The following is a 57,671-nucleotide window of genomic DNA, read 5'->3' as shown; positions in this document are numbered from 1 at the left end:
TTTCACATGCCGCTGCAGCTTTTCGCTTTGCGCAAAGGAAGAGATCAGCTGTGTGACGACCTCCGCTTCCTCGCCCGTCAGCTCGTAAGGATGCTTTGGGTCGATGGTGGGAAAATCGTTGTCGTTCAATGCGTAGCGCTGTCCGTCCACAAGCACGGTCATGTCGTCAAAATCGATCTTGTCCAAAAGCAGGCGGTCTTCCATGCCGAATTCCGGATGGCGAAGTATGACCTGCCCCTCCAGCTTGAACTGGATGATGGCGATGGCCTTGTGCATGTGGTCGAGCAGGTCGGTGTCGTCCGTATACGTCTGCTGCGCAAACAGCGCCAGCGGACGCAAATTGATGCCGTACGCGTTTTCCACAAAGTCAATGTTGGAATATTTGGTACTGATATTGAGGACGCAGGCAATGCACGCCGCGCTACCTGCCGCCGCGCCCATCCAGAGGATGTCGTGGTTTCCCCACTGGATATCCACGGCATGATGATTCATCAGCTTATCTAAGATCACGTCCGCATGCGGGCCGCGGTCGAATACGTCGCCCACAACGTGCAGCCGGTCGACGACCAGCCGTTTGATCACCCCGGTCAGGGCGATGATGAACGCATCCGCGCGCTCAACGTCGAGGATGGTTTTAATGATGTTTTCATAATAATTTTGCTTGTTCTTATCCGAGCTGTCGGTATGCAAAAGCTCGTCGATGATGTAGGAGAAATCCTGCGGGCACGCTTTCCTGACCTTGGAACGGGTATATTTGGAGGCGCACAGGCGGCACACGTCGATCAGCCGGTAAAGCGTGATGCGGTACCATTCGTACATATCCTCTTCATTTTGCTTGATCTCCTCCAGTTTGCGCTCCGGATAATAAATAAGCGTACAAAGCTCCGTACGCACAGCGGAGGACAAGCTTTTTTCAAACAGGATATCCACTTTTTCGCGGATGACCCCCGAAGCATTGTTGAGGATATGCGTAAAGGCTTCCGCCTCGCCGTGGATATCGCTTACAAAATGCTCTGTTCCTTTGGGCAGGTTGAGGATCGCCTGCAGGTTGATGATCTCGGTGCATGCCGACTGGATGGTTGGATATTGCTCTGACAAAAGTTCTAAATATTTGAGATTCGTTCGCGTCATTTTTTCACCTTTCGTAAATATAACAGACCGGTAGAGCCTCAAAAGTTAAGTTGTTTAGCCAAGAATAGTTTACCGTATTTTTGCAAAAAAAGAAACTGTTTATGATATAATAGAAAAAAATTGCATGGGAGAAAACATGAAAGAACCAAAAAACGGCCCTATCCTGCTCTTCGACGGCGCCATGGGGACATACCTTGCAGCAAAATACGAAGACAGCGTGGTGCGGTGCGAATTATCGAATATACAATATCCGCAGCGCGTGATAAAGGCGCACCGGGAATATATTGAAGCGGGCGCGGGTGCGATCAAAACAAATACGTTCGCGGCCAATACCTTTTCCATGGGGACGAACCTTGACGATGTGCTGGCAGTGGTGGACGCTGGCTGCAAATGCGCGCAGGAGGCAGCGGAAGAAGATACGCTGGTTTTCGCGAGCATGGGGCCGATCCTGCATGATGACCAGCAAAAATGTGACGAAGAACGGCATGCCCTGATCGACAGGTTCCTCAGGAACGGCGTCACCCATTTCCTGTTCGAGACGTTCGGTGAAGCGCCGGCGCTGAAAGAAGCGGCCCGCTATGTAAAGAGCGTATGCCCGGATGCATATGTGATCACGGAGTGTTCGGTCGCGCCGGATCTGTATACGCAAAGCGGCGTGTCCGCGCAAAGCATTATCGACGCGCTGCGCGATGTGCCGGAGATCGACGCATATGGCTTCAATTGTACGTGCGGCCCGTTGCATATGGTTCGCGTCGTAAAGAGTACGGAATTTTACGGGAAACCGGTGTGCATCATGCCGAATGCCGGGTATCCGACGGTCGTGGGCGGCAGGACGGTGTTCAAAAGTACGCCCGATTATTTTGCGGAGCAGCTTATCAAGATCGCGCAGGCAGGCGTTAAGATCCTCGGCGGCTGCTGCGGTACAACGCCCGAACATATCCGCGCAGCGGCGCAAGCCTTGAAAGCGCTGCCCGCATTAAAAGATACCTCCGTCAAAACGGGAAGCCGGATACGCGTCCCGCAAAGAGACGGCGGACAGGAATGGGGGACAGGGAAACCCATCGCGGTGGAGCTGGATTCCCCGCTCGACGCGGACGGCGCGTTTTTTACGGAAGCCGCCCAAAACCTTGCCCGTGCGGGCGCGGATTATATTACGATCGCGGACTGCCCGATCGGGCGGGCACGTGCGGACAGCAGTATGCTCGCGGCCATGCTCAAGACAAAGTACGGCATCAGGGCCTTGCCGCACCTGACGTGCAGGGACAGGAACCTGAATGCGTCCAAGGCGCTTTTGCTGGGGCTGCATATGCAGGGGGTACGCAATGTGCTGGTGGTGACGGGCGACCCCATTCCCAACAACCGCAGGGGCGAGATCAAAAGCGTGTTCCAGTTTAATTCCGTGTTGTATGCGGAATTTATCCGGGATTTAAACCGCACGATCTTTGCGGAAGCGCCCTTTACCGTGATGGGCGCGCTCAATGTGAACGCACAGAACTTTGACGCGGAGCTTGCAAAAGCAAAGAGAAAAGAAGAGGCTGGCATGAGCTGCTTCCTGACGCAGCCGGTCTACGATCAGCGCGCCGCCGGAAACATAACGCGCGCAAAGCGGGAGCTCCATGCGCCGGTCTGGGCGGGCGTCATGCCGGTCGTGAGCTACAAAAACGCCTGCTTTATCAATAACGAACTTGCGGGCATCGATATCCCCGCCGAAATTTGTGAACGCTTCAAAGAGGCGGACAGGCAGCAGGCGGCAAAGATCGCTGTTGAGACAGCGCTGGATACGATAGAATTGGTAAAAGACATCGCGGACGGTTATTACATCATCACGCCCTTAAAGCGTGCGGATATCGTCCGGGAGATTATAAAGGAGTTGAAAGCATGATCATTATCGGAGAGAAATTAAACAGCTCGATCCCCTCGACGCTCGAAGCGATGAATGCGAAGGATGAAAATTTCGTGGCCGGCCTCGCGGCGCGCCAGGCAGCGGCAGGCGCCCACTATCTCGATATCAACACAGGCATGTGCGAGGACGAGGAAGAAATGCTCGTGTGGGCGGCAACGCTTGCCGGGAAAGCCGCGCCAGACTGCGGGATCATGGCGGATTCCACCAATCCCAAAGCGCTCGCGTTTTTGTTTGAACATGTGGAACTGAAAAATGCCATCATCAATTCCGTGACGCTGGAGGACGAGCGTATGGAAGGCGTGCTGCCGCTCGTAAAACAGTACCGGACAGGTATCGTGGCTATGCCGCTCGATGGGGACGGGATTCCCAAAACGGCGGAGCGCAGGGTGCAAAATGCGCAGAAACTGATCGAAATACTGCGCGGCGAAGGCGTAGCGGACCGGGATATCTATGTGGATATCGTGGTGGAAGCGGCGGCGACGGGCTGGGATGCGCCCAAAGAAGCGCTCGCCGCAACGCGTATCCTGCACGAAGCCTACCCTGAAATCCATCTTCTGGCGGGACTTTCCAACATTTCGTTCGGGCTTCCCAAGCGGGGGATCATCAACCAGGCCTTCCTTGCATGCGCGATGTCGCAGGGCATGGACGCGCCCATCATGGATATTATAAATCCGGCGATGAAGCTGCACCTGCGCGCTGCGGAAATGCTCCTGGGGCAAGACGAATACTGTATGAACTACCTGACGGCATACCGGGAAACGGAAGCGTAACACCGGGGGAAGCCTATGGAACTCAAAGCGGAAGCGCGATTTTACAACTGGTTTGAAAAGAGCAAATATTCGATATGGAATATTTGCCTTTTTTCATTGCTCATCGTCCTGCTTTCCCGTTTGCTGTTGTTCGTGCTCTTTTGCGCATATGCGGCGGGCTGCGGCGATACGCGGACATTTTTACAGGCGCTCAATATCTGGGACGCGGAATGGTACCAGGGAATCACGACAAATGGATATACCTGGGGCGCGGACTATAGCGGCGGGCTTGTCAACTGGGCGTTTTTTCCGCTGTTCAGCTTGGCCGTCCGCGGGGCGAATTTTCTCACGGGTATCGATATCAACCTCCTCGGATTTGTTCTGAACATCATTTTCCAGACTGCGGGGCTCGTCCTGCTGATGAAATATGTACTGGAGACGCGGGGGGCAAATATCCGCCAGGCGGTGCTTTTGTGCGTGCTGTTTGCGCTGGGCAGCTACACCTTTTACTTTGCGAGCTATTATACGGAATCGTTGTATTTGTTCCTCTTTGCGGGCGGATTGCTGTTTTTGCACAGGAGGCAGTACCTTGTGGCGGGCGGATTCGGCTTTTTTTTGGCGCTTACCAAAAACACGGGCGTCGTATTGCTGCTGGGTATGCTCATCCAGCTGATATACGACCACCGCAGCGGGGAACGGCGGGGCAAGGTCAAAGAGGCTGTATTGGGAGCGGCGCTCACAGTTGCCGGGCTCCTCCTGTTCATGGCTTTTCTGTGGATGCGTACGGGCGACCCGCTTGCGTTCCTGCATGCGCAGAGCGCGTGGGAGGGCTCGGTCGGCAATCCATTCGCCACGATCATAAACGGGTTTGCTTCGGGAGAAGCGCGCCAGGTCTTTTTTGCCGTTTGCGCGGTCGCGGGCCTTATGCTGTGCGTTTTTCTGGTGCTTGAAAAAAGGTATGCGGAGGCAGGCATGGCTTTTGCACTTTTGTTGATCCCGGTTTCTGTAAGGCTCCAATCCATCCCGCGTTACATCGCGGGTAATGCAGTATTCATGCTGGCCTTTACCGACCTGCTGCTCCGGTGGAACAAAAAGTGGGTCGCCGTTGCCGCCGCCGCGGTATCCGTTGCGGCGGAATGCGGCCTGGTTTTCCTGTGGTTTGCTTCTTCCACGTTCCTGTGGTAAGGAAAACGATATTTTTTACAAAATATTCATGCACTGTACATGCCGATCGATTGAATCCGGGCCTGTTTTATACTATAATAAAATCAATTTCCATGGGAAAGAAGTTAAAGATAACACAGATAAGGAAAAGGAATGTTCAATAATAATACGGTACAGATCACATCCTACGGGATTTTAAGCGATAAGGTGGCAAGCGGCGTAGTGGTGGCGCACCTTTCCGACTTGCACGAAAAGGAATTTGGCGCGCGCAACGGGCAGCTGTTCCGCAAGGTGGAAAAGCTGATGCCGGATATCATTGCGGTCACCGGCGATATGGTGGCCCACGAACACCAGAAAGGGATCGACGCACGCTATACCAAACAGTTTGCGCGTACCCTTGCGGGGATTGCGCCTGCCTATTTTGTCACAGGAAACCACGAACGCAATTTTGACGGGCAGATCGAAGATATTATGCAGGAATACGGCGTTACGGTGCTGCGGAGCGGCGACCTCCAAAAGGTGCGTGCCGGCGGGAATGAGATCAACATCGCGGGTATGGACGATATTTCGTTTAACGGGGTCGATGTCATGGATTCTGTCAATGTATTCTCCGAAACGAGCGGCTTCAATATTTTTCTTGCGCACAGGCCGGAATATTATCCGCTTTACCTGCACAAGAATATCGACCTCGTGCTTTCCGGGCATACCCATGCGGGGCAGATACGCTTTCCCAAGATCGGCGCCTTTGCCATGAGCGGGCAGGGCTTTATGCCCAAGTATGTGGAGGGCGAATTTACGGACGGCGCCACGACCATGATCATCAGCCGCGGCCTCGGCTCAAGCGGCTACCCGAAAATCAGGATCAACAATCCGCCGGAGCTGGTTGCGATCTATATCGAACCCGATCCGAAGGATCTGGCATAAAATTTTTCAGTACGTCAAGGAGTACAAGATGGAAAAAAGACCGTTTGTGACCAAAGGACAGCTTGAAAAGATTACGGCAGAATACCCGACGCCCTTTCACCTGTACGATGAAAAGGGCATCCGCGAAAATGCGCGGCGTATGAACGAAGCCTTTTCATGGAACAAAGGGTTCAAGGAATATTTCGCGGTTAAGGCGACGCCAAACCCGGTCATCATGCAAATACTCAAAGAGGAAGGCTGCGGGGTGGATTGCTCTTCGGATACAGAGCTGATGCTTTCCGGTGCATGCGGCTTTTCCGGGCACGAGATCATGTTTTCCTCTAACGATACCCCGGCGGCAGATTTCAGGCTTGCCAAAAAAATGGGGGCGATCATCAATTTGGATGACCTGACACACGTGGCCTTTTTGAATGAAGCGGCGGGCATCCCGGAAACGATTTGCTGTCGTTATAATCCGGGCGGGAAGTTTGAGACCGCCAACGGGATCATGGACAACCCGGGGGATTCCAAATACGGCATGACCTACGGCCAGATGGTCACGGCCTATCGGCAGCTTTTGGAATTGGGCGCAAAAAAATTCGGCATCCATGCGTTTTTGGCCAGCAACACACAGACGGAAGACTATTACCCGGAGCTGGCGCGTATCCTGTTTGAACTGGCAGTCAGGCTTAGGGACGAAACGGGTGCAGATATCCGCTTTATCAATTTGTCGGGCGGCGTCGGCATCCCTTACGAGCCGGAGGGAAAGCCCGTCGATATCCTAAGGGTCGGCGCAGGCGTCAAAAAAGCGTTCGATGCTGTGCTTGTGCCCGCGGGCATGGGCGATGTGGCCATTTTTACGGAGCTGGGGCGCTTTATGCTCGGGCCGTACGGTTGCCTGGTGACAAAAGTGCTGCACGAAAAACATACTTACAAAGACTACATTGGGGTGGATGCATGTGCGGCCAACCTGATGCGTCCCGCGATGTATGGTTCCTATCACCATATCACGGTCATGGGCAAGGAAAACGAGCCCCGCGACCATAAATATGACGTAACGGGCGGCCTTTGCGAGAACAACGATAAATTTGCCATAGACCGCATGCTTCCAAAGATCGATATCGGCGACCTGCTCGTGATCCACGATACGGGTGCGCATGGTTTTGCCATGGGGTATAATTACAATGGAAAGCTTCGGAGTGCGGAGGTTCTCTTAAAAGAGGATGGCAGCACGCAGCTGATCCGCCGCGCCGAAACGCCGGAAGATTATTTTGCGACCTTTGATTTTATGAACTTGTTTGGTTGACGGAAAAGGCGGAAAAAATGGAAAAGTGGAAAAAACGGGTATGTGCTTTTGGTATGGTGGCGGCTATGCTCGTTTTTTGCTGCTCCTGCGGCATGCTGCGGGATTTTGGGAAAGACCTGCTCGCGCGGCAGGCGGAACGTGTACCGCAATCCGCGCAGCATGCGGGGCCGAGCCTGCCGCCGGCACAAGCGGAAGAAACGGACGACCGGGATTCCATGCCGGAACCGGAAGGGGATACCGCGGAGTTTGAAAGGCTGGTCGATACGGAAAGCCTGCTTTCCGGCGGGCGTGTGGTGACGCTGGAGGAGGTGCAGGCGGACGTTTCCTATTTTGCGCAGGAAGACGGGACGTACCTCAAGGAAACGCCGTTCATGGGCAAGGATGGCGGAGTCATGCTGCATTTTGGCGCTTCCGGGAAAAACGACTATGTCGATTATTTCTACGAGGGCCAATTAAAAGGCCTGACGCCGCTGCTGGTCGCAAAAGAATTCACGGTGCTCATGGATGCTGCGCAGCAGAAATACGGGAAGGCGAACCTTCACGTGTGGTCGGTAAGCCCGACCGGGTTTTATGAGGACATGTCGCTCGTAGGCGAATTTACGGACGAAGACGTCACGGATGCCGTCACGCATGGCCGGATGGCAGCGTTCCAATACGCATGGAACACGATCGGCGGCAATTTGGTGTATGCAACGCTTTTCCTGGACGGAGATGGCAGTTACGCCGTTGACTTTATTTACGACAATACGCAGTCGGGAAGTGCTTATGCCTATGAAGTTTAATGTATGCATCCTTTTGAAAAACAGGCTTTTGGGTTATTAATATAGTGTAAGCAGACAGAAAAAAGGAGTTTTATGGCAAAGAAGATCGGCGAAGAACCGGAAAAACTGAAGCAGGAAGATACAGGGACGCAGCCGCCTTCCGCGCCCCCAAAACGCAGCAAGGTGATTTCATGGATCGTCATTGCGGCGGCTGTTGTGGTTCTCGTTTTTGCACTTGTGCAGGTATTTGGCATCAAAGGGGAGGACTGGGCAAGCGAAGATGCGTATGACAAGCTGAAAGAAGTGGCAGCGGCATCGCAGCAGCCCGGACAGGAAAGCGGCGGCCCGCGCGACAGGAAGATCGACTTTGAGGCTTTGCAGGCTGTAAACGACGATATCGTCGGCTGGATTTACCTGCCGAATACCAAGATCGATTATCCGGTGGTGATCGGCGACGACAACGATTATTATATTTCGCACAATGCGGATAAGTCGGAAAACCGCGCAGGCGCGATTTTCCTCGACTACCAGAACGCCCCGGATTTTTCCGACCAGAATACGATCATCTACGGGCACCGCATGAACGACGGCTCCATGTTTGCGACACTGCACGATTACGAGGAGGATGCGTTCTTCCGCGAAAACGATACGGTATACCTTTACCTGCCGGACGGCAGCGTAAGAGAGTACCGGATATTCTCGGCATATGTTGTAAGCGAAGTGGACGAAACATATACCATGACCTTTGCAAGCGACGAAGACTACGGGCAGTACCTCAAAAAAATGCGCGGCCGCTCGCCCTACAAAACAGATGCGGAGCTTAGCGCACAGGACAGGATCATAACCCTTTCCACCTGCGTCAAAGGGCAGGATGAAAAACGCTATGTGGTACAGGCCGTATTGGAAAAATAAGTATGAAAAACGAGAAAGAACGTTTCCGACCCCCAATCAACGCGGAAACGTTCTTTCTTAAAAGTGAAGAAATAATGTTGAATGATTCGCAGCTTTCCTAACAGGAAGCATGCGGCGTGCGATTGCAACTTTCGCACAATCCGTAAAACACAATGGTGTGAGAATGTATTGCGCATCCGGTTTTTTCAGCAATCTGGGAATCAAATTCAGGAACATATTCTTTGGGCACATCCACCATCTGAGAGCACTGCTCACATATCATATGATAATGCGCTTCCAGCGTTCCGTCAAAATGATCAGCGCCGTTTGGTACAGGAATCTTTAATAAGAGCCCTTGTTTTGCCAGCTGGTTTAAGTTTCTGTAGACCGTGGCCAGGCTCAGCTCCGGATGATCCGGCTTCAAGAGGGAGAAAACAGTATCTGCGGTCGGATGGATCCTGTTATTGAGCACTGTCTTTAAAATCAATTCCCGTTGTTTTGAATAAGCCATTTATCACACCTTTTAAGAATAATAACTATTCTTAATTATTATTATAAACACGATTGTAAAAATGTCAAGGGGTTTTATAAAAAAATAAAAAGACTGGATAAAACCCTATAGAAGTTGGTATAATAAAACAAAGGATCATTGAGCGAAAGGAGAAAAACCATGCATAAAACAATCAGAATCGAAGGAATGACGTGCAGCCATTGCTCCGGGCGGGTCGAGATGCTCTTAAACCGGTTGGACGGCGTATCTGCCAAGGTCGACCTGGATGCCAAAACAGCCAGTGTGGATATCACGGGCGACGTAAGCGATGCGGTTCTCAAAGAAACGGTGGAAAACGCCGGATACCAGGTCGTTTCGATCGATGGGTAAAGGCAAGAAACGTTACATAGGCACAGGCGATGCCGAGCAGCTCGCCAAACAGGACGTCGGACGGGAAGTGCACAAACACATACACCCGTGAAAAAGAGATCAGGAGCGCGTAGGCCAGTGCGGGGATGCGCGCTTTTTGTTTGGTCAGGAAAAGCATGGCTGTCGCGGCAAAGGAGGAGGACGTATGCCCGGAGGGAAAGGAAGGATCGTCCGGCGGCACAACCAAAAGCCGTTGGAGGCCAAACTGCTCAAACGGCCGGGGCCGCATCACAAGCTCTTTTAAAATAAGGTTGCCGAGAATATATGCAAGGGCAATGGAAAGCAGCATCATCCAACCAATCCTGCGCGTCTTTTTGTCCGGTAAAAAAAGCAGGCAGGCAAGCAGCCAGATAAATCCGCTGTTGCCGATGGCGGAAAAGGCGGGCATGACCGTGTCCAAAAGGCTGCATGACAAAAAAGCCGACGTGCCGTATAGCATTATGTTATCCAGGCTTTGCAGCATTAAAAGACCTCTCTTCCCAAGCCTTTGGACATTATACCGCATCTTTTCAAGAAAAACAGTAAACATTTTCTTAAGAAATCGATACCTGCATTTTTTATTGCAATGATTGACTTTTTGAGTGTTCTATTATACAATAATAAAGCTTTAAATTTTATAGTTGTGCCAGTAGCTCAGCTGGATAGAGTGTTTGACTACGAATCAAAAGGTCGGGGGTTCGAATCCCTTCTGGCACACCAGCAAAAACCGCTTAACCAATAGGGTTTGAGCGGTTTTTGGTTTTTATAGGACTGTTTGTTTGTGACACATTATAGATAGGAAGCAAAAGAAAGAAAAAAGCTATTGCATAAAATAATGCATAAGGGGTATAATAAAAGCAGGGATTCGGCCGCTAAGCGGTTAGCCCTACATAGTTGTTATAAAATAACCGCTACTTTGGACAGGGGCGGTTATTTTTTTGCTTCTGAAAGTATCTTACATACTACAATCAAAATGACTGTAAGTATAACCAAATATTCCATTGGCATCGCCTACTTTCTAGCCGTAAGAAACGGAAAAGTAGCTAACCGCCCGCTTATGAATCCCTGCAAACATATTTTGCTTTTTATGATTACGCCTTTTTTCAGGATTTCGACCACATAGCCGCCAACAGCGACCACCGCGCACAGCAGACCCGCACGCCCACGCGCGGGCGGGACAGACGGAGCGCGCCACCGCGCGAGAGTTGTATGCTCTCGCGTTTTGTGAGGCATTCCCGATTTAGTGGACAGGAAATGATACCAATAACAAAGTGAAACGCGGGCTAACCCGAGGATGCAAACCCATCAGGCAAGAGCCATCCAATGGAAGAATGAGGACGCACATTGTTGTAGAAAGCCTCAATATAGGCAAAAATCTCATTCTGCCCATGCGCTACACGTACTACAGAGGACTTGAGAGGGTGAAAAACTGGGTCACACTCAAGCTTGCGTGCATGAATCTCAAAAATGGCGGTATGGGCATAGTAAAGACAACCAGAACACTAACCGTTTCTTGCTACAAAGCGAAAATTTCTTCATATGAATACAAAAATGGATGCTACGCCGACCTCGAGCATCCTTTTTTACAGGCAGTATAGGCCGCTAGATCGCGCTTTCTTCCCGGGGCAGGCACAAAGCGGCTTCGGCGCGGAACACGCCGTTTTCCTGTGAAAGCCGAAGCTCTCCGTGATACTTTTCTGTGGTGGCTGCAACAGAGGAAAGCCCAAGCCCTCTGCCTCCGCGTTTGGAGGACAGCAGACGGCAGCCCTGATGCCGGATCGTGCTTTCGTCGAAGCTGTTTTCCACGACGACCACAAGAAAGTTGCCCGCCTGCTCCGCATCTACCGAAATGAAGCGCGGACCGTCCGGCATACGCTGGCACGCTTCCAGCGCGTTTTCCAGCAAATTTGCGAACACCATGCAAAATTCCCCTTCGGGCAGCCCAAGCCTTTCGGGCAACCGCAGCGAAAAATCTATTTTTACATCGGCCTTTTCGGCTCGCTCCAGATAGTGCTTTGCGACCGCATCCACCGCATAATTGGATGCGAGCGGGGGACGGTCGGCGGAAAGTCCTTCCACATATTGATCAAGATAGCGGCGCAGTTCTTCCGTGCTTTCCCGATCCGCCAGCGAGCGGATGACGAGAAGCTGGTGACGAAAGTCGTGCCGGGCCTGCGCAGTTTCGGCCATATGCCGCCGAAGGGATGCGTATTGTTCGGCCTGCAGGTCGGCAAGCTGCATATTTTGGCGCAGGCATGCGTTCTCGGAAATTTCCTGCACGGTGCGGAAGATGCTGTTATAGATGACAATCAGAAGGACGATCAGCAATGCGACGGATACCCCGTAAGTGGTAAGCAGGAAAGGGTCGCCGATATTGCCGACCGTTATGTAAAAAGCGATGGACAGGGCGAGAAACACAAACGGGATGACCCACAGCGTGCGCCATACCCGCGCATCGTCGTTTTGTTCCGCCATCCAGCGTATCCTGCCGGAAAAGAGCGGAAGCAGCACCAAAAATACCAGGATGTCAGAAGCGATTCCCCATAAATAATCCGGCCAATCGCCAAGATCGCGGAAGAACGCCTGGGAAATCACGTCGCTGAGAAGAACGGAAAATGCCGCAAATACCGCGCCGGTGAGAAGGATGAACGCCTTTTGGGCCATTTTTCCGCGCACGATCCGGCAATAGACGAAAAAAAAGAAAAGAAGAATGGGGAGCATGATGATATTTCCGTCAAGCTCAATAAACTGATCCCACAGCGCAGAAAGAATGCATGCCAGAGTGACCGCGCCCAGTGCGATCCCATAGGTGCGCGGACGGGAAAACCGCATACGGTTTTTGACGGGAGCGAGCACCAAAAGCAGGGACAGTATCCACAATGGCAGATTGATCAGCAGCGAATAGACAAAAAATGTCATTTTATTTTTCCTTTTTTATGGTGCGAAACAAATGGTCGAGGTAACGGCTGCGCGCCTGGGCATGCGAACTCTGCCGGATAGGGAGCTTTGTACCGTCATCCATCAAAAAGCAATCATTGTCCTCCAACAGTTTTTCCACATGCCCAAGGTTCAAAAGCGTTCCCCGGTTGCATACGAAAAATTGGGCATACGGCGCGAGGATCTCACAAAATTTTGAAAACGGCTGACGCCAGCGGATCACGCCAGACGGCGTATGGATCAGTATGTAATGTCTTTCGCACAGCGCATAGTGGATCTGCGACAGCGGAAGATGTACGGGGACGCCGCCGTCGCGCACGAGGATTTCGATATCGTTCCCAAGCCGGGCGGCAGCTTCCTTTAGAATACATACAATATCTCCGGCGGTAAAGGGCTTGACGAGGTAATGGAGCGCGCGTACGCGAAACCCCTCTACCGCGTGATCGCTGCTCACTGTGACAAATACGATGAGGCAGCGCGGACAGAGCTTCCGCAGCCGTTCCGCGGTCTCGATCCCGTCGATCCCGTCCATATAGATATCCAAAAAAACCAGGTCGAACGCCTTTGCATGAACGGCGGAAAGCAGGGCCTCCCCGCTTTCAAATTCCGTTATGCCGACGAAAAAAGACCCGGCAGCGGCAGCCTCTTTGATCTTATTTTTGAGCGCCGCCCGGTCGGCGACGCAATTATCCGTAATTGCAATATCCATCAAATTCCGTTTCCTTTTTTTCCTATTATGCCATGATTTCGTGACCCGTGCAAAGAATTCGTGCCAAAAAGTGCCGTTTCATGCCATTTTAATCATTCCAGAACGAATTCGTTATATAATTACTACGAAATAATACCAGACAAAAAACGCATGAGATACACAAAAACAAAGCTGTGCTGACGCGCTCTATGGCAAGCGGCAGCAGGGGGACACCTATATGAAACAAGCAAAACGGTTTACGGCTTTTTTGATTGCCGTATTGATGGTCACAGGTATGACGCCGGCAGCCCTGGCTGAAGACGGCGGGGGAGCGACCCCGGCGGCTTCTGTGCGGGAGGAGACGCAGAACGCGACTTCACCCCCGCGGGAAACGGAGCCCGGCGGAGAAGAAACGACAGGGCCTTCGTCGTCTGCGGGTACGCAGTCTTCCGCGCCGGAAAAAAGCGACACCGCGGGCGAAAGCTTTTCTGTTGGAAATGAAACGCCGCCGCCCGCAACCGCGGCGGAAAACGGGATCAATGTGCAGGCCGCAAGCGCCCCTGTCACGCAGATGCACGACTTTGGCGAGGGGCGCGGCGAACACATGGCTATTGTCCTTTATTCGGGCGATGAGCTTGCGAAAATCGGCAGCGATCCCGCTTACCCGGCGGACGGGAAGTATTTCCTGAACGGCCCGATCAACGTAAGTTCTTCTACATTCGAGACGGTGACGACCGAGTTTAACGGGTGGATCGACGGGTGTGGCAAAAATTTTATGCTGGACCTGGACGCCGACGATATGGTGGTCAACTACAGCGAAAAGTATAGTATGTACTACCTGACGCTGTTTAAAACACTGGGCAAAGACGCCTTCATCGAGAACCTAGTGCTTGCCAGCACGGTAAATTTTCCTGTGGATCCGGTTAACGGACACTCCGGGATCGCCTCGGCTTTGGCGCTGGAAAACTACGGTACGCTCGACCACGTCATCGCAAGCTGCGAGGTAAACTCCGCTATGGTGGCGAGCGGCCTTGTTTCGTACAACTATGGCACGATGAACGCGTGCGAGGCCGGCGAATCGGCCAAGGTCAAGGGGACGAACGCATGCGGTTTGGTTTACCACTCCGAGGGCGTGATGTATGGCTGCGAGAACCACGCGGAGATCACGGGAGCAACCGCAGCGGCCGGCGTCGCCGGTATCGTGGGCGGCGAGGCGGCCTGTACAGGCTGTAAGAATTATGGAAAAATCAGCTCCGGAGGATCGGCGGCCGGTGTTTTTAACGTAGTGCAGGACAAAGCGACCGTAGTCGGGGCCGAAAACCGCGGCGTGGTCGAAACGTCGAGCACCGGGTACCCGAACGAAGAAGCGGGCGGCATTGCGGGAGAGCTGGATGGCAAAGCCTCGATCATAGACAGCGCCAACTTCGCCCCGGTCTCCGGTACGGACAAAGTCGGCGGTATCGTGGGCTATATCGGGCCGACAGATTCGTACGAATGCTATGTGAAAAATTGTACCAACTGGGAAACGGCCCCCGTCACAGGTACTGGCGGCGAGGTGGGCGGCATTGTGGGGCTCAGCCGCTGCGGCGTGATGGATTGCAGCAATTACGCCGCCGTCACGGGCAAGGACCATGTGGGCGGCGTGATCGGCAACAACGGGAACCTTGGGAACGCGCAGGGGCTTTACAACTACGGCGACGTTACGGGCGTCGACTATGTGGGCGGCGTTGTGGGAGAAACATCCGCGAACGGCTTCGTCTTCAAAGCGCCCATCGGACTTACCCATGCCATCGCTCTGAGCGGCAACTACGGCGCCGTTGTGGGAACGGGAGACTGCTGCGGCGGCGTGGCGGGCGCGACGCGCGGGCACTATGTAGAGCTTTTCTTCAACATGGGCAACGTTTCGGGCAACATCCGGGTGGGCGGAATCACGGGCGATTCGGATTGCGACGTGACCGATTGCCTCAATACGGGAAACATCTCCGGCAGCGAGGTCGTGGGCGGCCTCGCGGGCGATATGAGCGGCACGCCGGAAGTAAACGGCCTGAAAAATTCTTATACGGCTGGGCGCGTCTCGGGCAGGGAAGACGTGGGCGCGCTGATCGGCACATACAACGGCAACAGGTCAAGCAGCTATTCGCACGACGTTTACTACAACACCGATCTTACGGGCAGCCTCCCGCCGTTCGGCAACCGGGACGTCGGTGGACACGACAGCCGGATCGAGGGTCGCACGACAGACCAAATGACCGGCGAAGGCCTGCGGGACGAGTTGGGGGACGATGTGTGGCATTACAACACGACACCGGACTATGAAGACGACTACACGACCCGGGTCTTCTGGTATCCGTTCCAGACCGACTTCGCGGTCACGCCGGGCATCGAAGTCGTACAGAGGCAGCATCCCTCCGTGCGCAAGCACGATTTTGAGAGCCAGACGCTGGACGGCGTTCAGGAGCCGGTGTACGAGAGGTTTTCCTATATCGAAACCGCGGACGACCTATACGCGGCCGCGCAAAACCCGAACCAGAACTATGTGCTGGCAAACGACATCATTTTAAGCGGGGAGGACAACCTGCCCGTGCTGGGCGGGGACGCGGGCTTCGGCCGCAAGCTGGACGGCCTGGGGCATACGGTCAGCGGGATCAGCTCCGGCTACGAACATGTGGATCAGGAAAACAAGACGGAGGAAGCAAGCGGCAACGCGCTGGTGCGCTTTTTAAACGGCGGCAGGGTCATGAACCTGACGCTTTCCGGAAATATCTGGTGCGCGCAGGACGGGATCGCCGCGTTTGTGGACAGGGCGGCCGACGGCTCGGTGCTATACAACTGTATCAACAATGTCGAAATAGGAGGCGTAGGATACACCAAAAACGACAGCGAGTACGTGGATAAGGGCGATTTTGTGGGCGGCATCGTGTCGACGGCCTACGGGACGAACATCCGCATGTTGGAGTGCGAAAACAGGGCGAAGATCGTAGGCAGCAGTCAAGTCGGCGGTATCGTGGGCCAGTGCGTGGATATAAACAGGGTGGGGGCGGCAAACGCGGTCGTGATCAGCGGCTGCTCGAATACCGGGGAACTGGAAGGCTCCTCTTATGTGGGCGGTATCGTCGGCCAGCTGGACGAGTATTGCGTCACCTCGAACTGTGTGAATAATGCAATGGTGTCGGCGAGCCACGATATCGGAGGAATCGCGGGAGGCATCTACGGGGACGTAATAGACTGCATCAACAACGAGAGCGCCTCCGTCGTCGGCAAAAATCATTATGTGGGCGGCATCGTAGGAAGAAGCGACGGGAACATAACCGGCTGCAGCAACAGCGCCGCCGTCAGCGGCGATGAATCGGTGGGCGGTATTGCGGGGTACCAAGGCTATCGCGCGCTTTCCGGGTGCGTCAACAAGGGCGCGGTCTCGGGCAGGGATACGGAAATCGGCGGCATTGTGGGGCATGGGGGATATGGTAGTGATAACGTGCAGATTTCCGCGAGCTTTAACGCGGGTGAGGTATCGGGCGGGGATCGCCTGAATGCTTCCTCGTGCATCGGCGGGATCGCGGGCTGCCTGGACTACGCGGAGGTGCAATCGTGCTTTAACGCGGGGGATATCATGACCAGCGCCCGCTATACGGGCGGCCTGGTGGGGAGAGGGCCGGATTTAGGCGGCCTTGCTATTGCCTACTCCGCCAGCACGGGAACCATTTCCGTAAGTAAAGAGGTCAAGGTGGAGGAAGGCCAGGATGGTATGCAGATCGGCGGGCTTACGGGGCGCCTTAACACATGGAATGGCGACACGCTGAAATATTGCTTTTTTGCAGGGAAGATCGAGGCGCCGGACACGCTGAAATGCGTGGCCGCCATTGCGGTGCTCACGGAGAAACAGTACGGCGGCAGGTTCTACGGTTGCTATCACAACACGGACCTTTGCAAAAGGCCCAGTGCGTTGGATGAGGACGGATACCTTTACAGAGATGGGGACTATATAATCGGCCTTGAAACAGCCGAAATGACGGGGGCCGACGCGCTTGGCGCGGGAAAAATGGAAAAGCTTCGTATCACGGACACCTCGGGTGAATGGACGGCCAAAGGATCGGAAGCGCCCGTGGTGACGGATACGTCCTACACGCAGACCGTGTATTACCCGCTCCCAACGGCGCTGAAAGACATGGGCGTCCCGTGGCCGCAGGAAACCGTGGCGCAGTCTACGGAGCATCAGGCGTCCCCCCTACGGGCGGCGTACAACGGCCTGCCCGTTCCCTATACCCAGCCGCTCGAGACCGTGGGCAGCCCGGCCTATTCGGCGCTGTACGCAGGGAAAGACGGCACGGAATATGACCTTACCATGCAGCCGCCCACGGATGCGGGCAGCTATTACGCGTTCCTTACAGTCAGCGACCCGATCGTTACGCCCAGGCTTTGGTATGCCGCGCTCACCATCGAAAAAGCGCAGGCCGTCGTGACGGTGAAAGACGCGGAGCGCTTGGTGGGCGAGCAAAACCCGGCGTTCACCTTTACGGCGACCGGGCTTGCTTCGGGCGAAACTGTCGCGGATCTCGACAAGGTGGTCTGGGAGACAACGGCAAACGAACAATCGGCTGCGGGGACTTATCCGATCACGCTCAAGGAGGCCGCCGACAACAATTACGAGATCACGGAGGGAACGCCCGGCAAACTGACCGTGAAGCAGAACAGCACGCAGGGGCGGTACGAGATCGACGGACAAAAAGGCGTAAACGGCCACGACGGCTGGTATCTTAGCCCGGTCACGATCCGCCCGAACGGCACGGACGGGTACGACTTGATCTCCGCCGACGGCCAAAGCTGGAAAGAGGAATTGACTGTTTCCACGGACACTGTGGAGGAAAATAAAAGCGTTACGCTCGCCCTGAAAAAATCCGCAACCGGCGCCTATACGTCGCTGGATACGATCTCGCTGCCGGTCAGCAGGCCGCTTGGGGCGGAGTCGTATTCTCCCGTGAAGGGGAGCGCAGGGCAGTCGCCGGAAAATACGGTTTTCAGCATCGGGTATGGCGACGGGATCGAAAAGCGCAGCGACGGGAAATGGATACGGATATACGCGGGAGATACGCTGTTTGAGGAAATCCCCCTTGCTTCCGCGCAGATTACAATCGAAAATACGGGCGGGAAGGGCACGCTTACGATCAAGCCTTCAAAACCCCTGCCGACGAACGCGCGGATCAGCGTGGAAACGGACGAGACCGGAGCGGTGTGCAACAGCAAAACGGGCGCGTCGGCCGTGCCCATCGCCAAGGGGGAGTGGATGTTTACCACGGGGAAATACGGGGTCACGCTCTCTCTTACCGACCTGACCGCCACATACAATGGAGCCGCGCACGCGGTCACGCCGACGGTGACGACGGCTGCGGGCGTCGTAAAGCCGGGCTATACCGTTACCTACGAGGGCACAGGGGAAACGGTCTATCCCAAAACAAAAACGCCGCCCAAAAACGCAGGAACTTATCAAGCGGCGGCAACGGTGGACGACCCGGATTACGAGGCGGCGTCCGATACGTGCACGCTTACCATAGGAAAGAAAACGATCACACTGGCAGCGGACGATCAGCAGCGTCTGGTGGGCGAGCAAAACCCGGCGTTCACCTTTACGGCGGCCGGGCTTGCTGCGGGCGAAGCTGTCGCGGATCTCGACAAGGTGATATGGGAGACGACAGCAAACGAACAATCGGCTGTCGGGGCATACCCGATCACGCTCAAGGAGGCCGCAGACAATAATTACGATATCCTGTCGGGAACGGAAGGCACGCTGAGCGTGAAGCAGGACGGCGCGGGCGGCAGGTACGTGATCAGCGGCCCGAAGGGCGGAAACGGCCACGACGACTGGTATGTCGGCGAAGCCACCATCCGTCCAAACGGGCGCGAGGGCTATGACCTCATCTCGGACGACGGCGGCGTGACATGGAAATCCATGCTTACCATAACAAGCGATACGCCGCAGCAGGTAAGCAAAACGATACTGCTCAAAAAATCGGCGACGGGCGCAATCACCTCTGCCGCCACGGAAACGCTGAACGTGTACAGCACGCCGCTTGCGCTGGAAAGCCTTTCCCCCGCAAACGGCACGGCGGCCTACGATCCTTCGGACGCCACGCTGACGCTCAGATTCAGCCAGCCCGTGGAAAAGGGCCGGGGATATTTCACGATATACGACACGGACGGCGCTGAATTTGCGCAGCTCAACGTGCACGCGCTGCGCGTGCGGATATCCCTTGACGGGAAAACCGTGACGCTGCGCCTGCCCGATTCCTTTGCCCCCAATACCGCATATTATGTGACAGCGGGCGCGGGAACGCTTTACAGCCAGTGGGGGTACCGGTTTGCAGGCCTCAAAAAAGGGGACTGGCAGTTTGAAACGGCTCCTTCCAGCGATACGGTGCGCATCACGGACCTGATCCTCGCCGTGGAGGGCGAAAGCGCCGAACGCAAGGCGGTCTATACCGGGAAACCGGACGCGGATTACACGGCGGCCGTCGTTCCACGCGCGGACGGGACGGAAGAGCTTACGGTCTCGCCCAAGGTGAGCGGCGTGGTATCGGAAGAGACGGTTTCGCTTACCCTGAAAGCCGTCGTCATGGAAGACCCGGCGGCGTCTTCCGTGGGCAAAGTATCCATAAACGGCACGCACGTTTTCATCGGCACGGGCGTCCGTTCCGTGACGCTGCAGGTGGACGCGCACGGGCAGGTCGAAAGCGATTCCGCGACGATCCGGCTGGTATGCACCGGCTGGGGCGCGGCGGTCATTGATAATGAGACGGGGTTTGACGTGCAGACCTCAAACCTGCTGGAAGCGATCGTCCCGGACGATTATACGATCGCAGACAATGAAATCGCAATCGTAAGGCTCCACATCACCGAGCTTGGCGAAGCGAAGGTAGACCCGAGCGAGCGGGCGTTGCTTTTGGGCGCGGACGACGGGGTGATCGGCCATTACCTTTCCATCGAGCTGTCGGTGGATATTTTCGAGAAAAACGACCCGTCGGTAAAGCTCCGGGGCGAATTTATTTCCGTGACGCAGAACCCGGTCGTGATCTCCGTTTTGTTTGGCGACGACGCGCCTGAATTTGTGAACGAACGGATGCTCCGCCTGCACGACGGTGAGGTGGACATCCTGCGCGCGATCGAAAAGGACGGGGCGTACGTGTTTGCGAGCGACCTATTCAGCACGTACGCCTCCGCATATGACATTTTGCGCAATATAACGGTGGAGCAGCCGGAGCACGGTACGCTGGGCACGGATAAAACGCAGGCGATCAAGGGTGAAACCGTGACCGTGACGGCTGTGGCGGAGGGAGGATACGCACTTTCTGAAATCCGCGTGAACGGGACGGCGATTACGGGCGGCACCTTCACCATGCCGGACGAAGACGTAAGGGTTTCAGCTGTGTTCACAAAACAACAGGAAAACGGAAACGGTGAACAGGGGATAGGCGGCCCGGGACAAACCGGAAAGGCTGCAAAAACGGGAGATACGGCCATGCCGCTCTGGATATGGATCGTGATCGCCGTTATTGCCGCTGCGGCCGTCGTGGCGCTGCTCCGAAGAAACCGCCGCAGTTAATGATTGAATCTTGCGTTAAAAGAGGATAAAAAGCGCGGCCGATGTGCAAATTGGCTGCGCTTTTTGCAGGACGCGTTATTTCATCGTATAGTCCCCGGTCATCGTTTCGACCTTTGCTTTTTTGTCGATGCAGAGCATGCCGCTGCAATCGACGGTTTTGATCTTGCAGTGGGGATCGATGGCGATGTTTTCCCCGCTGACCGTTTGCGCGGTCACCCCGCGCAGGACGACGGTCGCCGCCTCGATCAGGCCTATGGCCGACGTTTTCCATGTGAGCAGCCCGCCCCCCTTCCCATAAGGGATTGAACGAGGTCTTAGTAGCAAAACGAAAATGAATAAAAAAAGGTGATTCTGCCACTAACCAGCTATCCAGACACCTCAAAAAGAGGATATGAGAACAACTGAACCGAGCAGAAAGAAAACATCATAAACCGCATAATACAGCGGTTTCATGACATAATATGATACTATGATACACCGTGAAATAGTTCGGGAGTCGTTACGAATCAAGGCCGGGGGGTTCATGCAAGCACGAGCTGCAAGCGAAGGGCGAGCTATCCCTTCTGGCACACCAGACCCTTGTAAATATGTATTTGCAAGGGTTTTTTGCATATTTTAAAATTTTTAGTGTAAAAGTATGCTACAATAAAAGTATTATAATAAGGTGGAAAGAAATGAAGCGCTCTGCAAAGATATTTATTCCAATTCTTTTGGTATTATTGGTAGTCATCAGTTTATCTGCGGTCAAGTTGGTTTCTAACATCAGTAATTATGGCCGCTTGATTAACTATGTAGGGATCGTACGCGGCGCATCGCAGCGTGTCATCAAGCTGGAGACAAACCATATGCCCAACGATGAACTGATCCAATATGTGGATGAGATCCTTAAGGAGCTGGAAACGGGAAACGGGGAATATGGCCTTGTGATACCCCAAGACGCCACCTATCAAAACGACCTGTCCGTTTTATCAAAGCAGTGGGATCTTGCAAAAGAAGGGATACGGGATGTCAGAAACGGGGCATCCCCGGCGCAGCTGCTTTCGGAGAGCGAAAAATTATTTGAAGTTGCCAACAACACGGTTTTTGCAATAGAAGATTATGCCAGCCGGCAAACAGCGGACTTGTCAAAGTTGATTTTTGTGATGACCGCGGCCTGCATTGTGGCCTGCGTTATTGTAGTGACGATTTATATCAAAAGGATGCTGGAGTTAAGGCGAAAAAATGAAACCCTGCAGGACATCGCCGCAAGGGACGAATTGACGGGCGCTTACACCATGGAACGTTTCAAGGAGAAAGCAAAGAACATTCTGAAGCAGAATCCGACGGAAAAATTCGCAGTCGCCTATATTGACTTTGAAAATTTCAGGTATGTTAACGATGTTTTCGGCTATGAATGTGGCGATGATATTTTAAAAACATATGCCGGACTGATGAAAGCCGACCTCGGGGAAAACGAAGTCTTTGGACGCAATGTTGCCGACCAGTTTGTGGCCTTGTACCGCTATTCGGACAAAGAAGACCTGACCCTTAGGCGCAAACGGATCGTGCTGGATTTGATCGACGGGGCGGAGGCTGTAAAAAATAAATACATGATCACTCTGGTATACGGATTTTGCTGTGTGGAGGACGTGGAAAGGACGCGGGAAATCGACATGTTGCTCAATTGCGCCAACTTTGCACAGAAAACAATCAAAAACCAGGCGGGTAAGAAATACTACGCTTTTTATGACGAGAGTATACGGGACAAAATGATCGAGGAAGCCACGATCATGGGCAGGATGCAGGAAGCGCTCAAGCAGGGCGAATTTGTGGTACATCTGCAGCCGAAGGTCAGTTTGCACAGCGGACGTGTGGAATGTGCGGAAGCATTGGTACGCTGGAATATGCCGGATAAAGGGCTTGTGTTTCCGGATGCATTTATCCCTGTGTTTGAACGGTATCATTTTATCAGCGCGGTCGATCAATATGTGTTTGAAAAGATTTGTATCTGGATGCGTGAACGGCTGGAGCAGGGGCTTAAAATCCTGCCTATTTCCGTGAACGTATCCCGCATCCAGCTTTACGATCCTGATTTTGTGCAGATTTATGCGAATATCAAGAAGCGCTATGGGATCCCGGATAAGCTGGTAGAGATTGAAATTACCGAATCGGTCGCATTTGAGAACCAGGACTATATGATCCAGACGGTAAAGGATTTGCGCGCACAAGGGTTCCTTTGTTCGCTGGATGACTTCGGGAAAGGATACTCTTCGCTGGGTATGTTAAAGGATCTGCCCATCGATGCTTTAAAGCTGGATGCGGCTTTTTTTGCCAAGGATCCGGAGATCGAGAAAGATTATACAGTACTTCGCGGCGTGATCTCTATCGCAAGGGAGTTACATATCCAAACGGTTGCGGAAGGTGTGGAATATGAGGAACAGGTAGCGTTTCTTAAAACGGAAGGCTGTGATTTTGTTCAGGGATATTATTATTACAAGCCTATGCCGATCGCTGATTTTGAAACATTGATGAGCACACAGGGCAAAAAATAAAATGTAAAAAATACTGTTGTATGGAAGAAAAGCCGCTTTATGCATTTATTAACTGCATAAAGCGGCTTTTGTCATATCAAGGGGAACTGTGAACGAAAAAATAGTTTCAGCATAGGAATTTACAATTTTATGATTAGATGTTGCAAAAAAACAGTATAATGGTCTATAGCATTAATGAAAGAAGCCATAAAGTCATTTTGTTTGGATTTCAACAAAATAATTTCATGATGTACTATGAAAGGAAATGTCGTTTAGGCAGTATATGTGGGTTTTGAATTTTGATGTGGCATTTCTGTATCAAAGATGGTAAAAATATTACCGTCATTTTTAAAAAAAGCATAAAAATACGATCCAAAACTACTTTTTTTTGTCATTTGTATACGAATACTTTAAAAAGCAGTTGGTTTATAATGGAAAAAGAACGTAAAAATTAAATTTTTATAAGACAGATCCCCTTCAACAACTCCACTGGATTTCAAAACAATACTTTGCTTTCATATGAATTCGTGCTTTCTGGGTGGAAACAAATTGCGCATCACAGTTTGTTTTGTTGTACAAAACGTTTGGAGGTAGGACAATTGAACAGTAATTTATTAAATATTCGCAGCATCCTGGATTTGGAGCAATGGCAAAGAATACAGGATGAACTGGCGTCCGTCACCGGAATGGCAATCCTGATTGTGGATTACAAAGGTGTACCGGTGACAAAGCATAGCAGCTGCACAGAATTTTGTGCGACTGTCAGAAGAAATCCGGAGACGGCAAAGTATTGCCAAAAATGTGATTCCAGGGGTGGGATCGAGGCAGCAAGGCTCAATAAACCCTTTATGTATTTATGCCACTGCAATATCGTGGACGTAGCGATCCCGATTGTGATAGACGAAAAGTATATCGGCGCCGTGATGGCGGGACAGGTGATGGCGGAGCGTGCGCAGATAGCGGATAATCTGGAAAAAATCCTGATGTCATCCTACGAAAACAGCTTCATAAGCGAGAGCGATTTGCTGAAAGAAAAATTTGAAAAGATCCCCCGCTTTTCCATCCGGCGTATCATCGCGATAACCAACCTGTTATTTCATTTATGCAATTATATTGTAGGAGAAGCGGTCAGTAAAAATGCAATGAATGAAACTTATGGGAAAATACTGGGAAATGTAGCCGAAAGTACGCATGTGGAAACGGATTTTACGGATACCTCGCTGGACGCGATGATCAATATCAAGGATCAGGTCTTAAAGGCGATCATGAGTAAACAGATCAAATCCACGGAACCGAAGGATTTGAGTTCATCCAAACATCCGATCTTAAAACCGGTCATCGAATATATCTACAATAATAAGCATGAGAATATCATGCTCTCGCAGATGGCTAAGCTTTCGCACACAAGCCCCAGCTATTTAAGCAGGCTGTTTAAAAAAGAAATGGGAAAAAATTTCTCGGATTATGTTACTGATTTCAAAATCACCCTTGCAAAAGAGATGCTGGAAACGACCAACCTGTCGGTTACCGATATTTCAAATGATCTTGGGTTCAGCGATTCGGGATATTTCATCAAACAGTTCAAAAAGCATGAAGGCGTTACGCCGGCCATGTTCAGAAAGTATATGAAGCGATAAATGGTACGGTCAAAAAAATACCATGGCATGCGCGAAGGACAATATTTTACGATCAATAAATACAAAATGAGGTCATGTGTGTATAATGCCATTTAAAATTTTAAAGGTTATAATGGCGTTACATCAATAAAAGAGAATCTGAATGCCGCATTTACAATTTTGCAAAGCCGGTTATTCAGGAATCCCCAAAATATTTACAGATAAAAAAATAGCATACGCAACAGATAACATCTTCTATTTCATTCGTATATGTAATATCAGGTTTTTAATGAAAAATCGCGATATAAAAATCACGAACAAAATAAGTAAAAAGGAGAGACAGGAAATGGCAAGGACGTATATATCCCCATCGAAGTTTGTACTGGGAGAAGGCGAGCTGAAGAAACTGGGCGAACACGTAGCAGGATTGGGAAAGAAGGCAGTCCTGATCGCGCATCCGGAAGATTTTGAACGCGTGAAAGATATATTGGACGAGGGGCTGAAAGGAACGGATTATGTGCACGCGGCATTTTGCGGAGAGTCGTGCGACAAGGAAATAAACAGGATCGTAAAGCTCACGGAACAGGAAAAAGCAGATGTAGTGATCGGCCTGGGTGGCGGAAAAGCCCTGGACACGGCAAAAGCGACAGGGACGCTGACGAAAAAGCCGGTAATCATCGTGCCGACGATCGCGTCGACGGACGCCCCTACAAGTGCGCTGGCGATCATCTATACGGAAACAGGAGAGTTTGAGCGGTATATGCACCTGCCGAAGAACCCGGATCTGGTATTGGTGGATTCCGGGGTCATCGCCAAGGCGCCGACGCGGTTTTTGATCTCAGGCATGGGAGATGCGCTGGCAACGGTATTCGAGGCGCGGGCCTGTATCAAGGCAAACAAGCCGAACATGTCGGGCGGTATGAGCACAAAGGCAGCGCTGGCGATTGCGGAAACATGCTATGCGACGTTGCTGGAGGATGCGCACAAGGCAAAAGCGGCATGCGACGCGAACGTAGTAACGATCGCACTGGAGAACATCATAGAAACAAATATCCTGCTTTCCGGCCTTGGATTCGAGAGCAGCGGGCTGGCGGCGGCGCATGCGGTACACGACGGGCTGACGGTACTTGAAGAAACACATCATTATTTCCACGGGGAGAAGGTAGCGTTCGGGACATTGGTGCAGCTGGTACTGGAGAACGCAGAGGAAGAAACGATCATTGAGGTACTTGCGTTCTGCCGCTCACTGGGATTGCCGGTATGCCTTGCAGACCTGGGGGTAAAGGAACTGGATGAAGAAAGATTGATGCGGGTGGCGACACATGCGTGCTCGGATCTGGAGACGATGGACAACATGCCGTTTGAGGTGCGGCCGGCTGATGTAGCGGCGGCAATCCGCGCGGCCGACATCATTGGGGGTACCTGGTAAATGAAAAAGATCATGAACGAGGTCGTATCGGTAGTGGATGAGATGTGCGAGGGTATCATCCTTGCAGACGGCGATCTGGAGCTTAACGAGCGCTACCGCGTGGTAAAGCGCAGGGAGCTTGACAAGGGCAAGGTGTGCCTGATCTCGGGCGGGGGCAGCGGCCATGAGCCGGCACACGCAGGCTTTGTGGGCAAGGGGATGCTCAGCGCGGCGGTATGCGGCGACGTATTTGCATCGCCGTCGACGATTCAGGTATACAACGCGATCCTGCAGACGGAAAGCGATGCGGGAACGCTGCTGATCATCAAAAATTATTCGGGAGACTGCATGAATTTTGATGCTGCAGCGGAAATGGCAGCAGAAGACGGGATCGAAGTAGAGTGCGTATATGTGAACGACGATATCGCGGTGCAGGACAGCCTTTATACGATCGGCCGCCGCGGCGTCGCGGGCACGATGTTCGTACATAAGATCGCGGGCGCCGCAGCGGAAGCGGGCAAGGACTTAAGGGAAGTAAAGCGCATCGCGGAAAAGGTAATCGCGAACGTAAAGACGATCGGGTTTGCATTGACGTCGTGTACGGTACCGGCTAAAGGTACGCCGACTTTTGAGATCGCGGAGGGCGAGATGGAATTTGGCGTGGGCATCCACGGGGAACCGGGAATCGAGAGGACGGAAACGGAGCAGTCGCAGAAGCTTGCGAAACGGATGGCGGATATGCTCTGCGAAGAACTGAAGTTACAGTCCGGCGAGGAATGTGCGGTGCTTATAAACGGCCTTGGGGGTACGCCGCTGATGGAGCTGTATATCTTAAATAAGGACGTGCACAGGGAATTGAAGCAAAAAGGCGTTGGCATCCATAAGGCGCTGGTGGGCAACTATATGACGTCCCTTGATATGGCGGGGGCATCCGTTTCAATATTGAGGCTGGACGAAGAACTGAAAGCGCTTTTAGACAGCCCGGCGGATACGCTGGCGCTTAAGGTATGAGGGGAGTAAGAGGATGGAGATTACTGCTTTAGAAGTAAAGAAGGTCATTGCAAAACTTTGCGACGTTGTGATCGAAAATGAGGTATATTTTTGTGAACTGGACAGTGCGGCAGGCGATGGGGATTTCGGTATGTCGCTGTCCAAGGGTTTCAAAGAAGTAAAGAAAGAAATAGACGAGATTGATACGGCGGATGTAAGCCAGTTTGTGAGGGGCTGCGCGATGATCATCACGGAATACTGCGGCGGCGCTTCGGGACCGATATGGGGATCCGCGTTCCGGGCGGCTGCACTTTCCGTAAAGGGGCAGGAGACGATCACGGAAAAAGATGTACCGGTGATGCTGAAAGCGGCAATCGAGGGGATACAGAAACGTGGGGGAGCGAAGCAAGGGGACAAGACGCTTCTTGACGCGCTGATTCCGGCGCAGGAGGCGATGGAAGCGGCGATCGCGGACGGCAAGAGTTTTAAGGAAGCGGTGGAAGCGGCTGCACAGAGCGCGGAAGAAGGAGCGGAAAAAACGAAGGAGATCGTGGCGAGCAAGGGCCGCGCGTCATACCTTGGGGACAGGAGTATTGACTGGCCTGACGCAGGGGCTGTGGCCATCGGCGTTATTTTCAGGAGCTTTGTATAAAGCAGTTTTTCAAGAGCACACATTATAGTAATTTGCATAAGGAAAAGCCCGTGGGATTGTAGCAAAAGGCAAGACATCACTACAGTGTTCTTTCTGTTACACATTATACGGAGAAACCAAGCGAAAAATGTCGCAGGAAAGGAAGAAAAAAATGAAAACAGTTACGGAAGCAAGCAGGGAAGTACCGGTTTTATGCGAAGCGGACGTTGTCGTGATCGGCGGCGGGGCAGCGGGGATCGGCGCAGCGCTGGGAGCAGGACGCGCGGGGGCAAAGACGATTCTGATCGAACGTTTTGGCTGCTTGGGCGGATGCCAGACCCTTACTTTCAACGACTCATTCTCGTTTGTGGACGATCGTATCCAGGGCGGGCTGATACAGGAGATCATCGATAAATTACATGAGGGCGGCGCGGTATACAAATCGAGCGTCGGTTCCCACAAGGCGCATTGGAGTGAAAAAGAAGGCTGCTTTTATTTTGACCCGGAATATTACAAATTCATGCTCGAAAACATGATGAAGGATGCGGGCGTACAGCTTTTGTACCATGCGTTTGCAGTAGACGGCATCCACGAGGGAGACGAGCTTAAGGGCGTGATCATTGAGAGCTGGCAGGGCCGCCATGCGATCCTCGCCAAAACGGTAATCGATTGTACGGGTATTGCGGATCTCGCATGGAAGGCCGGCGCGGAGTGTACGGGTGAAGAAGGCTATAAGGACAATAAATACGGCCCGTATAAAGGCAGGCACATGGCCTTTGGCTATGGCTACTTCGTACGGGGAATGGACTATAAGAGATTCCGTGAATTCGCACAGGCCAATCCCGAAGAATGGGACGACTGGGTCAAGGGCAGGAAACTGTTTACGGAAGCCAAGGCGTCAGGAAAGCTTTATTCCTTCCGCAACAGTTGTATTTTCCAGGAATACGAAGATGGACGCGTGTGGATGCTGAGCCCGGGCTATCCAATCCCGGCAGGCAACCACCCGTGGGAAGCGGAACAAATTTCGCTGGCAACGGTGGATATCCGCAAGCAGGCATTTTCCATCCTGGAGCTCCTCAAAAAGCATGTTCCCGGCTTTGAAAACGCGACCATCGAACAGACGGCAAGCAAGCTTTTGCATAGGGACGGGCACAGGATCGTCGGGGAGTATACGATCACAGAAGATGATATGCGCGGCGGTACGACCTTTGAAGATGCGATTACATGCTGCAACATGCCGCCGGATCCGTTTTTCCCGGACGGTGGACACCACTTCAAATTTGACGTAACGCCATACGATATCCCATACCGCTCGCTTGTTTCCAAGGACTTCGGAAACCTGATGGCAGCGGGCGGCGCAAGCTCTATGGACCTGATCACCTGGGCGGCGCTTCGGTATTGTACGCCGAGCGTATGCACGGGGCAGGCGGCAGGAACTGCGGCGGCGATGGCCGCCAAGCAGGGAATCATGCCAAGCGAATTAAATGTCCCGGAGCTCCAGAAAGAGCTGCATAGCCAAGGATTGGTTACGACAAACAAGGATTTGCCGTCATCCGTCGTCGAGGAATATGCGCGCCGGGCAGAGGAATGGGGCAACGGCTTCGGGATGTAACGAGGAAGGAGAATCAGATATGAAAACAATATTGGAAGCTTCTAAGGAAGTACCGGTTTTATATGATGTTGACGTAGTTGTGATCGGCGGCGGCCCTGCGGGGATCGGCGCGGCGCTTGCGGCGGCGCGCAACGGCGCTAAAACGGTATTGGTCGAAAAGTACGGCTGCCTGGGCGGAAACCAGACGCTGACGCATAACGATAATTATACATTCGTAGACGACCGCATCCAGGGTGGCATTGTTGCGGAGATCATTGAGCGCCTGAAAAAAGCGGGCGCGACGTTTAACCCGAGCGTGGCGTTGATGCGCGACAACTGGAATCCGGGAACGGGCTGCATTTACTTTGACGAAGAATATTACAAACTGATGCTTGAAGCGATGATGGAAGAAGCGGGGGTAACACTGCTTTACCATGCGTCGGCGGCAACGGGGATCGCGGACGGAAATTCCCTCAAGGGCATCATGGTGGAAACGCATGAAGGCCGTCAGGCGATCCTTGCAAAATCGGTGATCGATTGTACGGGTATTGCGCACATCGCGTGGCTCTCGGGGGCTTCCGTGACGGGAGAAGAAGGATATCCGGACAACAGTTTCGGGCCTTTCAAGGGCATGCACATGGGATTCGGCTATGGCTTTTGGATGTGCGGCGTGGATTACAAAAAATTCCGCGAATTCGCGGAACAGAACGTGGATGAATGGGATTATTGGGTCAAGGGAAGGAAGCTGTTCGTACAGGAAAAGGAAGCGGGCAGGCTTTATACACCGCGTAACAGTACGCTCATGATCGAATATGCAAACGGACGCTGCTGGTTTATCGGCGCATATAAGCCCATCGAAAAGGGCCGCCACCCGTGGATGGAAGAGGATTTGAGCGAAGCGGAGATCGACCAGCGTAAGCAGGCATGGTCTATTTTGGAAACGTTCAAGAAAAATGTCCCGGGCTTTGAAAATGCGAAAATCGAGCAGACACCGGTCAGGCTTTTGCTGCGCGACGGTCACAGGATCGTAGGGGAATATACGATTACGGACGACGACATGAAAAGCGCGCGCAGCTTCGACGATTCCATCGCGTGCTGCAACATGCCGCAGGATCCGTTTTTTCCCAATGCAAGCCACCAGTTCGTTTATAATGTAACGCCGTACGATATCCCGTACCGCTCTATGCTGTCCAAGGATTTTGACAACCTGCTGGCAGCCGGCGGATCGGCATCGATGGACCTGGTCACCTGGGCGGCCCTTCGGTATTGCACGCCGAGCATCTGCACAGGACAGGCGGCCGGAACAGCGGCGGCGCTTGCCGCAAGGCAGGGGATCGCTCCTAAGGAGATCGATGTAAAGCAGGTGCAGGATACGCTGCATGAGCAGGGGATGGTCACGACGAACAAACAACTGTCGCCGGAGGTGATAGAGGAATATAAATGGCGGACAAAGACGTGGAACAGGGGCCTTAAGCTGTGATGCAGGCGAAAGGAGCTGGCTACGACAAATCTGCTGCCCATAAGACTAAATGATTTGGAGGAATGGTTAAATGATTCTCCGTTTTGAGAATGTAACAAAATACTTTGGCGGTCTGGCCGCAGTAAAGGATGTGTCCTTCAATGTCGAGGAAAACCAGATATTGGGACTCATCGGCCCGAACGGATCGGGCAAGACAACCTGCTTTAATCTGATCACGGGCGTACACAAACCCACGAGCGGAAAAATCATATTTGAAGATAAGGATATCAGCGGCATGCCTTCCCACAAGATCGCGCGTATGGGTGTCGCGCGGACATTCCAGATCAGCAGTGTGTTTCCGGATCTTTCCGCAGTGGAAAACGTTGTGACGGCGCACCATTGCAGGATGAAATCAAATTTCGTCACAGGGGTTTTCGGGATCGCGGGTACGCTCAAGGAAGAAAAGCGCGTTGTACAGCACAGCGAAGAGCTGTTGGAATTTGTCGGGCTGAAGGAAAAAATGGCAGTGCGCGCTGGATCGCTTACCAGCGCTGATCAAAGAAGGCTGATGATTGCCATTGCCATGGCTACCGATCCCAAGCTTTTGATGCTGGACGAACCGTGCGCAGGCATGATCGAGGACGAACGCGCCGACCTGGTACAACTGATCCGTAAGGTGTGCGACGGGGGGATTCCCGTATTGCTGGTAGAGCACCATATGAAAATGATCATGGAAGTATGCCACCATGTCGTCGTTTTGAACCTGGGCGAGAAGATAGCCGAGGGAAGGCCGGAAGAAATACAAAAGGATGAAGCTGTTATCGAAGCTTACCTGGGAAGGAGTACAAAACATGCTTAAAGTCAAAGACCTTGTAACCTGCTATGGAAGCATTGAAGTATTGCATGGATTGTCCTTCACTGCGCAGACAGGGAAAATCACGGTACTCATCGGGACAAACGGGGCCGGAAAAACGACGACCATGAAAACGATCATGGGGATGATGCGTGCGAAAAGCGGCAGCATTGAGTGGAATGGTACGGAGCTCAATAAAATGAAGTCGCACGAGGTCACCAAAAGCGGGTTATCCCTATGCCCGGAAGGAAGGCAGCTTTTCCCTGAGATGACGGTATATGAAAACCTGATCATGGGCGCATATACGCGCACGGATAAGAATGAGATCTCCGATTCCATCGAAGAGGTATTCGGCTGGTTCCCGAGGCTCAAGGACAGGACAAACCAACAGGCGGGCACCCTTTCCGGCGGCGAGCAGGAAATGCTTGCCATCGCGCGGGCGCTGATGGCAAGGCCGGACATGCTGATGCTGGACGAACCGTCCTGGGGACTTGCGCCGATCCTGGTGGAAGAAGTAGGAGAAATTATCAGGAATATAAACAGCCGCGGCAAATCGGTGCTGCTTGTGGAACAGAATACGCAGATGGCGCTGGATCTGGCTGATTACGTTTATGTGTTGGAGACCGGAAATATTGTAATCGAAGGCACAGCGGAAGAATTATCCAAGGACCAGAAGATTCAGGAAACATATCTCGGTATCTGACACGTCCCTCCGGGGACAGGAAACAGATCAATATTAAAGGAGGGAAATTATGGATAATGCTATACTTCTTCAGCAAATCGTGAACGGCATCGTTACAGGAAGTATTTACACCTTGATCGGTATGGGATTATCGCAGATTTACGGAATCCTCGGGATTTCGCACTTTGCCCATGGTTCTGTCGTTATGGTAGGGGGATATATCGGATATACCTTCGCCAGGATGCTCGGCGTACCGTGGATCCTCGCCGCAGTTCTTGCAATCGCCGGATGCGCGCTCTTAGGAATGTTTTTGGAAAAATACTGTTATCGGGTCATCATCAAAGGGCCGCCGATCAATATCTTTATCCTGGCACTGGGGCTGCTCTTCATCTTTGAAAATCTCTGCCAGCTGATTTGGGGGCCTGACCCGGTGTCCATCCAGGCGGTAGGGAATACGTCGATCCAAATTGGGCCGATTTCGATCACCACGTTTCGCCTGTACGTCATTATTATCAACCTGGCGTTGATGGGCGTGCTGGCCTTTATGATGAAAAAGACCAAACTGGGGCGTTCCATCCGCGCAATGGCGCAGAACAGGGAAGCGGCTACGATGGTCGGCGTAAACGTAAACAAAACGAGCGGCGCCGTATTCGCAATCGGCAGCGCGCTTGCGGGGCTGTGCGGTATCTTTGTAACAAGCTTGCTGCAAATGTTCCCGTCCTATGGCGGCGATATCGTTATGAAGGGTTTCGCGGTTATGATCCTGGGCGGCCTCGGGAGTATTCCCGGCGTTATTGTCGGCGGCCTCATCATGGGTATTGTCGAGAGCCTGGGCGCAGGCTTTATCTCTGCCGGGTATAAAGACCTGTTTGGATTCATCATTATTATCCTGGTGCTGATCTTCAAACCGAACGGTTTGTTCGGCAAACGCGGCGCGACTACCAAATAAATGAGTTAAACAGTTTTCTGAAAAGAAAAGAGTAAATAAAAATACAGGAGGATTGAAAGGAATGAAAAAAGGAAACTTGAAAGTATTGGCTATACTTGTGGCTGTACTGATGGTCGTCGCACTGGTTGGTGGATGCGGCGCACCGGCGGAACAGGGAAGCGGTGCCCCGGCAGCAAGCGAAGGCGGTGCGGCGGCATCGTCCGGAGGCGATGCATCGCCCGCTGCGGATGCCGGTAACAGCGATAACAAAGTCCTTAAGATCGGCGTAGACGATTCGCTGACAGGGACGAGCGCTCCTTACGGGCTGCCGGCGTCGCACGGCGTAGAGCTGGCCGCGTCGGAAGTCAACGAAGCGGGCGGAATCAAAATCGGCGACGACATGTACAACATCGAGGTCGTGACCTATGACAACAAGAGCGACGCGACAGAAGGCGTTTCCACGCTTCAGAAGCTGATGGACGTTGACCAGGTGCAGTTTATCCTGGGCTGGAGCTCCAGCACACCGACGCTCTCCGCCGTACAGCAGATCCCCGGCAAAGAAGTCACGATGCTGGTCGGCAACGCGCGTTCGCCGCAGATCCTGCTGTATTCGCCGGAAAACACGTTCCGCAGCGCGACGGCAAACTGCTATGATCCTGTGGCAGACTGCACATACATCAAAGACGAACTGGGCGTTGACAAGGTTGCTGTCCTGGCATTCTTCAACGACACCGGATACAGTGTCCATGCGAATAACGTCATCAAGGCGTTTGAAAGCATTGGCGTAGAAGTGGTGGCGCAGGAAACGATGAACGCGGGGGATCTCGATTTGCTCGCACAGATGACGAACATTGCAAACTCAGGGGCAAACGGCCTGTATATGGCCGGCAACATTGAAGAATCCGCTATGGCGCTGCGCCAGCTGCGTGAGCTCGGCTCCACGATGCCGATGGTTACCTATTCCTCCGGCACGGGCCCGCAGTGGCTGGAAGTCTGCACGAACGAGCAGATGGACGGCAGCTATGCGATCCGTCCGCAGGTTGCGGAAGCAGGCGGCGAAAACGGCAAACAGTCCGATGAATTCATTGCCAAGTATGAAGCGAAGTTTGGGGAGAACCCGAGCCAGACGGCGACAAACACATACGACAACTTCTGGATCCTGATGGCGGCAATGCAGAACGCCGGTACAACGGACTGGAAAGCGGTAAACGACGCGCTGAAGGAAGTAAAAGTGGAAGACCTTGACCCGCGGGTGATCGTAGAATATACGGCTCTTGACGGCGGACTGCTCTTTGACGACATTGGCCAGGCTTACCATCCGTACACGGTTTCCAAGTGGAGCATGGATGAGCAGAACTGGGCATACGAAAGCACGATCGGCAAAGAGATCGGGCCGGAATTCCTGCACAATTACCTGAAAGAATATTGCGCACAGGAAGGGATCACCTATCCGGGAGCTTAATCAAAGTCCACATTGTCACCATCATATAGACCTGTTTCGGAAGGCCCCGCCATGCGGGGCCTCCGGAGCAAAACAAAGAACACGACAGGCTTAAGCTTTACGAGAACCAAATATAAATGCAAGGAGAAACCAAACAATGAAAACGATTCAGGAAAGCTCGCGGGAGGTTCCGCTGCTTTGCGAAGAAATGGATGTAATTGTAATCGGCGGCGGCGCGGCGGGCATCGGCGCAGCGATCTCGGCGGCACGCAACGGCGCTAAAACGATCATTATCGAACGCTTTGGTTTTTTTGGCGGAAGCCAGACGGCAGCCTTTGATGATTCCTTTGCATGGGTGGACGACCGGATCCAGGGCGGTATCGTACAGGAGATCATGGATGATATCATCGCGGCCGGTATGAATCATAAGAACAGCCCGGGTCAGGTACGCGACCACTGGGCCAATGAATTTGGAAGCATCTTCTTTGACGGAGAATATTATAAATATTTAGTGGATAACCTGATGGAGAAGGCGGGTGTGAAGGTTGTGTTCCATGCGCTGGCAGCAGACGCGATCGTGGACGGCGACTCTTTAAAGGGCGTAATCATTGAAAGCCTGGAAGGGCGCCAGGCCGTTCTCGGCAAGACGATCATCGACTGCACGGGCATCGCGCACATCGCATGGAAATCGGGCGCCAGTGTGACCGGCGAAAATGGTTATCCGGACAACAGGTTCGGCCCGTTTGAGGGCATGCACATGGGCCTCGGATACGGATTTTTCGTCCGTAATATCGATTACCACAAGTTCCGTGAATTCGCGCAGGCGAACCCGGAGCAATGGGATTATTGGGTCAAAGGGAAGGAGCTCTTTACGAAAGCACGCGCAGAGGGAAAGCTGTATTCCCCGCGCAATTCCTGCCTGCTGACGGAATATGAGGACGGACGCGCATGGATCATCAATCCTTATTATAAATTGGAAAAGGGACAGCACCCGTGGCAGGTAGAAGTCGTCTCGCATGCGGAAAAGGATATGCGCAAGCAGGCATGGTCGTGTTGGGAACTCTTAAAAGACAACGTTCCCGGCTTTGAAAATTCCCGCATCGAGCAGACGCCGTCGTGCGCGCTTCTTCGGGACGGACACCGTATTGTCGGCGAATATACATTGAAGGAAGAAGATATGTATGGTGCGAGGACATTTGAGGATTCCGTATCCATCTGCAATATGCCGCCGGATCTTTTCTTCCCGGACGGGTCACATCATTTTAAGTTTAATGTGACGCCGTACGATATCCCATACCGTTGTCTTCTTTCCAAAGATTTCGACAACCTGCTCGCGGCAGGCGGTACATCCTCGCTCGATTTCATCACGTGGGGCGCGATCCGTTATTGTACGCCCAGCCTGACGACGGGACAGGCGGCGGGAGCCGCTGCGGCGATCGCGGTCAAGGACGGCGTATCGCCAAAGGATGTGGACGTGCGGAAGGTACAAAGGCAGCTTAACAATCAGGGCATGCTGACGACCAATAAGCAGGTGCCGCCGGAAGTGGTGGCGGAATATGCGCGCCGCGCGGAAGAATGGGGCGACGGCTTTAAAATCAGCGAGTAGTTCATTGCGCAAAAGCCCTTATGATTTTACACGACTGATTCATGAAAGAACTTAAGGCGGCAACCGTCCGCATTGTATCATAAGGAAGGAGAAATTCTATGTTGAAAAAATCGAAAAAGAGGTCGCTGATCACCGGCCTGGTCGCAATAATCGTATTGGTGGTCATGTTACTGATGCCGCAGATCGTTACTACGTCCTATTATCTGCATTTGATCATTGTGACGTTGATCTGGATCGTGATGACCTCTGGCCTCAACATTATCCAGGGCTATGCAGGGTATGTATCGATGTGCCAGGTTGCATTTTATGGGATAGGCGCATATGTTTCGGGCCTGCTCATGAGCAAGTTGGGGCTTTCCATGCCGGTGGGCATGCTGATGGCGGTCGCGATCGGTTTGGTGGTCGGAGCAGCGATCGGGATCCCGTCGCTTAGAACAAAGGGGCACTATTTCTCAATCGTTACCCTGGCGTTTACCATGCTTGTGTTTACGGTCATGAAAGCATGGCAAGAGGTAACCGGAGGCGTGCAGGGTTTCTCCATCCCGCCTTTAAAGGGCGATTTTCTGGGGCTGCCGCTTTCCTCCCGGGAAGGATATTTTTACATCGTGCTCATTGCCGCCGTGCTGACGCTGTTGTTTGTTTACAGGCTGTTTAAATCCAAAACAGGCAGGGCAATTGTAACCTTGCGCGAAAACGAAGACCTGGCAAAAGCTGTGGGGATCAATACCACCGGTACAAAACTGCTGGCTTTTGAATTAAGCGCGGTTCTGGGATGCATCGGCGGCGTACTGTATGCGCATTATATGAATTTCGTAAATCCGACGACCTTCGCCGCGGGAATCGGCATGAACGCGATCCTTGCGGTTATGATCGGCGGATGCGGAACGGTGATCGGGCCGATCGTCGGGTCGGTGGTCGTAACCTTCCTGCCGGAATTGTTGCGTGCTGCGGAGCTGTACAGACAGCTTGTATTCGGCATCCTGGTTGTCGTCATCGTATTTGTACTGCCCAACGGGGTGATTCAGCCGATCGTCAAGGGCTTCAAAAAATTATTTGCTAAAATTACAGGAAAAGACACTGAAAAAACTGCGAATATGACAGAATGACCAGGGCAACAGCAGAATAGAAAATAACCCTCCAGTGGTGTCGGCGTGTTCGTCTGAGTGGGGAGCAGACCACACGGGATGCCCAGGAAAACCCGCTTAACCAAAAGATAAGCGGGTTTTGTTTACCCGGCAAAGAAAGGAAAAAATCATGCAGGATATTTACATTTTAGGAAGCGTTCGCACGGCGATCGGTTCATTTGGGGGAAGCCTTAAAAATACAGAGGCGATAAAGCTTGGCGCACTGGTCATTCAAAGCGCGTATGAGCGTGCGGGAATCGGAGCGGGACAAATCGACCAGGTTTTGATGGGTAACGTATTGCAGGCGGGGCTCGGGCAGAACCCGGCCCGCCAGGCGGCGATGCGTGCGGGCATCCCGCAGGAAAGCCCGGCCATGACGATCAACAAAGTATGCGGATCGGGCCTCAATGCCATAAACCTCGCGGCGGCACTTTTGCGCGCGGGCCAGGCACAGTGTATCATTGCCGGCGGTATGGAAAACATGTCGCGTGCGCCGCATACGATGGATATCCGCTGGGGGCAGAAAATGGGCGATATGAAGGCGGTGGATTCCATGGTACACGAGGGACTATGGGATGCGTTTTATGATTGCCACATGGGAATGACGGCGGAAAACGTTGCGCAGCAATACGGCATCACGCGTCAGATGCAGGACGAATTCGCGTTGGAATCGCAGGAAAAAGCGCTTCGCGCCACACAAACAGGCCGCTTTCAAAACGAGATACTGCCTGTGGAGATCCCGCAGAAAAAGGGCGGCCCGCTTTTCTTTGCGCGGGACGAATACATCAGGGAAACATCGAAAGAGGCGCTCGGCAAGCTGCGCCCGGCGTTTTTAAAGGAAGGAACGGTTACGGCGGGAAATGCCTCCGGTTTAAACGACGGGGCGGCGGCGATGGTGGTTGCGTCCGGGGATTTTGTCAGGGAACACCGGTTGGTTCCACAGGCCAAATGGCTGGGATGCGCGTCATGCGGGGTCGACCCGCAGGTCATGGGGACAGGGCCAATTCCTACGGTAAAGAAGCTTCTTGAAAATACGGGCCTAGGTATAGATGACATGGACTTGATCGAAGCGAACGAGGCCTTTGCGTCGCAGGCGATCGCAGTTATGCAGGAGATCGGCGCAAACAGGGACAGGGTTAACGTTAACGGCGGGGCGATCGCGCTCGGGCATCCGATCGGCGCATCCGGAGCGCGCATTGCGGTGACGCTGCTGCACGAGCTGGAAAAGCGGGACGGCAGGTATGGACTGGCAACGCTTTGTATCGGCGGCGGAATGGGCGAAGCGACGGTTTTTGAGCGGGATTCCCTGTGCAGGTGAGCGGTATGGAAACAATCAGACTGGAAAAGAAAGGCGGTATTGCGCTGATTACGCTTGACCGCCCGAAGCAAAGAAACGCAATCAATGAACGGATGCTGCATGAATTGCAGGAAATATGCAGGAAAATAAACGGCCAAAAGGATGTACGGTGCGTGGTCGTTACGGGCAGCAAAGAGGGAAAGGCTTTTGCGGCGGGTGCGGACATTGCCGCGATGGAAAATATGACGTATCAGCAAGCGAACGCCTTTGCGCGTTTGGGATGCGAGGCGTTTCATATGGTCGAGCAGCTGGAACAGCCTGTCATCGCGGCGGTAAACGGGTATGCGCTGGGCGGCGGAATGGAGCTCGCGCTGGCGTGCGACATCCGCATTGCCGACGAGAGCGCGGTATTCGGGCTGCCGGAAACGACGCTCGGCGTCATGCCGGGGTTTGGCGGTACGGTACGCCTGAAAGAGTTGATTGGCTATGGACGCGCTGCGGAATTGATTTTCACAGGGAAAAAATTAGGGGCGCAGGAGGCTGCGGCATGTGGATTGGTTAATGCATGTTTTGGAAAAGATGCGTTTGAGGAGCGGGTGATGGAACTGGCTCAAAACTTGTGCGCAAATGCGCCGCTCGGGATACGCAACGCCAAAAAATCTATGAAGCGTCACGACTATGAAACGGAAAACATGTATTTTGCACAGTTGTTTTTGACGAATGACCAGAAGAGGGGCATGCGTAGTTTCAACCGTAAGGAAAAAACAGAATATTTTTCGGGGGAATAACATATGAAAAAAATATCAGTGATCGGTGCGGGCACGATGGGAGCTTCCATTGCACAGGTTTTTGCAATGGCGGACTGTGAGGTAGCGCTTTGCGACAGAGGGATGGAATATGTTGAACGGGGAAAGGGGATTATAGAAGGTTCCCTGCAGTATATGGTGAAAAAAGAAAAAATCAGCGAACGGCAAAAGGAAAAAATCCTTTCGCAAATCGTTTTCACGGATCAACTTGGCGTATGCGCAGGCAGCGAACTTGTTATTGAAGCAATCTATGAAAGCATGGAAGCAAAGCAGGAAATTTTCAAGGCATTGGAACAGGTCGTAGAGGAGGATACGATCCTCGCGACCAACACCTCGTCGCTTTCCATCACGGCGATCGGGAACGCGCTTTGCCATAAAGAACGTTTCCTGGGTATGCATTTTTTTAATCCGGCGAATATTATGAAATTGGTCGAAGTCGTATCGGGTATGCATACCGACCCCGGGGTTGCGGCGCGTATCATGCAGGAGTCGCATAATATTGGTAAAACGCCGGTATGCGTCAAGGAACATGCAGGCTTTGTCGTGAACCGGATATTGATCCCTATGATCAACGAGGCCATCGGCGTGTATGCGGACGGCGCAGCGACGGTGCAGGACATCGATACGGCCATGAAGCTTGGGGCCAACCATCCCATCGGGCCGCTGGCCCTGGGGGACATGATCGGGCTGGACGTAGTACTGGCGATCATGGAAGTTTTACAAACGGAAACAGGTGACGATAAGTACCGTGCACATCCGTTACTCAGGAAAATGGTGCGCGGCGGGCTGCTGGGACAAAAAAGCGGACAGGGCTTTTATATCTACGAAAAGTAAATATCGCTTTTTTTACGCCGCTGGTATATACTAAAAAAGATGGAAAGGCGGCGGCGAAATGGACTTTGTGTTGAGGCAATGGAAACAAGCGGACGCAGATAGCGTTGCGCGTTATATCAACAACAAAAATGTGCAGCGATGGCTGCGCGACGGGCTGCCTTTTCCCTATACCAGGGAAGATGCAGTCTCTTTTATTGAAGATATGTGCCTTGCGGCCGACCCGAAGCGGGATATTATGCTTGCAGTCGAGGCAGGGGGCGAAGCGATAGGCAGCATCGGCGTATTTACAAAGGACAATATTTACTGTAAGAGTGCGGAGCTTGGGTATTGGCTGGCGGAGCCTTTTTGGAGGCGCGGGATCATGACGCGGGCAGTACAAAAGATTTGCACCTTGGCATTTGAAACGCTTGATATTGTGCGCATTTTTGCGGAGCCTTTTGCGGAAAACGCCGGGTCAAGGAAGGTCCTGGAGAATACGGGATTCGTATTGGAAGGGATTTTAAGGCGTTCGGTATATAAGGAAGGGCGCGTGCAGGATTCGTGCATGTATGCGCTGCTGAAATAGAAGGGGAACCGGCTCCGGCCGGATGAGTGTATGGAAAGCGTTCTTTTAAAAGCGATCGCGTTCGTCGTGATCATTGTGCTGGGATATGTCCTGAAAAAAATAGGTGTATTCAAACCCACGGATTACAGGATCCTCTCGAAGGTGGTATTCAATCTTACCCTCCCGGCTGCGGTTATCACGAGTTTCGCAAGCTTTGATCTGGATGTATCCCTTTTATACCTGATCCCGATCGGCCTTGCGTGTAACCTGGCGTTAAGCGGTATCGGATATCTATCCATGCGGAAAAAGGACAGGGAAACAAAGGCGTTTTTTATGCTCAACACCTCGGGCTTTAACATCGGATGCTTTATGCTGCCGTATGTACAGAATATCTTAGGGCCGTACGGCGTTGTCGTGGCTTGCATGTTTGATACGGGAAATTCTATCATGTGTACCGGGGCGACCTATGCGCTGGTGCAAAATGTGGCCAGCGGCAAAAAAAAGCATGTGCTGAGGAACACCTTGAAATCGATGTTTACCTCTGTGCCGCTCGATGTCTACCTGCTCATGACCGTGCTTGTGATCCTTGGAATCCGCCCGCCGGAAGGGATCGTGAGTGTTACGTCGGTCATTGGCGAGGCAAACGGCTTTTGTTCCATGCTCATGATCGGGATGATGTTCGAGATCAATATCGAAAAGCAATATTTAAAGGATGCGGTACTGATCCTCGTGATACGGTTTATATTTGCGGCCGGCCTCGCCTGCCTGTTTTATTATTGCCTGCCGTTCAGCCAGACGGTGCGCAACATTATGGTCATCCTTGCCTTTGCGCCGATGGCGGTACTGAATACGATCTTTACGGAAAAGCTCAAGGGGAACGTTGCGGTGGCAAGTATGGTCAATTCGCTTTCGATCGTCATCAGCCTTGTGATCGTGACGTCCATGGTTTCTACAATGCGCTTTTTGACGTAAACATGCATTGTATTTCTGTTGCTTTCATGGTATACATATAGCAAAAGCAGAAAATCAGGGGAAAGCGGTTTGAAGTTCAAAGATATATCCATCCAGAAGAAAATTACATGGTCAAACTTTATGATGATCGTCATTCCGGTGATAATCGTTTTACTTGTTATGCTGGGGATCCTGGTAGGGATCCTGGCGGGTACCGGTTCGGGGATTTCGATTGCGGCCGTGGAGAAATTCAGCAGCAAGATGACAAATTACCAACTGCAGCTGATGGTAGATTCCTTAAGCGAAGAGATCGCCGAAAAGCCGCAGCCGTTTGCGCAGGGGTCGGTTTTCCTGGAGACGTGTAAAGATATGGAAGGATTTGGGACGGATATCCTCGTTTCCGAGGGGGAGGATGTCCTTTACCTCACACAGGGCGCTTCGCAGCAGGAAATGCTTCAGGATGCGGCAGCGCTCGGCGCAGGCGGCGGGGCTGGGCCGTTGTTCTTGCGCAACGAAGAAGGGTTCGTATACCGGACGCAGACAAGCGCGGATGGGAAAGAGTACTCCGTATTTGCGGTAAACAGGGGGCTTGCGTACGATGCTGGGGAATACTATGCCTTCGAGCAGATAAAAACGCAGTTGAAAATCCTGCTGGTAGCGATTGGCGGCACGGCGATCCTGATCATCGTCGTGACGGGGGTCATGGTTTCCAGGAAACTGTCAAAGAGTATCCTTGCGCCTTTAAAAGAACTGGGCAGGGCGACCGGGGAGCTCCGCAACGGCAACCTGGACTATGCGGTGCGTTTCCGTTCGCGGGACGAGCTGGGGCAGGTGTGCGAGGAATTTGACGATATGCGCCGGCGGCTGAAAGAATCCATGTTGCTGCAGCAAAAATACGCGAGGGAGCAGCAGGAGATGATCGCCGGGATATCCCATGACCTATTGACGCCCATCACATCGATCAAAGGCTATGTGAGCGGGATTGTGGACGGGATCGCAGATACGCCGGAAAAACAGGAACATTACCTGCGGACGATCTATGATACGGCATGCGATATGGATCATTTGGTGGAGAATCTGTTTTTATTCTCCAAACTCGGCACGGATAAAATGCCTTTCCACATGGAATGTATCGACCTTGCGGCCTATCTTGCGGATTGCTGCGGGGAACTGCGGTTTAAAGTACAAAAGTACGGCATGGAGCTGGTATTTGAAAACAGGTGCCGGGGAAATGTGTGGGTGGATATTGACCGCGCCCAGCTTGGGCGCGTGCTTAAGAACCTTGCGGATAACAGCATAAAGTACAGGAAGAGGGATACGTCCGTCAAAAGCAGGATCAATGTCGTTCTGGAGGACGCAGGCCGGGGAAGCTTAAGGCTTTTGTTTTCCGACAACGGGATAGGGATCCGTGAGACGGAAGCGGAAAAAATATTTGAGAGCTTTTACCGCAGCGACCCGGCGAGGGGGAATGCGGCAAAGGGAAGCGGGCTGGGCCTTTCGATCGCGCGCCGTATCATAAAACGTATGGGCGGGAGTATCACCGCGCAGGGGAGGCTGGGGCTTGGCTTGGCGGTACAGATTATCCTGCCGCGAAAAGGAGAATAGGGCGTGAAACGGATATTGGTCATTGAAGACGACAAAAGCATAGCGGAGCTGGAGCGGGACTATCTGCAGGCGAACGGATATGAGGTCAAGAACGTTTTTACAGGGGCGGACGGCCTTGCAGAAGCGCTCGGAGGCGGCTATGCGCTGGTCGTGCTGGACGTGATGCTGCCCGGCGCCGATGGGTTTGAGATCTGCAGGCGGCTGCGGGAAAAGATGGATACGCCCGTCCTGATGGTTTCGGCGCGCAGGGACGACATCGATAAAATACGCGGACTGGGCCTGGGAGCGGACGATTATCTGGTCAAACCGTTCAGCCCTTCCGAGCTGGTGGCGCGTGTGAATGCGCATATCGCGCGGTACGAACGGTTGAAAGGCACGCAAAAGGAAGAGGAAGGAAAGGTCATCGAAACGGACGGGCTTACGATCGATATGGGGGCGCGCCGGGTCTTTCTGGACGGGCAGGAAGTGGCATTCAAAAACAGGGAGTTTGAGCTTTTGGCGTTCCTGGCTTCCAATCCCAATATCGTATTCAGCAAAGATACTTTGTTTGACAGGATATGGGATATGGATTCGCTGGGGGACACGGCGACCGTGACCGTCCACATCAACCGCATCCGCGACAAGATCGAACGTGACGGCAAAAAGTATATTGAAACGGTGTGGGGTTCCGGCTACCGCTTCCGCGGATGAGCGGCAAGCAGCTCTAAATGGATCGTGATCTCTTTGACGCCTGAAAGATCGGCGTTGCCGATGGGTATATGGGACGTCAGGGGCGTCATCTGGTAAAAGGAAGTAAGCTGCTCCTGCGTGACAGGAAGCGTATATTGAAGGCTTTTGTGATCGGCGATATCGGCGTGCTGCGCCATATGGCCGATTATTTTGTCATTGGAATAGGCCTTGTGCTGCAGTTCCCCGGATACGCATGCGCGCAGCTCGCGCAGGTAATGCTCACCCGGAATGACCTTGAGGATCATGCCGCCCCGACAGAGGACGCGTGTGAATTCCCTGTAATTTGCAGGAGCGAGGACATTGAGGAGAATCCCGACGGCATTGTCCGCGATGGGAAGGCTCGCAAGGTCGGCAACCGCAAAGCGGGCGTTCCCGGCTTTTTTTGCCGCAAAGAGGATGGCTTCCTTGGCGTTGTCTACCCCGTAGACCTGCAGCGTACCCTCCTGCGCCAAAAAGAGGGAATAGTACCCTTCGCCACAGCCCGCGTCGAGCAGTACCGGGCATTGCGGCGGCATAAAACGCATTGCCATCTCCTGCAGTGCAAGAGCCACAGGCTCATAAAAGCCATCCTGAAAGACAGCGCTGCGGCTGGAAAACAATGTATTGCCATAGCGAACGTCGCGTCCCGCACCGCCGGGCAGCAGGTGGACATATCCTTTGGAGGACAGGTCAAAGCAATGCCCGTTTGGGCACAGGAAGCTGCCGCTTTCGCTTAAGGAAAAAGGCGCATGGCAGACGGGGCAATGATAAAATTGCTCGCTGCCTGAAAATTTTTTGAGGACGGCTGCGATTTTCATAGGTTATATTATAGCATTGGCAGGCAACGAAGAAAAGGTTGCGCGATTCTTTAGGGATTGTTTATAGATCGTTTAGAAATGGGGGGTATCCTGTGGGTATTGACCATAAGAAAGGCAAGGACACAGGAGATGGAATGGATCATTTCCCTGATGGATCAGTTTGGGTATGTTGGCATCGCCCTTTTGATCGCAGTTGAAAATATATTTCCGCCGATTCCGTCCGAGGTCATTTTGACATTCGGCGGCTTCATGACGACATATACGAATATGAATATGTGGGGCGTCGTGATCGCAGCGACGATCGGTTCGCTGGCGGGAGCGCTGGTGCTTTATGGGATCGGGCGTATTTTAAATGCGGAGCGGCTGGAACGCTGGCTGAACGGAAGGCTGGGGCGTATCCTGCGCTTAAAGCCCGAGGATGTGGAAAAAGCGCAGGCGTGGTTTGAAAAAAGAGGCGCAAAGGCGGTCTTTTTGTGCCGGTTCGTGCCCATCGTCCGCAGCCTGATTTCTATCCCTGCGGGCATGACGAAAATGAACATGGGAAAGTTCGTCCTGTTTACGGCAGCGGGAACGTTCGTGTGGAACCTGGTGCTGGTGAACCTGGGTGTTTTTGCGGGCGCTTCGTGGGAAGTGATCGCGGACGCGATCGGCGTTTATGCAAATATCGTCTTGGTGGTCATCGTTGCGGCCCTCGCCGCGGGAGTGGGAATATTCCTCTGGAGGAGAAAGCGCAAAAAGGTACGGGCAGGATAAAATGGAAAGGATGAGGGCCGTGCTTAAAGCACGGCTTTTTATTTTGCCTGCATTGACAGTGTTTTTTGAACAGGCTACAATAAAAGGGTATTTTTAATCCCCCAAAACTGCAGAAAAGAGGAAGAAGCGATGAACAGTCAGGTGATACAGATCGCGGCAAGGATACGCGAGCTGCGGGATATCCTTGAGATCCCGCAGGAAGAAGTGGCAAAAAAAGTTGGGATCAGCTTGGAAGAATATAAAAAATATGAAAACGCCCAGGACGATATCCCGATCGGCGTGCTCTATGGCGTGGCGGCGGAGCTTAAAGTCGACCCGACCGAGCTTTTGACAGGGGAAGCCCCTCGCATGGACGAATATACGATCGTACGAGGGGGAGCGGGCGTCAGTGTGGAGCGCTACCCCGGATATTCATTTACTTCCCTGGCGTACAATTACAAGCACCGCGATATGGAGCCGATGATCGTAACCATTTCCCCCAGCGAGCAGGCAGAGCTGGTGACGCACGGCGGACAGGAGTTCAATTATGTCCTCGAGGGAAGCATCAAGATCGTGATCGGGGAACGCGAATTTGTCCTGCGGGCGGGCGACAGCATATACTTTAACCCGGCGATCCCGCACGGACAGCGGGCGGCAGGTGGGCAGGCTAAATTTTTGACGATCATCAACGAGTGAGGGCAGGTACATGATAGAACGTTTTTTGGACAGGACGGAATTTGAAAATTACGATGATTTTAAACAAAATTACAAGCTGAATATTCCAGAGCATTTCAATTTCGCTTACGATATCGTGGACGGATGGGCGCAGCGGGATGAGCAAAAGAGCGCGCTCGTATGGTGCGATGACGACGGGAACGAAAAGAGGTTCTCGTTTGGGGATATCAGCCGGATGAGCAACAAGGCAGCCAATATGCTGAAAAATAAGGGCATCAAAAAGGGCGATACGGTCATGCTGATGTTAAAGCAGCGCCCGGAGGTCTGGTTTATGATGGTAGGCTTGCATAAGCTGGGGGCGATCTGTATCCCGGCGACGTTCCAGTTGACGCCCAAGGATATCATTTACCGCTGCAACGCGGCGGAAGTCAAGATGGTGTGCGCGGTGGACGACGAGGAGATGCTCAAGCATGTCCGGCAATCGCTGGGAGAATGCCGGACGCTTAAAAGCGTAGGCGTGGTGGGGGAGAACATCCCCGATTGGGCGTACGATTTAAGGGCGGAACTGGCCGCGGCCGACGAAAACTGGACGCGCGAATACAGGAACGAGAACGACGACCCGATGCTGATCTATTTTTCGTCGGGAACGACGGGCATGCCGAAAATGATCCTGCACGATTTCACCTATCCGCTGGGACATATCGTGACCGCGAAATATTGGCAGAAGGTAGAGGACGGCGGGCTGCACCTGACGGTTTCTGATTCCGGCTGGGCAAAGTTCGGCTGGGGCAAAATATATGGGCAGTGGATCTGCGGGGCGGTCATCGTTGCCTATGATACGGAAAAATTCAATCCGCAAAAAATGCTGGAAACGATCGACAGGCTGAAGCTGACGACGTTTTGCGCGCCGCCTACGATCTACCGTTTTTTGATCAAGGAAGATATGAGCCATTGTGATTTCTCCACGATCAAGCATGCGGGGATCGCAGGGGAACCGTTGAACCCGGAGGTGTACAACCGCTTTTTGGAGATGACAGGCCTTGCCGTGACCGAGGGCTTTGGGCAATCGGAAACGAGCGTGCTCATTGCGAATTTTGGCTGGGATCCGATCAAGCCCGGTTCGACCGGAAAGCCGTCGCCGCTGTACGATGTGGATATTGTGGATGAAGATGGAAATTCGTGCGAGGACGGGGTCGTCGGTTCGATCGTTGTGAAGAATACGGATCAGAAGCATCCGACGGGATTGTTCAAGAAATATTACAAGGACGAGGAAGCGACGAACCGCTGTTGGAAGAACGGCGTTTATAACACGGGCGATACGGCGTGGCGCGACGCGGACGGTTATTTCTGGTTTGTAGGCAGGAACGATGATGTGATCAAGTGCTCGGGATACCGGATCGGGCCGTTTGAGGTGGAAAGCGCGCTGCTTACCCATCCGTCCGTACTCGAATGCGCGGTGACCGCAGTGCCTGACCCGGTGCGCGGGCAGGTTGTGAAGGCGACGGTGGTGCTTGCGCGCGGGTATCAGGCGAGCGAGGAACTGAAAAAAGAATTGCAGACGCACGTGAAGAACGTAACGGCGCCTTATAAATATCCGCGGGTAGTGGAATTTGTGGAGGAACTGCCCAAAACGGTGAGCGGGAAGATTCGGCGGGTGCAGATCCGCACAGAGGATGCAGAGAAAGCGTAAAAGAAAAAACACGGCGGCAGCCGTGTTTTTTTATATGCGTATGGATATCAGTAGTCGAAGCGCTCGCTGTTTTTGACGACAAGCTCTGCCTGGCGCGCATAGGTATCCTTTAAAATGGGATACAGGGAACGGTATGTCCCATAATATTCCTCATAGATTTCCACATTCGTGGGATTGGGCTTGATTTCGCCGGTGATCTTGATGATCGACCTGCAGGCATCTTTTAAAGAAGAGAACGCCCCACAGCCGACAGACGCCATCAGCGCTACGCCGCATGCGGGAGCCTCCTTGATGCTGGTGCTCAAGATAGAGGCATTAAAAATATCCGCCTGGATATGCCGCCACAGACGGCTTTTCGCGCCGCCGCCGGCTGCCCGGATCTCATTGACCTCGATATCGTACTCGCGCAGGATCTCAAGCGTATCGCGCAAGCTGAACGTAACGCCCTCCATCACGGAACGGCAGAGTTCCTCACGCCCATGCCGGTAGGTGATGCCGAAAAATACGCCGGAAGCGTTCGGATCGGAATACGGCGTACGTTCGCCGTTCAGGTAGGGAAGGAAGCAAAGGCCTTCGCTGCCCGGCTTGGCATTTTGCGCAAGCTCGCTCATATAGTTGTAAACATCCTTGCCCAGGGAGGCAAGTTCCTTTTTCTCTGTAGGGAACATGGAATCGCGCAGCCATTTGAAGGAACCGCCTGCGCCCAGCGTACAACCGAAAAGGCACCATTTCTCCTGTTGTACATGGCACATGGAAAGCGCGGCGCGCGGCAGCTTGTCCGCAATAGGGGCATCCATCGCCGCGAACACAACGCCGGAAGCGCCGATCGTGGAAGAAACCATGCCGGCCTCGATGACGCCATTGCCCACGCCGCCGGCCTGTTGGTCGCCGCAGCCTGCGACAACCGGGATGCCGCTTTTCAAACCCAATTCCGCGGCGATGTCCTGCTGCAAATAACCGGCGACATCGCACGACTCAAGCACGCGCTCGGGTACGATGGATTTATCGATCCCGCACATGGAAAAAAGCTCGTCCGACCATTCGCGCCGGGGAACGTCGAACAAAAACGAACCGGACGCGTCCGTGACCTCGGTGGAAATATCGCCTGTCATCATGAAGCGGAGATAATCCTTGGAGAACAGGACTTTATAGATTTTTTCGTAATCCTCCGGGGTGTTTTTTTGCATCCACATCAGCTTGGGCGCCCAAAAACCCGGAAGCGGATGGTTGGCGGTGATCCCCAAAAAGATATCGCTGCCGATGTTTTCCTCGATCCATGCCTTCTCCCTGGTGGCACGCTGGTCGAGCCAGATGATACAGTTGCCGATGGTATTTAGATTGTGGTCAAGGCAGGTGGTCGCGAGCATTTGGCCGGTGATACCGACCGCTTCGATCTTTTTGCCTGCATCGCTTGAATTGACGGCGGCCCGGACTGCCTTTTTGCAGGCAGACCACCATTCGGCGGGGTCTTCTTCCGCATAATGGTATTTGGGCGTGATCATATTATATTCCTCGTAACCCATACCGGCAAGATAGCCGTTTTCCCCTATGACGATCGCCTTGACACCATTGGTACCGGCGTCGATCCCGAGAAAGTATTTCATCGATAAAACCCCTCTAAATTATTGTTCTTCCGGCGTCAGGCGTTCCAAAAGGCCTTTTGCCGTGTATTCGTCCGTGATGAGCACATTAAACAATTTGCCCCTTGCCGCGCCGATGATGGCGTCAACCTTATATTTGCCGCCGGCGGCGGCGATCACGGTGGGGATGCTCTTGAGCGTTGCCGTATTGACCGCAATCACGCGCTGGTTTAAAGAGGTATTGCACGGTGCGCCGCTGATGTCGTAAAAGCGCGCGCAGATGCAGCCTACCGCCTTGGCATTTTTGAGGTCTTCGATATCGCCGCGCGTCAGGGCATCCGAATCTGTAGCGTGTACGTTCTCAATGGTGGAGGAATGTCCCAGTTCCCCATCGATGCCGACGACAGCCATATCCAGCTGCTTTGCTTTATCAAAAATATTTTTTAACGGCTGGGAATCCAAAAACGCCTGCGCCGTCAAAATGTTGGTTGCGATCATGGGCGCGTATAAATAACGTACCGTGCTCCGCGGAAAATTGGAAGCGACCTTTTCACATAAGGCGTTGGAAAGGACGTTGATTTCCTTGTTGGTGCCAAGTCCGCCGACCAACGGAATAAATTCGACGTCTTTGATTTTATTGGTCGTTTTGACCTTTTCCGCGAAACATTCCAGGGTGCGGCCCCAGCCAAAGCCAATGTGGCTGCCGCTTTTGAGCAGGTTCGCGGTATAGGTCGCCGTGGCGCTGCCGATGCGGTCGTCGATGATATCGCGGTTCTCGCTGGGAACATTGACGATTTTTACGTCCTCGACCCCCAAAAGATGGCGCAGGGCAAGTTCGTCTTTCAAAAAGGCGTTGGTTTGGCGCGGTTCCGCGATCTGGATGCGCACAATTTTTTCCTGCTTGGCTTCCTTGAGCATTTTGACGATCGTCGGGCGGGAAATATTCAGCATTTTTGAAATCTCGGCCTGCGTCTTATCCTCCATATAATATAAATGTGAAATTTTAATTTTTAGGTCGTATCTCTCTTCAACGGAAAATGCCAATGTCCTGTCCTCATTTCTCTTTATATAGGCAAAACCCTCCATATATGATAGTAAAGGATATGTTAACGAATGTCAAGCAAATGTAAACGTAATATCCAAATGTTAACTTATTTTGGCAAAAAAGCGTAGTTTCCATAAAAAAAGCAATTGACTTCATAAAACATTTGTGTTTTAATCAAAGTAACAAGTAAATGTTAACTTTTTTTAATACGATTAACATTTGAAAAGAATAATTCTCACAAGATTTCAGCGAAGTAAAACAAAATGAAAAACAAAATATTTGTATAGATGTTTTCAATATTGAAGTAATCTTGTGCAAATTTATCAAAGTTAATCATATTAACAAAATTAAACGATCGGGGAACTATCTATGAAATTCGATTTGGCGCTGGATACAAGTTTGGAAATAGCGGAGACACCCATTTGGGACAGCAGGATCGGTAAACTTTATTACACAGACTTGTTTACGGGCGACGTGCACCGTTACGATCCCAAAAGCGGGGAAAAGGAAATATGGCGGACGAACGCCCTCATTGGCAGCGCGGTCCCGACGGATGACGAAACCAAGCTGTTCTGCGCACTGGAAACGGGCATGCACCTGCTTGATTTAAGGAGCGGGGAGCTTGAATTCCTGTGTGACCCGGAAAACGGGAACGAAGCCAACCGTTACAATGATACGCGTATCGACCCTGCGGGCAGGATCTTTACCAGCACTGTTTCCAAGCTGTATGGCACGGACGAATACCGTCCCGATATGCTGGGCGGCTTTTACATGATAGATACGGACGGAAGCGTGCATGTTTTGGAAGAGGGAATCAACCAATATAACGCGATCGTATGGAATACGGACGCGACCAGGATGTTCGTGATCGACACCTTCAACGAGACGCTGGTCGGCTATGACTATGATATCAAGAGCGGCCCTGTGGGCAAGGGCAGGGTGATGATCGAATTTGGCGGGCTCGGGATGCCGGACGGCATGAGCATCGACAGCGAGGATAACCTTTATGTCTGTCACTGGACAAAGCAAGTCTCCGTGTGGGACAAGGATATGGAGCTGAAGGAGAAGACCGAAATCCCGGTGGGATATGCGTGCTGCACGGGGTTTGGCGGTGACGATATGAAGGATCTTTACCTGGCCACTGCGAAATATCGTTATTCCGACGAAGAATTGAAAGCAAATGAAGGAGCCGGCGGTATCTTCTGCGCAAGAAGCACGGTTAAGGGAGCCGGAGACCATTTTTACCAAGTGAAAAAATAAAGGAGGAGATGGAATTATGTATGCATTTGAATTTGAAATGCCGACAAAGATCGTGTTCGGCGAGGGAGAGGTATCAAGGGTAGGAGAGCAGGCAGCGGGCTTTGGGAAAAAGGCGATGCTTGTAACGTATGACGAGGATTTTGTAAAGCAGGTAGGATTCTACGATAAGGTGAAAAAGAGCTGCGACGCGGCAGGGGTCGAGCTCCTGGAGTTCTTTGGCGTAAAGAGCAACCCGACGGCGGAGCATGCGGCGGATGGGATCAAAATGGCGAAGGAGCAAAAGCCGGACGTTCTGATCGCGCTTGGCGGCGGCAGCGCGATGGACGAAGCAAAGTTCATCGGCGTGGCGGCAAAGTACGACGGCGACCCGTGGGATTTTCCGACGGGCAAAGCGGCGATCGAAGATACGATTCCTGTGATCGTGGTGGTGACGATCCCGGCGACGTCTTCGGAGCTTAACGGCACGGCGGTGATCACCAACGAGACGCTGCGGCGCAAGGATGGGTTCGTAAGCCCGGTGATGAAGCCGCGGGTATGCATCTTAGACCCGGAGCTGACGTACACGATCCCGATCCGGCAGACGGCGTATTCGGCGGCGGACATCGTATCGCACCTGTTGGAGCATTACTTAGGGCACCAACTGGAGTTTGCGCCGTACCAGGATCATTTCTGCGAAGGCGGGATCCGTTCGATCATGGAATGTATGGACAGGCTTTTGAAGGATCCGCAGGACAAGGACGCGCGAGCGGTGATGATGTGGCAGGCGTCATATGCATGGTGCGGCTTTTACGATTGCGGGTTCGGGCTGCCAAACTCGAACATCCATATCCTGGGGCATTCGCTGTCGAACTTCTACGATACGCCGCACGGGGCGGCGATGTCGGTGACGATCCTGGCAACGCTGCGGTATTACCTGAAGGAGCGGACAGGGAAATACGCGCAGTTTGCGCGTGAGGTATTCGGCGTGCGGGATAAAGACGATATGATCGCGGCGAGCGCGGGGATCGCGGCAATCGAGGCCTGGTTCAAGAAGATCGGTGCGCCGGTAACGCTGGGCGAGGCGGGAATCACGGATCCGGAGGCGATCGACAAGATGACGCCGGACGCACTTGCGACGGCGCGCGCATGGGGCGAAGAAGAGGAATACGGCTATAACGAGGCTGTGATCCGCGAGATGTTTGAGCTCTGTCTGTAAAGGTTTACTTTTTCAAGCGACAAAAAAAGAACACCTTTTCAGGTGTTCTTAGACAAAATAAGCTTGATTGAAAAAGTAAAGTTTATTGGTCAACGGGAGACAACATGATTGAAATCAGCAACCTGACAAGGACATACGGCGACAAAACAGCAGTAGAAAATGTCAGCTTCAAAATCAATAAGGGCGAAATCGTTGGTCTTTTGGGGCCGAACGGCGCAGGGAAGACCACGATCATGAAAATGATCGCGGGATACCTGATGCCTACAAACGGAACGATATTGGTAGACGGCATCGATGTGGCGGAAAATCCGCGCGAGGCTGCTGCCAAGATCGGCTTTTTGCCCGAGCTTCCGCCGCTTTACCTGGAGATGGAAGTTGCTGAATACCTGAAATTCATGGCGGAGATCAAGGGGATCGCCAAACAAGACCGGGACTCCCGCGTGGAAGAAGTGATGGAGATCGCGCAGGTCACGCATGTGAAAGAGCGGGTGATCGCGCATTTGTCCAAGGGTTACCGCCAGCGCGTGGGGCTTGCCGGGGCGCTGATGGGGATGCCGGAAATACTGATTCTGGACGAGCCGACCGTGGGCCTCGATCCGCGGCAGATTGCCGATTTCAGGAAGCTGATGATCGAACTGGGAAAAAACCATACGATCATATTCAGTACGCACATCCTGTCCGAGATCGATATGGTGTGTGAAAAGGTAGTAATTTTAAACGAGGGCCGCGTGGTGGCCGTCGACCAGATGGAAAAGCTGGAGCAGGGCAAAAATGGGTTCCTGCTGTGTGTGGATGCAAAACAAGGCGAAGCGGCAAAAGTGCTGGCGGGCGTGATGGAACAGTCCTGCTTTGCGCCGGTAGACGGCGCGGGCGGTGGATGCTGGTTCCGAATCTCGGCGGGAGACAGTACGCAGTTGCGGAAAAATATCTTTTTTGCATTGGCACAGGAAAACATGCCGATCCTCGAAATGAAAAACATGCAGCTTACCTTGGAGCAGGTGTTCCTCAACCTGACCGCGGCAGACGCACGCAAGGGAAGGGAGGCGCAGGAATGAAATACTTGTATAAGAAAGAAATGGCAGTATATTTCACCACGCCGTTCGGGTACATCTTCTTAGGCGTGTTCCTCATCCTGTCGGGTATCATGTTCACGATCTACAACCTCCTCGGGGGAAACGGGGATATGGCGGGGACGTTCGATCTGCTGAAAAATTTTGCTTTCATTATATTTCCGGTGCTCACGATGAAGCTGTTCGCGGAAGAACGGCAGGCAGGCACGGAAATGGTGCTGGCGACCTCCAAACTCAAAATGACGGATATCGTACTGGGAAAATTCTTTGCGGCGCTGACGCTGTTCGCTATCGCACTGGCTGCGACCTTCGTCTACGTGGGGATCATCGCGGCGTACGGCGATCCGAACTTCGGGGCGCTGATGTCCTCTTACCTGGGATTTTTCCTGCTGGGTATGGCCATGAGTTCCGTTTGCCTTTTCATCTCTTCGCTGGTGGATAACCAGATCACCGCGGCGATCGCATCATTCGGGCTGTTGTTCTTCATGGTGCTGCTGGCCTCGTTTACAAAATCCATGACGATACCGGTTTTGACGCCGATGCTGTCCGCAATCGCGATCACGGTACAGTATGACCAATTCACGCTGGGCGTACTGAGCCTGGGGCCGGTATGCTATTACATCGGACTGACAGTCGTTTTCGTGCTGCTTACCATCAAGAGCATGGAAAAGCGCCGGTTTAACTGAGGGGGAGGCAAATATGAAAAAGCGGCAGTCAGCTATCGCGGCAAAGAGAAGAAAATTTTTGGTTGCATCGGCCGTGTGGATCGTTGTGGTGGCGCTGGTCGTCATCTTCGGCGTACAGCTTGCGTACCGCGTGCCGTGGACATATGACATGACGGGACAACAGTTGTTTGTTTTGAGCGATGAGACAAAAGCGGTTACTGGCGATCTGGCGGGCACGGTAAAGATCGGCGCGGTTTATTCGGAAAGCAACAGGGACGCCATGGTAGAGGCACTCCTGAAAGAATATGAAAAGATATCTCCGAAAATCCAGGTGGAGTTTTTGGATGTGGATAAGAATCCGGGCATTTTGGCGGGATATGAGATGGGTGATGTGAAAGCGGTTGCCAACGGCACGATCATCGTCAATGGAAATGGAAGATATAAAGTGATCGCCCCGACGGATCTGTTTACGTCAAACGAAGGCGGGAACCAGTTCTATGGGGAAAGCGAGATCACGGGAGCCATTCGTTATGTGACGGCAGAAACCCTGCCCAAGGTTTATTTCCTGCAGGGGCATGACGAGCTCAAGACGGCGGCGGACGTCACGGAAGCGGTGTCCATGTTAGAGCGCGATGCATATGAGGTGGCGAACCTGTCGCTTTTGGAAAAAGGAAGCGTACCGGAAGATGCGGCGCTGGTGGTTGTCGCGTCACCGACGGCAGACCTTTCCGCTGACGAGGCGGCGGCGCTGGGCGACTACCTGGGCAAAGGCGGCAAGATGCTGCTGATGGTGGATCCGACGCTCAACACCAATACGGAGAAGCTGAAAAACCTGGGCGCGATCGCCCGCACTTATGGAATCGATATTTCAAACAACTTTGTTTTTGAGGAAGACCCGTCGTATTACCTGGCAACGAGTAATATGTACCTGATCCCACGGTACGGCGGCCATGCGATCACGGAGCAGATGATAAACGGGCAAAAATATGTGGTGCTCCCGCTGGCAAGGGGCCTTGCGGAAACAGAACATGACGATACGGTCAAGGTAACGCCGCTGCTGCAGTCGTCGCAATCCTCGTGGATGCGCAGCGACGTGACGATCGCCAGCAATGAAATGACGGAGGAAGATACGGCGGGGCCGGTGAGCCTGGCGTATGCCGTGGAAAAAAGCGGGGATGGGACGGCTTCCCGTATGGTTGTGATCGGGGATTCTAACTTTATGACGGACGGCAACCTGGCGATGCAGGGGAACGGCGATTTGTTTATCAACAGCGTGGACTGGCTGCAGGGCGGCCGGGAATCGTCGCTTATCGCCGGTAAGGTGATCAATTCAAACAGTATGGTGGTGCGTGGCGCTGATTTTATTAAGCTGACGTTCATCTGCTGTGTGGTGATGCCGCTGGTGATGTTTATTGGCGCGATATTCGTATGGCGCATGAAGAAGAACAAATAACAGGTACGGTAGCCGGGGAGGACAGATGATGCTGAAAAAGCATAAAAAGCTAGTCGTACTGGTCATGGTACTGATAGCTTTGATCGCAGTATATATAGCCGTCAGCACCTCGAAAGATCCCGGGTTGTCCGGAAAGCTGTTCTCCTTAGGAGGACAGCAGATCGAGCATATCGAGATCAAGAACCAATATGGGGAATACGCCTTTGACCTTGACGGCGGGGCATGGATCGTTTCGGAAAACGAGCAGCAGTACCGGACAAATATGGAAAAAATGAACCTGATGCTCAATTCACTCAATGATTTCACCATCACGCGCGTTTTAGACCAGGAGATCGGGCTGTATGGATTGGAACCGCCGGCAGCGGCGGTAAAGCTGAAAACGGGCCAAGGAACCGAGTACAGCTTTGTGGTTGGCAATACGACGGTCAGCAGCGGCAGCGCTTATGTCAAGAATGTGGAGGGGATCGTGGCTCTTACGCCTTCGGCAAACGTAGCGCAGTTTGATGGGAGCCTGGCCGCTTACAGGGATAAAAACGTCTTTACGGTGGACAGCGAGAACCTGCAGCAGGTGGCTTACTATAAGGACGGCGAACTGAGCGTGAGCCTGGTATCAGACGGCACGAATTGGTATCTCAATTATCCGTACGAAGCGCCGGCCAGGAGTGTTGTGACGAACGAAATCCTCGAAATGCTCAAGGGATGGACGATCGCGGGCTTCCCAGACCGCGAGCAGGTAAGCGCCAGCGAAATGGGGCTTGAGCGCGCAGGCGAAGCGTTGATTTTGGTAGACGCCTCCGGCAACCAACAGACACTTGAATTTGGAGGAACCTCAGGATCTGCGACCTTCGTGCGCACAGGCGGTGAAGACGATATTGTAATGCTCTATACGGCGGATATCGATTTTTCACAGCTTACCACGCAAAGCCTGCTGTTCATATCGCCATTGAGGGCCAACATCGACGCCATCAACTCAATCGAA

Annotated in this window: 45 protein-coding genes, 1 tRNA gene and 1 pseudogene (2 of these 47 only partly in view); 38 read left to right on the top strand and 9 right to left on the bottom strand. The window is 52.8% G+C overall.

Annotated elements, in window-relative coordinates:
* On the bottom strand, positions 1 to 1,131 hold the 5' portion of the coding sequence (locus BN6471_RS02825; protein ID WP_066645328.1) for a fructose-1,6-bisphosphatase. It extends 777 nt beyond the left edge of the window; 1,131 of the gene's 1,908 nt are visible here — the first part of the coding sequence; its start codon is at positions 1,129 to 1,131; its stop codon lies beyond the left edge, outside the window.
* A gap of 136 nt (positions 1,132 to 1,267) precedes the next feature.
* Here BN6471_RS02825 and BN6471_RS02820 point away from each other — a divergent pair, with 136 nt between their 5' ends.
* The 7 genes from BN6471_RS02820 (at position 1,268) to srtB (ending at position 8,829) form a co-directional block, all read left to right on the top strand.
* Positions 1,268 to 3,013: a bifunctional homocysteine S-methyltransferase/methylenetetrahydrofolate reductase gene (locus BN6471_RS02820; RefSeq protein WP_162270168.1), complete on the top strand. Its 1,746-nt coding sequence runs from the start codon at positions 1,268 to 1,270 to the stop codon at positions 3,011 to 3,013.
* Positions 3,010 to 3,804, top strand: coding sequence for a dihydropteroate synthase (locus BN6471_RS02815; protein WP_066645323.1), 795 nt, complete (start codon positions 3,010 to 3,012; stop codon positions 3,802 to 3,804). Before BN6471_RS02820 ends, BN6471_RS02815 begins: the two co-directional genes overlap by 4 nt.
* Before the next feature lie 15 nt (positions 3,805 to 3,819).
* Complete coding sequence (locus BN6471_RS02810) at positions 3,820 to 4,968, top strand: hypothetical protein (RefSeq protein ID WP_066645322.1); 1,149 nt, start codon at positions 3,820 to 3,822, stop codon at positions 4,966 to 4,968.
* Between the two features lie 132 nt (positions 4,969 to 5,100).
* On the top strand, positions 5,101 to 5,871 hold the full coding sequence (locus BN6471_RS02805; protein WP_066645321.1) for a metallophosphoesterase: 771 nt from the start codon (positions 5,101 to 5,103) through the stop codon (positions 5,869 to 5,871).
* 28 nt (positions 5,872 to 5,899) lie between these two features.
* Positions 5,900 to 7,156 carry a diaminopimelate decarboxylase gene (locus tag BN6471_RS02800; protein ID WP_082903299.1) on the top strand — a complete coding sequence of 419 codons (1,257 nt, stop codon included), beginning with the start codon at positions 5,900 to 5,902 and terminating at the stop codon, positions 7,154 to 7,156.
* A 17-nt stretch (positions 7,157 to 7,173) separates the two neighbouring features.
* Positions 7,174 to 7,938 carry a hypothetical protein gene (locus BN6471_RS02795; RefSeq protein ID WP_147553971.1) on the top strand — a complete coding sequence of 255 codons (765 nt, stop codon included), beginning with the start codon at positions 7,174 to 7,176 and terminating at the stop codon, positions 7,936 to 7,938.
* Positions 7,939 to 8,010: 72 nt separating this feature from the next.
* A complete protein-coding gene (gene srtB, locus BN6471_RS02790) occupies positions 8,011 to 8,829 on the top strand; it encodes a class B sortase (protein WP_082903298.1) in 819 nt (272 codons plus the stop codon).
* 97 nt (positions 8,830 to 8,926) lie between these two features.
* Here the strand turns inward: srtB and BN6471_RS02785 are convergent, their stop codons facing one another.
* On the bottom strand, positions 8,927 to 9,319 hold the full coding sequence (locus BN6471_RS02785; RefSeq protein WP_066645304.1) for a Fur family transcriptional regulator: 393 nt from the start codon (positions 9,317 to 9,319) through the stop codon (positions 8,927 to 8,929).
* A 159-nt stretch (positions 9,320 to 9,478) separates the two neighbouring features.
* On the opposite strand from BN6471_RS02785, the gene BN6471_RS02780 reads away from it, so the two are divergent.
* Positions 9,479 to 9,688, top strand: a complete 210-nt coding sequence (locus tag BN6471_RS02780; protein WP_066645294.1) for a heavy-metal-associated domain-containing protein — start codon at positions 9,479 to 9,481, stop codon at positions 9,686 to 9,688.
* Here the strand turns inward: BN6471_RS02780 and BN6471_RS02775 are convergent.
* Positions 9,636 to 10,190 (bottom strand): phosphatase PAP2 family protein, encoded by a 555-nt coding sequence (locus BN6471_RS02775; protein ID WP_162270167.1) that lies wholly within the window; start codon positions 10,188 to 10,190, stop codon positions 9,636 to 9,638. The genes BN6471_RS02780 and BN6471_RS02775 overlap by 53 nt on opposite strands.
* A gap of 159 nt (positions 10,191 to 10,349) precedes the next feature.
* Here BN6471_RS02775 and BN6471_RS02770 point away from each other — a divergent pair.
* Positions 10,350 to 10,426, top strand: a tRNA-Arg gene (locus BN6471_RS02770).
* A gap of 882 nt (positions 10,427 to 11,308) precedes the next feature.
* On the opposite strand, the gene BN6471_RS02755 is transcribed toward BN6471_RS02770, so the two are convergent.
* Both BN6471_RS02755 and BN6471_RS02750 read right to left on the bottom strand, forming a co-directional pair.
* Positions 11,309 to 12,625 (bottom strand): ATP-binding protein, encoded by a 1,317-nt coding sequence (locus BN6471_RS02755; protein ID WP_066645287.1) that lies wholly within the window; start codon positions 12,623 to 12,625, stop codon positions 11,309 to 11,311.
* Between the two features lies 1 nt (position 12,626).
* Complete coding sequence (locus BN6471_RS02750) at positions 12,627 to 13,352, bottom strand: LytR/AlgR family response regulator transcription factor (protein WP_066645285.1); 726 nt, start codon at positions 13,350 to 13,352, stop codon at positions 12,627 to 12,629.
* 217 nt (positions 13,353 to 13,569) lie between these two features.
* Here BN6471_RS02750 and BN6471_RS02745 point away from each other — a divergent pair, with 217 nt between their 5' ends.
* Positions 13,570 to 20,925: an MBG domain-containing protein gene (locus BN6471_RS02745; protein WP_066645283.1), complete on the top strand. Its 7,356-nt coding sequence runs from the start codon at positions 13,570 to 13,572 to the stop codon at positions 20,923 to 20,925.
* A 75-nt stretch (positions 20,926 to 21,000) separates the two neighbouring features.
* On the opposite strand, the gene BN6471_RS12820 is transcribed toward BN6471_RS02745, so the two are convergent.
* Positions 21,001 to 21,249 (bottom strand): hypothetical protein, encoded by a 249-nt coding sequence (locus BN6471_RS12820; protein ID WP_147553970.1) that lies wholly within the window; start codon positions 21,247 to 21,249, stop codon positions 21,001 to 21,003.
* A 350-nt stretch (positions 21,250 to 21,599) separates the two neighbouring features.
* On the opposite strand from BN6471_RS12820, the gene BN6471_RS02740 reads away from it, so the two are divergent.
* The 19 genes and pseudogenes from BN6471_RS02740 to BN6471_RS02645 all read left to right on the top strand — a co-directional run bounded on the left by BN6471_RS02740 (position 21,600) and on the right by BN6471_RS02645 (position 44,491).
* Positions 21,600 to 23,456 (top strand): putative bifunctional diguanylate cyclase/phosphodiesterase, encoded by a 1,857-nt coding sequence (locus BN6471_RS02740; protein ID WP_066645281.1) that lies wholly within the window; start codon positions 21,600 to 21,602, stop codon positions 23,454 to 23,456.
* Between the two features lie 578 nt (positions 23,457 to 24,034).
* On the top strand, positions 24,035 to 25,072 hold the full coding sequence (locus BN6471_RS02735) for a PocR ligand-binding domain-containing protein (protein ID WP_066645279.1): 1,038 nt from the start codon (positions 24,035 to 24,037) through the stop codon (positions 25,070 to 25,072).
* Between the two features lie 325 nt (positions 25,073 to 25,397).
* A complete protein-coding gene (locus tag BN6471_RS02730) occupies positions 25,398 to 26,480 on the top strand; it encodes a glycerol dehydrogenase (protein ID WP_066649690.1) in 1,083 nt (360 codons plus the stop codon).
* Positions 26,481 to 28,101, top strand: a pseudogene (gene dhaK, locus BN6471_RS13290) (dihydroxyacetone kinase subunit DhaK). It begins immediately after the preceding gene.
* A gap of 151 nt (positions 28,102 to 28,252) precedes the next feature.
* A complete protein-coding gene (locus BN6471_RS02715) occupies positions 28,253 to 29,692 on the top strand; it encodes an FAD-dependent oxidoreductase (RefSeq protein ID WP_162270166.1) in 1,440 nt (479 codons plus the stop codon).
* Between the two features lie 19 nt (positions 29,693 to 29,711).
* On the top strand, positions 29,712 to 31,151 hold the full coding sequence (locus tag BN6471_RS02710) for an FAD-dependent oxidoreductase (protein ID WP_066645274.1): 1,440 nt from the start codon (positions 29,712 to 29,714) through the stop codon (positions 31,149 to 31,151).
* 70 nt (positions 31,152 to 31,221) lie between these two features.
* Positions 31,222 to 31,989, top strand: a complete 768-nt coding sequence (locus BN6471_RS02705; RefSeq protein WP_066645273.1) for an ABC transporter ATP-binding protein — start codon at positions 31,222 to 31,224, stop codon at positions 31,987 to 31,989.
* Positions 31,982 to 32,686, top strand: a complete 705-nt coding sequence (locus tag BN6471_RS02700) for an ABC transporter ATP-binding protein (RefSeq protein WP_066645272.1) — start codon at positions 31,982 to 31,984, stop codon at positions 32,684 to 32,686. Before BN6471_RS02705 ends, BN6471_RS02700 begins: the two co-directional genes overlap by 8 nt.
* Before the next feature lie 49 nt (positions 32,687 to 32,735).
* On the top strand, positions 32,736 to 33,614 hold the full coding sequence (locus tag BN6471_RS02695; RefSeq protein WP_066645270.1) for a branched-chain amino acid ABC transporter permease: 879 nt from the start codon (positions 32,736 to 32,738) through the stop codon (positions 33,612 to 33,614).
* 61 nt (positions 33,615 to 33,675) lie between these two features.
* The gene (locus BN6471_RS02690; RefSeq protein WP_066645269.1) at positions 33,676 to 35,055 is read left to right on the top strand and encodes an ABC transporter substrate-binding protein; all 1,380 of its coding nucleotides are present in this window, start codon (positions 33,676 to 33,678) and stop codon (positions 35,053 to 35,055) included.
* Positions 35,056 to 35,191: 136 nt separating this feature from the next.
* Positions 35,192 to 36,640, top strand: coding sequence for an FAD-dependent oxidoreductase (locus tag BN6471_RS02685; protein ID WP_066645268.1), 1,449 nt, complete (start codon positions 35,192 to 35,194; stop codon positions 36,638 to 36,640).
* Positions 36,641 to 36,738: 98 nt separating this feature from the next.
* A complete protein-coding gene (locus tag BN6471_RS02680; protein ID WP_066645267.1) occupies positions 36,739 to 37,746 on the top strand; it encodes a branched-chain amino acid ABC transporter permease in 1,008 nt (335 codons plus the stop codon).
* A 148-nt stretch (positions 37,747 to 37,894) separates the two neighbouring features.
* The gene (locus tag BN6471_RS02675) at positions 37,895 to 39,082 is read left to right on the top strand and encodes an acetyl-CoA C-acetyltransferase (protein ID WP_066645266.1); all 1,188 of its coding nucleotides are present in this window, start codon (positions 37,895 to 37,897) and stop codon (positions 39,080 to 39,082) included.
* Between the two features lie 5 nt (positions 39,083 to 39,087).
* Positions 39,088 to 39,849 (top strand): enoyl-CoA hydratase/isomerase family protein, encoded by a 762-nt coding sequence (locus BN6471_RS02670; RefSeq protein WP_066645264.1) that lies wholly within the window; start codon positions 39,088 to 39,090, stop codon positions 39,847 to 39,849.
* Positions 39,850 to 39,852: 3 nt separating this feature from the next.
* On the top strand, positions 39,853 to 40,701 hold the full coding sequence (locus BN6471_RS02665; protein WP_066645262.1) for a 3-hydroxyacyl-CoA dehydrogenase family protein: 849 nt from the start codon (positions 39,853 to 39,855) through the stop codon (positions 40,699 to 40,701).
* Positions 40,702 to 40,759: 58 nt separating this feature from the next.
* Positions 40,760 to 41,266, top strand: coding sequence for a GNAT family N-acetyltransferase (locus BN6471_RS02660; protein WP_066645260.1), 507 nt, complete (start codon positions 40,760 to 40,762; stop codon positions 41,264 to 41,266).
* A 30-nt stretch (positions 41,267 to 41,296) separates the two neighbouring features.
* The gene (locus tag BN6471_RS02655) at positions 41,297 to 42,217 is read left to right on the top strand and encodes an AEC family transporter (RefSeq protein WP_066645258.1); all 921 of its coding nucleotides are present in this window, start codon (positions 41,297 to 41,299) and stop codon (positions 42,215 to 42,217) included.
* 69 nt (positions 42,218 to 42,286) lie between these two features.
* A complete protein-coding gene (locus BN6471_RS02650; RefSeq protein WP_066645256.1) occupies positions 42,287 to 43,801 on the top strand; it encodes a sensor histidine kinase in 1,515 nt (504 codons plus the stop codon).
* A gap of 3 nt (positions 43,802 to 43,804) precedes the next feature.
* Positions 43,805 to 44,491, top strand: a complete 687-nt coding sequence (locus tag BN6471_RS02645) for a response regulator transcription factor (RefSeq protein WP_066645255.1) — start codon at positions 43,805 to 43,807, stop codon at positions 44,489 to 44,491.
* On the opposite strand, the gene BN6471_RS02640 is transcribed toward BN6471_RS02645, so the two are convergent.
* Positions 44,473 to 45,327, bottom strand: a complete 855-nt coding sequence (locus tag BN6471_RS02640; RefSeq protein ID WP_066645254.1) for a putative RNA methyltransferase — start codon at positions 45,325 to 45,327, stop codon at positions 44,473 to 44,475. The genes BN6471_RS02645 and BN6471_RS02640 overlap by 19 nt on opposite strands.
* Positions 45,328 to 45,456: 129 nt before the next feature.
* Here BN6471_RS02640 and BN6471_RS02635 point away from each other — a divergent pair, with 129 nt between their 5' ends.
* From BN6471_RS02635 to BN6471_RS02625, 3 genes are all read left to right on the top strand, one after another.
* Entirely contained in the window at positions 45,457 to 46,080 is a 624-nt protein-coding gene (locus BN6471_RS02635) for a DedA family protein (protein WP_066649689.1), read from the top strand.
* Positions 46,081 to 46,209: 129 nt separating this feature from the next.
* Positions 46,210 to 46,755, top strand: coding sequence for a helix-turn-helix domain-containing protein (locus BN6471_RS02630; RefSeq protein ID WP_066645252.1), 546 nt, complete (start codon positions 46,210 to 46,212; stop codon positions 46,753 to 46,755).
* A gap of 10 nt (positions 46,756 to 46,765) precedes the next feature.
* Positions 46,766 to 48,424 carry an AMP-binding protein gene (locus tag BN6471_RS02625; RefSeq protein WP_066645250.1) on the top strand — a complete coding sequence of 553 codons (1,659 nt, stop codon included), beginning with the start codon at positions 46,766 to 46,768 and terminating at the stop codon, positions 48,422 to 48,424.
* A gap of 47 nt (positions 48,425 to 48,471) precedes the next feature.
* Here the strand turns inward: BN6471_RS02625 and xylB are convergent, their stop codons facing one another.
* Positions 48,472 to 50,028, bottom strand: a complete 1,557-nt coding sequence (xylB, locus tag BN6471_RS02620; RefSeq protein ID WP_066645248.1) for a xylulokinase — start codon at positions 50,026 to 50,028, stop codon at positions 48,472 to 48,474.
* An 18-nt stretch (positions 50,029 to 50,046) separates the two neighbouring features.
* Entirely contained in the window at positions 50,047 to 51,048 is a 1,002-nt protein-coding gene (locus tag BN6471_RS02615; RefSeq protein WP_066645246.1) for a sugar-binding transcriptional regulator, read from the bottom strand.
* 370 nt (positions 51,049 to 51,418) lie between these two features.
* Between BN6471_RS02615 and BN6471_RS02610 the strand changes: the two genes are divergently transcribed.
* From BN6471_RS02610 to BN6471_RS02585, 6 genes are all read left to right on the top strand, one after another.
* Positions 51,419 to 52,309, top strand: a complete 891-nt coding sequence (locus BN6471_RS02610) for an SMP-30/gluconolactonase/LRE family protein (protein WP_066645244.1) — start codon at positions 51,419 to 51,421, stop codon at positions 52,307 to 52,309.
* A gap of 16 nt (positions 52,310 to 52,325) precedes the next feature.
* Positions 52,326 to 53,504, top strand: a complete 1,179-nt coding sequence (locus tag BN6471_RS02605; RefSeq protein ID WP_066645242.1) for an iron-containing alcohol dehydrogenase — start codon at positions 52,326 to 52,328, stop codon at positions 53,502 to 53,504.
* Between the two features lie 104 nt (positions 53,505 to 53,608).
* Complete coding sequence (locus tag BN6471_RS02600) at positions 53,609 to 54,559, top strand: ABC transporter ATP-binding protein (RefSeq protein ID WP_066645241.1); 951 nt, start codon at positions 53,609 to 53,611, stop codon at positions 54,557 to 54,559.
* Positions 54,556 to 55,260, top strand: a complete 705-nt coding sequence (locus tag BN6471_RS02595) for an ABC transporter permease (RefSeq protein WP_066645239.1) — start codon at positions 54,556 to 54,558, stop codon at positions 55,258 to 55,260. Before BN6471_RS02600 ends, BN6471_RS02595 begins: the two co-directional genes overlap by 4 nt.
* Positions 55,261 to 55,273: 13 nt before the next feature.
* The gene (locus BN6471_RS02590; RefSeq protein WP_066645238.1) at positions 55,274 to 56,692 is read left to right on the top strand and encodes a GldG family protein; all 1,419 of its coding nucleotides are present in this window, start codon (positions 55,274 to 55,276) and stop codon (positions 56,690 to 56,692) included.
* A 25-nt stretch (positions 56,693 to 56,717) separates the two neighbouring features.
* Positions 56,718 to 57,671 carry the 5' portion of a DUF4340 domain-containing protein gene (locus tag BN6471_RS02585; protein WP_082903294.1) on the top strand. Its footprint extends 351 nt past the window's final position, so 954 of the gene's 1,305 nt are visible here — the first part of the coding sequence; its start codon is at positions 56,718 to 56,720; its stop codon lies beyond the right edge, outside the window.

Source organism: Christensenella timonensis (assembly GCF_900087015.1).
Lineage (GTDB): Bacteria > Bacillota > Clostridia > Christensenellales > Christensenellaceae > Christensenella > Christensenella timonensis.
This window is presented reverse-complemented; position numbering and strand designations above follow the sequence as displayed.

Coding starts and splice junctions, on each gene's coding strand:
- BN6471_RS02820 (WP_162270168.1), top strand. CDS start 1,268: ATGAAAGAACCAAAAAACGGCCCTATCCTGCTCTTCGACGGCGCCATG.
- BN6471_RS02815 (WP_066645323.1), top strand. CDS start 3,010: ATGATCATTATCGGAGAGAAATTAAACAGCTCGATCCCCTCGACGCTC.
- BN6471_RS02810 (WP_066645322.1), top strand. CDS start 3,820: ATGGAACTCAAAGCGGAAGCGCGATTTTACAACTGGTTTGAAAAGAGC.
- BN6471_RS02805 (WP_066645321.1), top strand. CDS start 5,101: ATGTTCAATAATAATACGGTACAGATCACATCCTACGGGATTTTAAGC.
- BN6471_RS02800 (WP_082903299.1), top strand. CDS start 5,900: ATGGAAAAAAGACCGTTTGTGACCAAAGGACAGCTTGAAAAGATTACG.
- BN6471_RS02795 (WP_147553971.1), top strand. CDS start 7,174: ATGGAAAAGTGGAAAAAACGGGTATGTGCTTTTGGTATGGTGGCGGCT.
- srtB (WP_082903298.1), top strand. CDS start 8,011: ATGGCAAAGAAGATCGGCGAAGAACCGGAAAAACTGAAGCAGGAAGAT.
- BN6471_RS02785 (WP_066645304.1), bottom strand. CDS start 9,319: ATGGCTTATTCAAAACAACGGGAATTGATTTTAAAGACAGTGCTCAAT.
- BN6471_RS02780 (WP_066645294.1), top strand. CDS start 9,479: ATGCATAAAACAATCAGAATCGAAGGAATGACGTGCAGCCATTGCTCC.
- BN6471_RS02775 (WP_162270167.1), bottom strand. CDS start 10,190: ATGCTGCAAAGCCTGGATAACATAATGCTATACGGCACGTCGGCTTTT.
- BN6471_RS02755 (WP_066645287.1), bottom strand. CDS start 12,625: ATGACATTTTTTGTCTATTCGCTGCTGATCAATCTGCCATTGTGGATA.
- BN6471_RS02750 (WP_066645285.1), bottom strand. CDS start 13,352: ATGGATATTGCAATTACGGATAATTGCGTCGCCGACCGGGCGGCGCTC.
- BN6471_RS02745 (WP_066645283.1), top strand. CDS start 13,570: ATGAAACAAGCAAAACGGTTTACGGCTTTTTTGATTGCCGTATTGATG.
- BN6471_RS02740 (WP_066645281.1), top strand. CDS start 21,600: ATGAAGCGCTCTGCAAAGATATTTATTCCAATTCTTTTGGTATTATTG.
- BN6471_RS02730 (WP_066649690.1), top strand. CDS start 25,398: ATGGCAAGGACGTATATATCCCCATCGAAGTTTGTACTGGGAGAAGGC.
- BN6471_RS02715 (WP_162270166.1), top strand. CDS start 28,253: ATGAAAACAGTTACGGAAGCAAGCAGGGAAGTACCGGTTTTATGCGAA.
- BN6471_RS02710 (WP_066645274.1), top strand. CDS start 29,712: ATGAAAACAATATTGGAAGCTTCTAAGGAAGTACCGGTTTTATATGAT.
- BN6471_RS02705 (WP_066645273.1), top strand. CDS start 31,222: ATGATTCTCCGTTTTGAGAATGTAACAAAATACTTTGGCGGTCTGGCC.
- BN6471_RS02700 (WP_066645272.1), top strand. CDS start 31,982: ATGCTTAAAGTCAAAGACCTTGTAACCTGCTATGGAAGCATTGAAGTA.
- BN6471_RS02695 (WP_066645270.1), top strand. CDS start 32,736: ATGGATAATGCTATACTTCTTCAGCAAATCGTGAACGGCATCGTTACA.
- BN6471_RS02690 (WP_066645269.1), top strand. CDS start 33,676: ATGAAAAAAGGAAACTTGAAAGTATTGGCTATACTTGTGGCTGTACTG.
- BN6471_RS02685 (WP_066645268.1), top strand. CDS start 35,192: ATGAAAACGATTCAGGAAAGCTCGCGGGAGGTTCCGCTGCTTTGCGAA.
- BN6471_RS02680 (WP_066645267.1), top strand. CDS start 36,739: ATGTTGAAAAAATCGAAAAAGAGGTCGCTGATCACCGGCCTGGTCGCA.
- BN6471_RS02675 (WP_066645266.1), top strand. CDS start 37,895: ATGCAGGATATTTACATTTTAGGAAGCGTTCGCACGGCGATCGGTTCA.
- BN6471_RS02670 (WP_066645264.1), top strand. CDS start 39,088: ATGGAAACAATCAGACTGGAAAAGAAAGGCGGTATTGCGCTGATTACG.
- BN6471_RS02665 (WP_066645262.1), top strand. CDS start 39,853: ATGAAAAAAATATCAGTGATCGGTGCGGGCACGATGGGAGCTTCCATT.
- BN6471_RS02660 (WP_066645260.1), top strand. CDS start 40,760: ATGGACTTTGTGTTGAGGCAATGGAAACAAGCGGACGCAGATAGCGTT.
- BN6471_RS02655 (WP_066645258.1), top strand. CDS start 41,297: ATGGAAAGCGTTCTTTTAAAAGCGATCGCGTTCGTCGTGATCATTGTG.
- BN6471_RS02640 (WP_066645254.1), bottom strand. CDS start 45,327: ATGAAAATCGCAGCCGTCCTCAAAAAATTTTCAGGCAGCGAGCAATTT.
- BN6471_RS02635 (WP_066649689.1), top strand. CDS start 45,457: ATGGAATGGATCATTTCCCTGATGGATCAGTTTGGGTATGTTGGCATC.
- BN6471_RS02630 (WP_066645252.1), top strand. CDS start 46,210: ATGAACAGTCAGGTGATACAGATCGCGGCAAGGATACGCGAGCTGCGG.
- BN6471_RS02625 (WP_066645250.1), top strand. CDS start 46,766: ATGATAGAACGTTTTTTGGACAGGACGGAATTTGAAAATTACGATGAT.
- xylB (WP_066645248.1), bottom strand. CDS start 50,028: ATGAAATACTTTCTCGGGATCGACGCCGGTACCAATGGTGTCAAGGCG.
- BN6471_RS02610 (WP_066645244.1), top strand. CDS start 51,419: ATGAAATTCGATTTGGCGCTGGATACAAGTTTGGAAATAGCGGAGACA.
- BN6471_RS02605 (WP_066645242.1), top strand. CDS start 52,326: ATGTATGCATTTGAATTTGAAATGCCGACAAAGATCGTGTTCGGCGAG.
- BN6471_RS02600 (WP_066645241.1), top strand. CDS start 53,609: ATGATTGAAATCAGCAACCTGACAAGGACATACGGCGACAAAACAGCA.
- BN6471_RS02595 (WP_066645239.1), top strand. CDS start 54,556: ATGAAATACTTGTATAAGAAAGAAATGGCAGTATATTTCACCACGCCG.
- BN6471_RS02590 (WP_066645238.1), top strand. CDS start 55,274: ATGAAAAAGCGGCAGTCAGCTATCGCGGCAAAGAGAAGAAAATTTTTG.